The sequence below is a fragment of the Chryseobacterium oryctis genome (genome assembly GCF_025971925.1).
Taxonomy (GTDB): domain Bacteria; phylum Bacteroidota; class Bacteroidia; order Flavobacteriales; family Weeksellaceae; genus Chryseobacterium; species Chryseobacterium oryctis.
This window is the reverse complement of the sequence record NZ_JAPDHV010000004.1, coordinates 346,029-402,110: the sequence shown is the minus strand read 5'-3', so window position 1 is coordinate 402,110 and position 56,082 is coordinate 346,029. Positions and strand designations below refer to the sequence as shown.

Sequence of the window (56,082 nt, the reverse complement as noted above, 5' to 3'; positions counted from 1 at the left end):
TTATTTTATAAATTATTAATTTCAAATGTGTTATAGCAAAAAAATAAACTTCTTATTTCTAAATGTAAATATGAATATTTATTTCTCATGGATGTTTAAAAATAATAATTTTTTATATAAAAACATAAATTTTAATGAAATTTCTATTTTTTAAATTAAAAAGTAGAATCTGGTATAATTTAAATATTTAAAATAAATTTGCAAAAATTTCTCTTTTGAAAGATCTACTTCTTATAACCCCACCCTTTACCCAGCTAAATACACCTTATCCGGCTACAGCCTACATTAAAGGATTCTTGAATACTAAAAATATATCTAGCTATCAGATAGATTTAGGTATTGAAGTAATTTTAGAATTATTTTCAAAGAAAGGGATTCAAGAAGTTTTTAATAAAAAAATTGTCACTCAAAACATTTCAGAAAATTCACAAAGAATTTTCACTTTAAGAAATGAATATATTAAAACAATTGATCAGGTAATTCTTTTCCTTCAAGGTAAAAATCCCACATTAGCAAGACAAATTTGCAGCATGAATTTTCTTCCCGAAGCATCCCGATTCAATCAGCTTGATGACATGGAATTTGCTTTCGGAAATATGGGACTCCAAGACAAAGCTAAACATTTGGCTACCTTATATTTAGAAGATTTGTCTGATTTTATAGTTGAAAACATCGATCCTGATTTCGGCTTTAGCAGATATGCCGAAAGATTAGGAAAAAGTGCTAATTCGTTTGATGAATTATATTCAAAACTATCCGAGAAAAAATCATTTATTGATAATATAACATTAAAAATTCTCCAACAAAAAATTGAATTATTACAACCTAAATTAATTTGTTTTTCAATTCCGTTTCCAGGAAATTTATACTCAGGTTTTAGATGCGCACAGTTTATAAAAGAAAATTTTCCTCACATCAAAACAGCCATGGGAGGTGGTTTTCCCAATACTGAATTGAGAGATTTAAAGGATAAAAGAGTTTTTGAATTTTTTGACTTCATTACTTTAGATGATGGTGAACTTCCTCTCGAACTACTTCACACACACATTTGTCATTCTGAGCAATACGAAGAATGTCAATTTAAAAGAACATTTTTAATTGAAAATCAAGAAGTTGTATATAAAAACAACTCAAAAAAAACAGATTATAAACAATCTGATATCGGAACTCCGGATTACACTGATTTACAATTAGATAAATACATTTCAGTAATTGAAATCGCTAACCCTATGCATAGTTTATGGAGTGACGGCCGATGGAACAAGTTGACAATGGCACATGGTTGCTATTGGGGAAAATGTACTTTTTGTGATATTTCTTTAGATTATATAAAAATTTATGAACCCATTTCTGCCAAAATTTTAGTTGATAGAATGGAAGAATTGATCCGAACAACAGGTGAAACAGGTTTTCATTTTGTAGATGAAGCCGCTCCTCCTGCTCTAATGAGAGAGGTTGCTTTAGAAATTTTAAGAAGAAATCTTGTTGTAACTTGGTGGACAAATATCAGATTTGAAAAAAGTTTTACAAGAGATTTATGTTTTTTATTAAAACTTTCCGGATGTGTTGCGGTTTCTGGTGGACTTGAAGTTGCAAGTGATCGATTATTAAAATTAATTGACAAAGGAGTTTCTGTAGAACAAGTTGCAAAAGTTACAAGAAATTTCACTGAATCAGGAATTATGGTTCATGCCTATTTAATGTATGGATATCCTACACAAACTGTTCAAGAAACTGTAGATTCTTTGGAAATGGTTCGCCAATTATTTGAAATGGGAATTTTACAAAGTGGTTTTTGGCATCAGTTTGCAATGACAGCACACTCTCCTATTGGTATCAATCCTGAAGAATTTGGTGTTACTCCAATCAAACAAGAAATTTTATTTGCCAATAACGATATAGATTTCACAGACAAAACCGGAATTAATCATAGCAAATTTAGTTTTGGTTTAAAAAAATCTTTGTTCAATTATATGCATGGAATTAATTTTGAACTTCCACTTCAGGAATGGTTTGATTTTAAAATTCCAAGAACGACAGTTCATCCCGATTATATTCACAATTGTTTGTTGGAAGATGAGAATTTTAAATTCAAAGGAAATTCAAAGATCATTTTTTTAGTAAAAAATGTAATCGCTGAGAATCGTATAAAAACAAAAAAGAAATATATTTACCCGTACATGCGACTTACATTCCATTTAAAAACCAATATTATTGATGTTGATTTTGAACAGAGCCAAGCAGAATGGTTGTTAAAAATATTAGAAGAAAACTCATTTGAAAATGCTAAACCTATTACACTTCAACAACTTAAGTTAGATTTCGAGAAAAATTTTGAAAATTTCGAATTATTCTGGTTTTCAAAACCTATGCAACAGTTGAAAGAAAATGGAGTGATTTTAAATTTATAAATGAAAAATGTAACAAAGAAAATTTGCGATCACAACGAATTTACAAATCTATTTTGGTAACAATTATCTTCGCTAAATTAGAAAATGTCTTATTTGCCAATAATTATTGACAAATAAGACATAAAAAATCATTTTTAATTTATAGAACGTATTTGGTCTATTTTGAGAAATGCTTTTGTAGTAGAACAAACACCGTTTGGACAGTTTGTGGCATTAGCCGGACCAAAATTTGCGGCTCCCATCATAAAAGTTAGAATATACATGGTTTGATCCGAGGGATCTGTTGTAGTCCAGGTATATCTTCTATATTCTGGAGAGTTATAATAAACATCTGGATCTCCCCACGCATTAGTAATAGTACTTCCCATAGTTGTTCCGTTACCTCCAGAGTTTCCATACCAAACTCCTTGTGCAGGAAAAGTCATTCCATTATTTCCGTTAACAAACTGACCATTAGATACATATTCAATACCTGCATTCCACATAATTGTTGGAGTCCCAGAATTACTTCTTATTTGTAAATCTGCTAAATCAAAACCATTGTTAGGAGCCGTAGCAGAAACTACTACCCTAACTGAGAATTTTCCATCAGGTGTTGTTAAAATTCTGTCATATCCTGCAGCTGGGTCATTTGTTAAGCGTAATGGTCCCATCGTTGCTACTGTTTTTATCTCTGCTGTATCTTGTCCTCCAATTACAGCATTACAACTTCCTGAAAAAAATGATACGCTTGTACTGTTTATAGGTACAGTTGTTGATATAGGAGACGTAATTGTAGGAGTTCCTGTGACATTAAAAATTAGTTCTCCAGTCCCAACTGCTAATTGCCCACCTTGCAGCTTAAAATCTAAACCATTAACAGTTATGGTTGAACCTCCAGAATAATTACCTCCATTACCGCCAGTATACGAAACTTTCATAATACCCGTAAAAGGTGTACCAGCTGTATATGTAGATGGACTAAGTATCGCTGTTGTACAATCAATACCAGCAACTGAAGGTGCTATCGAAGTAGAGTTATCTATAGTTCTCCATTCAGTTCCATTCCAAAAGTAATATCCTTTGGGTAATACTGTTCCTGTATTATAGACCAACAATCCTTCTGCTTGACCAGGGTTTCCATCTAAATCCATTGTTGAAGAATCCAGACTAACTCTTGGGGCTAAAAGTCCTTTACTATTTGAAACAATATCCAATACAGAAGAAGTATCAGGAGTTGTAGTATTTATTCCGACATGTTGAGCCGAAAGTTTCGAAATTGCCAAAAAGAGTGTGATAATGTAAGTTTTTTTTCTCATTGTTTGTTTATATAATATTTAATATTAAAATTTTGCAAAATTGAAGAGAAAGTATGTTTTATAAATTCAGAAGATTTTTTAACGAAAAAACATCTATAATTAATTATTAAAGAATTAAAAAAACAAAAATTTCAACTCAATCCATCTTGTATTTATATTTAATTTATTTACTGAATATTTATTAAAGAAGTAAAATCTTATTTTTCTTGTCGCAAAATTATAGTAAAGATTAAAGCAAAAACATATCTCATAAATGTAATACTGTCATTTACTAATACATATAAAATGCTAATAATCAGATAGATAAAAAATACATTTACATAATACGTAAAAACAGAAAAAAAATAATTTTGATTTTGTTAATAATAAAAAGTAAAAAGCGTTATTTTGCGTTAAAATATTAAGATGCTTAAATCTGATATATATAAAAAATCTATTGTCAATTTTATATTCTCATACATCATTATAACAATAATCCTTTTATGTTTATTTTTTTATATTAACATGAGGGAAGAACTAATAATTTTTACATTAGTAGATCTTATTATAAATATTATCATTGCAATATTCATCTATAATATAAAATATAGTATTATTAGGTTATTTATTACACCATATATGATAGCTTCATCGATATTCATATATTGCATTTTAATATTATTTTGGAATCACAGTCCTCTATCTCTTATATGGTATCTTGTTTTTCCTATTGCTGCACACCATTTTTTTACGATAAGATCTGCTGTTTATTGGTCAATTTATATAACTTTTCTTGTTTTAATTACATTTTTTGCTAACCAATGGTTTGAAGTTCCACGTTTAGAAATTTCACAAAATAATTTATTTATAATAAACATATTTACTTTATTATCCGTAATTTATCTTATTTCATTTTTCTTATATTATAAACATCAAATTACTTTAACTGATCTAAAAGATAACTTTAAAGGAATATCAGATATTAACGAAAATAATACTAGTATTAGCAACTCTGATACTTCAAATTTGTACCCAACCTATAATAAGATTTATAATGAGATTATCTTTCTATTTGAAAATGATAATATTTATTTGAATTCTAACTTTACAATATCTAAACTAGCAGAAGCATTAGATACAAATGTTTCATACGTTTCACGTACACTCAATTTGATTGCCGGTTCAAATTTTAATACATTTTTAAATAAATATAGGATAGAGTATATTAAAAAGCTTATGCAGAATGACGATTATGATCGTTATAAACTTACCTATCTTTATACACAAGCTGGATATAAAAACCAATCTACATTTAATAAAGTTTTTAAAGATTTTGAAGGTGTTACTCCTACAGAATATATTCAAAATCTAAAAGAAAATATACAACCTGAAACAAAAAAACCTCAGAAATGATTTCTGAGGTTTTTTATTTACTTAATTTATAATAAATTATATTTTAATAAAATTGGGGTCTAAAATTGCCATTCTTTCTGCAATTGCTTTATATGTGGGAAATTTTAAAACTGATGCTCGTCCCGACATTTCTCTATAAATAGTAAAAGTTTTTCCGCCAGCTGTTTTTAATTGCTTAGTAGTTGTAATATATTTCCCTATAAATTTACTTTTTGCATCATAAATCTCAATATCAATAAATGTCTTTTCGGTAATTTTATCATCAGAACCAAAACTAACAGGTAAGTTTACAAAATATCCCACAGGAATTCCGTTACTTAAAATTTCACCAACATTATTTACAGTAATATTAAGTTTATCAATTTTGCTTTTGGTAATATAAGCATCCTTTGTCTTAGTATCTAACTTTCTTTTTGGAGTATTTTTGAAAAGGTCATCCAAATTTTTAATGTTGATACCTCTGTTATCAATAATCTTTAAATCTTTTATAGAGGTATAAACCGCTGATTTTTCTTCACCAGAAAATGCCGAGGGAGAAATATAATCTAATTCTATAGTCTTTTCCTGATTATAAATTCTATTTAATCTTATATAACTGTCTCTTACAGAATCTACTATACTTTTATCTATAAATTCAACTGTATAAATAGGGGTTTCTTTCAAATCCATAAAAGTGTAAACACTTGATTTGTTTGAAATTTTTGCAACATGTGCTCCATCGAGAGTTATAATACCTCTTTTAACTTTAAAATTCTGAGCATTTAATAGAAACCCGAAAACTGTAAATAATATGATTAAACCTTTCCCCATAAAATCAGATTCTTACATGACATAAAAAAAGTGTAACCAAAGTTACACTTTCTTGAAAATATATTTAGCTTTTCATTTAATTATTCACAAAGGATAATTCCTTTATTATTATTAAATTCTACAACACCGCTTTTGATAGGATAAGAAAAAACAGAATCTTTTTCATTTTCTTTAGTAAAGTATTTTGCATATGCATCATCAATAGAATTAGCATATAATTTTACTTTACCACCAATTAAAGAAGAAACGATTCCTGCGTGGTTTTTCATGATGTGAAATTCACCATTTTTTCCAGGCAATAATACAGAGCTTACTTCTCCTTCAAAAACTACGTATTCTGGTGTTAAAATTTTTATATTCATTTTTTTAGGCTTTAGGCTTTAAGCTTTAGGCATAAAGCGTTAAAAAATTAAGCGTTATCAGCTAACATTTTTTGTCCAGCTTCGATAGCTTCCTCAATAGTTCCTTTCAAGTTGAAAGCAGCTTCTGGTAAGTGGTCTAATTCACCATCAATAATCATGTTGAATCCTTTGATAGTATCTTTGATATCTACCAATGCACCAGGAATACCTGTAAACTGTTCAGCTACGTGGAAAGGCTGAGATAAGAATCTCTGAACTTTTCTTGCACGATATACAACTGCTTTATCTTCTTCAGAAAGTTCTTCCATACCAAGGATAGCGATGATATCCTGAAGAGCTTTATATCTTTGAAGAATTTCTTTTACTCTTTGAGCACAGTTATAATGGTCATCACCAATAACTTCCGGAGCCAAGATTCTTGAAGTAGAAGCTAGAGGATCTACCGCTGGATAGATACCTAATGAAGCAATCTTTCTATCAAGTACTGTCGTTGCATCCAAGTGAGCAAACGTAGTTGCAGGAGCAGGGTCAGTTAAGTCATCCGCAGGTACGTAAACCGCTTGTACTGAAGTAATTGAACCATTTTTTGTTGAAGTAATTCTTTCCTGCATCGCACCCATTTCAGAAGCAAGAGTTGGTTGGTAACCTACCGCAGATGGCATACGACCAAGAAGTGCAGATACCTCAGAACCAGCTTGTGTAAAACGGAAGATATTGTCTACGAAGAAAAGTACGTCTCTACCTTGTCCGCTTTCTCCACCGTCTCTATAGTACTCAGCCAATGTAAGACCAGAAAGCGCTACTCTAGCTCTTGCACCAGGTGGCTCATTCATTTGTCCGAAAACGAATGCTGCTTTAGAATCTTTCATAGCTTCTAAATCTACTTTAGAAAGATCCCAACCTCCGTTTTCCATAGAATGCATGAAATCTTCACCATACTTGATGATTCCGGATTCCAACATCTCTCTTAATAGGTCATTTCCTTCTCTCGTTCTTTCACCTACTCCGGCAAAAACCGAAAGACCTCCGTGTCCTTTTGCAATATTGTTAATCAACTCCTGAATCAATACAGTCTTACCTACACCAGCACCACCGAACAAACCAATTTTACCCCCTTTTGCGTAAGGCTCAATAAGGTCGATTACTTTAATACCTGTAAATAAAACTTCTGCAGAAGTTGAAAGTTGATCAAATTTTGGAGCTTCTCTGTGGATTGGAAGACCTCCATCCTTAGAAATATTTTGAAGCCCGTCGATAGCATCACCAACTACGTTGAATAATCTTCCGTTCACTGCCTCTCCGATTGGCATTGTAATAGGATTTCCATATCCAATTACATCCTGCCCTCTTTTAAGACCATCTGTAGCGTCCATCGCGATACATCTTACTGTATCTTCGCCAATATGTTGTTCTACTTCTAAGATTACTTTTTCACCGTTTTCTTTTGTAATTTCTAACGCGTCATAGATACTTGGAACAGCTTCCACATCAGTAAAGACAACGTCGATTACCGGACCAATAATTTGAGAAATTTTACCTTTAATTTGGTTTGCCATTGCTAAATTTTTTCTTGGTGCAAATATAATGATTCTTCATAAACTCACAATTAGTAAAAAAAAGATTTTTATCATGCTTTTAACAAATTTGAAATAAAAACACTTAATCTCTTTTTTAAAACTAAAAGAGAAATTCAAAAATAGACATTCAGCACATTTACTATTGAATAATAAATGCCTTAAACACTCTTGTAATACAGGGATTAGAGTAAAATAATAGTTATAATTTAAAATAACACAGATTATACTATAACAAATAATTTTAAAGGTTTTATATTTGCAGTCAAATTTTTTTCAGTTTTGAAAGTTTTCAAGAATTTCAAAGATTATTCCTCTCAAAAGCCTTTAGCATTATCTTTAGGTATGTTTGACGGGGTACATCTTGGGCATAAAAGTATCATTGATGAACTTATAAAAATAGGTTCTGAGAATGATTTAGATACAGCTATTCTTACTTTTTGGCCACATCCAAGATTCGTTTTTAATCCTAAAGAAGATTTAAAACTTCTAAATACTATAGAAGAAAAAAAATTCTTGATGGAGAAATACAACATCGATAATTTATTCTTAAAGGAATTTGATGAAGAATTTAGAAATCTTACGGGAGAGGAATTTGTTCGCCAAATTTTAATTGATAAATTAAATATAAAATATTTAATTATTGGCTATGATCATTCTTTTGGAAAAAACAAAAGCGGGAACTTTGAGCTACTTCAAAAACTTTCAAAAGAGTTAGATTTTGAAGTTGAGCAAATGGAAGCCATTAATATTCATGAGAATAATATCAGTTCAACAAAAATCCGTACTGCCCTTTTAACAGGAAATGTAAAAGAAGCGAACGAAATGTTGGGTTACTCCTACTCTCTTTCGGGAACGGTAGTTCATGGTAAGAAAATCGGACGAACAATAGGTTATCCTACAGCCAATATAGAAACAGATTCTATTAAGCTTTTACCTAAAAAAGGAGCTTATATTGTTGAAGTTTATATAAAAAGAAAGCAATATAAAGGAATGCTAAGTGTTGGTACCAACCCAACTGTAAATGGAGAAAAGTTAACAACCGAAGTTTACATTCTTGATTTTGACGGAGATATTTATGACGAAAATATCACTGTAAAATTCAGGGATTTTCTTCATGATGAGATTAAATTTGAAGGACTTGAAAAACTGATTGAAAGACTTGATGAGGATAAAAGACTCACTGAACAGTTTAATTTTTAACCATTCATAATCTCTTCTTTCGCTTTTTTTGTTAAAGAATTAAAAACCAATTCATAGGATTGATCTATAAGTTTTAGAATCAAATCTCTTTTCAATCCGTCAACCATTACAGAGTTCCAATGGGTTTTATTCATATGAAATGCACCTGTAATTTGAGGAAATTGTTCCCGCAATTCAGCACTCCATTCAGGATCTGTCTTTACATTTATTGAAAGAGGTTGCTTTTCCAAAGGCATCAAAAGAAACATTTTACTTCCTACTTTCATCACAAGCGTTTCATTGTCGAAAGGAAAAGTTTCTGTAACTCCTTTTTTCGCAAGACAATAATCTAGAATTTCGTTAGCATCCATAATTTATGAATAAATAATATTTTTTACTTCAATTCAAATTTAGTAAATTTAATAAGCATAAATTCATTCACAAATTATTTTATTATGAAAGCTCTAGTTATTGGTGCTACAGGTGCTACAGGAAAGGATTTGGTTAATCAATTATTGAATGATAAAGATTTTGATGAAGTAGACATTTTTGTAAGAAAACCTATTGATATTCAAAATGATAAATTAAATATTCATGTTGTCAATTTTGACAAACCTGAAGAATGGAAAGACGAAGTAAAAGGCGATGTTGCTTTTTCATGCCTTGGAACTACCTTAAAAAATGCAGGAAGCAAAGAAGCCCAGAAAAAAGTGGACTTCAATTATCAATATGAATTTGCCAAAGCTGCCAAAAATAACAATGTAGAAGATTACATCTTGGTTTCTGCCTATGGAGCCAATCCAAAGTCTAAGGTTTTTTACTCAAAAATGAAGGGTGAATTGGAAGAAGCTGTAAAACAGTTACATTTCAATAAAATTACCATTTTCAAACCCGGAATGTTGGAAAGAAAGAACTCTGATAGAAAAGGTGAAGTTTTAGGAAGCCGAATTATAAAATTTGCCAACAAAATAGGACTTTTAGAAAGCCAAAGACCACTTCCTACCGATATTTTGGCAAGAGCAATGATTAATTCTTCAAAAATAAAAAGTAATGGCTATTCAAGTATAAAGTTGGGCAATATTTTTTGTTTTGCAGAAAAAAGTAATGCCTAAATTATAATAATTCAGGCATTTTATTATTTCAAAATCACTCAAAATACTATTTCAAATACTTTGTAATTGATTCGTCTGTTGGTTTTGTTGTACTTATGAAAGTATCAATTAGCTTTCCGTTTTCGTCAAGTAAAAATTTCGTAAAATTCCAAAGAATGGTTGTATTTTTTACTCCATTTAATTCTTTTTCGGTTAAATATTTAAAGATTGGAGCTGTATCATCACCTTTTACCGAAACTTTTGCAGCCATTGGAAAAGTTACTCCATAATTTTTCTGACAAAAAGCACCAATTTCAGTATTTGTTCCTGGCTCTTGCCCTCCAAAATTGTTAGCAGGAAAACCAATAACCACCAATTTGTCTTTATATTCTTCGTAAACTTTTTCTAAATCAGCATATTGCGGAGTAAAACCACATTCAGATGCTGTATTTACGATAAGGATTTTCTTTCCTTTGAAATCTGCAAAGTTAATTTCCTTTCCGTCAAGGCTTTCTACTTTGAAATCATATATTGTTTTTCCCATAAGTTCGTTGGTTTTAGCTTTAGAAACTTCACTTTTTTGATTCATGCAACTTTGTAAAAAAGCCACAAATGAAAGCATCAGTAAAAAAATCTTTTTCATTTCTATTAATATTTAGACTGCATTTTAGTGCAATTCTTTAAAACTTGAAAATATTCGACGGAAATACTTTATTCACCTCTATCTTATTCAGAAGCATTACATAGTCTCCATCTTTTTTCGGACTTGAAGATTCAATTCTGAAAGGCATCAATATGTTTCCAACTTTTTTATAATCAGAATATATCAATGTTTCATCTTTTTTTACTTCCTTTAAAAGCATGTAACTTTTGGTATCAAAATAATACATGTTTTTATTGACGTTTTTTGTTAATTCAACTTTATGACAATATATCTCTCCCACTTTTTCTTTTCCTAAATATTTTGCATCAAAACCTTTATTTTCCCAATCTATAAAGTCATTATCAAAACTTTCAGGCACATAACCAGCATACTCCTGCAATTTATTAGTTGCATAATTCATTGCATATCCTTTCGTTCCGTCATATCCTTCAATAGCAGTATCTTTACCTCCAATCGTAATTACTGTTTTAGTAAGATTCGGACGTTGCTGATAAATTTTTATAGGATATTCATCTTTAATTCCTAAAATTACTTTCCCTTGAAGTAACACTGAATTTAACAGCTTCCAATTGGTTAATCCTCCGGATAATTCAATATTTTTATCAATTATTTCTTTTGCTGTTTGTGCAAATGATATTTGAGAAAATATCAGAACGAAAACAAAAAGTAATTTCTTCATTAATACAGTTTATAGATTCAAATATAAGGTTTTTTACTAAAAATAAAGACTAAACTTTCAGCTAATCAGCTTTCGGGCTTTCTCTAAATCTTCAGGAGTATCTATTCCCACACCTATAAAATTGGTTTCGATTAATTTGATTTTCATGCCATATTCAAGATATCGGATGCACTCTATTTTCTCGGAAATTTCCAGAGGTTTCATTTCTAGTTTTGCAAACTGAAGCAATGCATTTTTTCTGAAAGCATAGACTCCAATATGTTTAAAATAATCTACATTGTAAGAAATCTCCCTATGAAACGGTATTACAGAACGGCTAAAATATAGTGCAAAACCATTATTATCAGTAATAACTTTTACATTATTCGGGTTTTCAATTTCTTCTTTTTCATGAAGTTTTATTTTTAATGAAGCCAAAGAAATTTCCTGATTTTTATCTTGATGGAAAACTTCAATCAATTGTTTTAAAGGTTCTAATTTAAGGAAAGGTTCATCCCCCTGAACATTGATAACAATATCACAATCAATATTTTGAACAGCTTCGGCAATTCGGTCACTCCCCGTTTCATGCTGACCCGTCATCACAGCTTTTCCTCCATTTTTGACAATCTCATCAAAAATAATTTCCGAATCTGTTGCTACAAAAACTTCATCAAATAAACCTGTTTCCACAACATTTTGATAGGTTGTTGTAATCACCGTTTTTTCACCCAACATCTGCATCAATTTCGCAGGAAAACGGCTTGCCTGATAACGCGCAGGAATGACAGCTATGATTTTCATAACGTAAAAACTAATTTATATAATTAACTAAAAATATGATTCCGTAAATCCATGATATATACAGAAATGAATAAAAAAATCCAAAAGCAAAACTTTTAAGCAAATTTCCTTTACAATGCTTTGAATTTTTAAAAACCAAACGTAAAGCTCTGAAAAAAATCCAATATAACATTGCTGAAAATAATAAAATTACAGCCCAAAAGAAAACACCTAGAAAATATAATAAAAAGATAAGAACTATAGAAAATAATATCCATAGAAGAATTGAAAGTATAACTCCTCCTATTCCATCCCCTATAGTTGGAGCATCAAAATCAAAATTTCCTATTTCAGGAGTTTTATCTGATAGTTTTTTGATTCTTTCATTTGTTAAAATATTTCCAATATTATCTTTTAGCTTTAGTCCATAATATAATCCTAAACTTATAAACAGGAAGAAAGAAATAGCCAAAATAGAAGTTGAAACAATTGAATTTTGAAATAAACTTCGATGCGTAGCTGTTCCTGAAAGCCAAACACTTAGAATTACCAAAGCAATAATTCCTACTGTTGAATAGCTCAACAATTTTGTTTCTAGGAAGTATTTTTCTGGAAGTTTGGCCATTTTTTAAGTTAATAATTACTTTTTAAAAAACGCTTCGACTCCGCTCAGCGTGACATCGTTACAATATACTGTATTATAAATTTAGTATTAGGATTGTCATGCTGAGCGGAGTCGAAGCATATATTAATTTATTTAAAATTACTTTAAAGCATTCAAAGCATTCTCTAGTTTAGGCATCATTGTAGAGATTTCTTCAATTGCTAAACCTCCAACAGAAGCACGGAACCAAGGTTCAGATTTTTCTTCACCAAAAGCAGAGAAAGGAACTAAAGCAACTCCAGCCTCATTAATTAAATAGAATACCAAATCAGAAGAATTTTCAATTACAGAACCATCCGGTTTCACCTTTCCGATGTAGTCTAATTTAATTGTCAGATAAAGTGCTCCCATCGGTTCAATACTATCAACTGCAAGACCTTTTCCTTTTAAATCCTGAATTCCTCCGTGAAGAACTTTTAAACTTTCTTCCAACTTCCCTTTGAAATCTTCAACAAAAGTATTTACATTTTCAGGGTTTTCATAGAATTTTGCTGTTGCTTCCTGCTCTGGTTTTGGTGCCCAAGCTCCAACATGTGTTAAAAGAGCTTTCATTTTATCTAAAATATGAGCCGGACCAAATCCCCAACCTACACGAACTCCTGTTGCAGCAAGACATTTTGAAATACCATCAATATAAATTGTATACTCTTTCATTTCAGGGAAAAGAGAAACAGGATCAACGTGTTGCGCTCCGAAAGTAAGGTTAGAATAAATCTGGTCATACATTAAGTATAACGGCTTTTCATTTTCTCCTCTTTTATTGTTTTCAGCCAAAATAAGCTCACAAATATCTGAAAGCTGTTCTTTTGTAAACATTGTACCCGTAGGATTCAATGGAGAACAAAGTGCAACTAAAACGGCTCCATCCAAATGAGGTCTCAAATCATCTGCAGTCGGAAGGAAGTTATTTTCAGGAGTTGTTTTTACTTCTACAGCTTCAGCAGAAGTAAGATAAGCGTAGTGATTATTATTCCATGATGGAGTTGGATAAACTACTTTGTCACCCTCGTCAACAATAGTTTTATATACTGCATAAATCAAAGGTCTTGAACCTGCAGTAATTAAAATATCATTTGGTGAATAATCAAGATTCCATCTTGTTTTAAGGTCTTTAGAAACCTCTTTTCTTAAAGATAAAAGCCCATTTGCAGGCGGATAATTTGTTAAATTATTCTGATATGCCTTCTGAATCTCCTCCTTTAGCTTTGCAGGAATAGGATAAATATTAGAATTCAGGTCACCAATAGTAAGATTGGCAATCTCAGCCCCCTTCGCTTTTAAATCATTTACTTCATTACCAATTTTTACAATTTCAGAACCAATCAGGTTCGCCGCTAATTTTGAAACTTTCACTTTACTTTTATATTTAAAATTTATTTTTTTATACAAAACTTAGGGTTTAGAATTAAAACCCTAAGTAATTATTTTTAACTTAATTGCAAATCTTTTTTCACCTGCTGTATTTTTGCATCTAAAGTTTTTAATTTATCTTTAAAATCTGCTTCAGAAGTAATAGAATCTTTTACTGAAACATAAAATTTAATTTTTGGTTCTGTTCCTGAAGGTCTTACACAAACTTTTGTTCCGTCCTGAGTATAGTAAATCAATACGTTTGATTTCGGAATGTCATCCATCACTTTTTTCTCGTTTTTAGAAACATAAAGACAAGTTTGTTCTTTAAAATCTTTTACTTCCTCAACCAATGAACCTGCTAATTCTTTAGGTGGATTTTCACGGAAATTTTTCATCATATTTTGAATCTCCTCTGCTCCGTCTCTACCCTTTCTCACAATATTTATCAAGCCTTCATAATACATTCCTAAGTCCTGATAAATTTCAATCATGTATTGGTACATTGTTTTGCCATTTGCTTTACACCATGCTGCAATTTCACAAGCCAAAAGTATACTTCCGCAAGAATCTTTATCTCGAACGAAATCTCCCGTCATGAAACCAAAACTTTCTTCACCACCACAAACGAATTTTTCCTGACCTTCAAAATCACGAATCATTTTACCAATCCATTTGAATCCTGTAAGACCAACCTTGCAATCAACTCCAAATTTCTGAGCTATGTCAAAGAAAATATCAGAAGTTACAATGGTAGAACCAATAAACTCTTTTCCAGTAATTTTTCCTTGCTTTTTCCATTCATTTAGGATGTAATAAGTAAGAATTGTATTGGTTTGGTTTCCGTTTAACAGTTCTATTTCACCATCAAGATTTCTAACCGCAATCCCCAATCTGTCCCCATCAGGATCTGTTCCTATAACGATATCTGCAGTCGTGATTTTTGCTAAATCCATTGCCATTTCCAATGCTGCAGGCTCTTCAGGATTTGGAGAATCAACAGTCGGGAAATTTCCGCTAGGAATCATTTGTTCTTTTACCAAATCAATTTTCTTGAAACCTGCTTTTTCTAAAGCTTTAGGAACGGTTGTATAAGTAGTTCCGTGAATAGATGTGAAGACAATATTCAAATTTCCTTTCCCAACATCCTGATAAGTAGAATTTTCAATACATGCATCAATATAAACATCATCTTGTTCTTCACCAATCCATTCAATTAAATCATCATTTCCGTTGAATTTAATTTCATCAAATTTCACAGAATATACTTCATTAATAATCGCTTCATCATGAGGCGGAACAATTTGCGCTCCGTCATTCCAATATACTTTGTAACCATTATATTCAGGTGGATTGTGAGATGCTGTTAACACAATTCCACCATTACATTTTTTATCACGAACAGTGAATGATAATTCTGGAGTTGGTCTGTGATTTTTAAACAACAAAACTTTAATTCCGTTTGCCGTTAAAACATCAGCTACTAATTTTCCGAATTCTTTTGAATTATTTCTTACATCATAAGCAATTGCTACCTTGATTTGGCTCGTCTCCGACGTCGCCGAACCTTCGGTTTCTTCGCCTTGAAACTGCTTCAACATATAATTTGCAAGTCCCTGTGTAGCTTGACCTAATGTATACTTATTTAAACGATTGGTTCCAACACCCATAATTCCTCTCATACCTCCCGTTCCGAATTCTAATTCTCTGTAAAAAGAGTCTTCCAAATCGGGCGAGTTGCTATCAATTAGAGTCTGAACAGCCTCTCTTGTTTCTTTATCGAATGTATCGCTTAACCAAAGTTTTGCTTTCTCTAATGTTGTCATATTTGTATTTTATCTTTTAAAAATTTATAAATAAAAACATGAAAATATTCAGTGTTTATTAATCTAATTTCTTGTTTTCTACTTTCGTTGTTTTATCTACTTTAAATGCTCTGATAGGGTCATTATAATACAATAATCTTGCGGTATTCTGAATTTTTCCTTTCAATGAATCTTTTACATTTACTTCTGCATAATTCCCATTTTTAGAATCAATATTCAGGTTCTCAATTTTCCAATACGGAGCTATCAAACTCGCTGTATCAGAGATTTTTATAACTGCATCTTTTGTTTGTCCCAAAAAGTTGGCTCTGCTTCGGTTCAACATTTCAACTTCTGCTCTTCTTGAGTTTACGGAACCCATAAAAGTAGCGTAATTTTTTAAATTCAGCTTAAAATTGTCGGTCTTTATTTCACTGGAAATGTTCATTTCCACAGAGTCAGAAATCACAACTTTCTCAAGATTATATTTTGAATAAATCGTTACATTATAAAAATCAACACCTTTTGTACCTCGTCTCTCTTTAATTGAAAGTGTTTTATCTTTCACATTAACATCAAGATTATTGGCTACGTTAGGATAGGTTTCTATTTCAACAAAGTTTTTTGGACCTCTTGCATAAAATACACGAAACTTCCCCTCCAAATCTAGATTTACGAACTCCGAAACATCAACATCTTTAGTTTCAATATTACCTTTTGGAGAAACTTTTCCGCAAGAAACTATTGTCAAAATTAGAGATATGTATATTATTTTTCTCATTTAATAAAATCTTTACCAATTATTTTTTTGATTTGATTGCAAATATCAGGATTATTAATTTCATCCCAATTAAACTTCAAATATTTTGTTCTATCGAAACTATTATTTTTCCTTGAATAAATCCAAATAAAATCTTTATCACAAATCACAATTTTCTGTGTCTCTAATCTTAAAGCATAAGAATGGGCTTGTTGAAAAGTTTCTTCTAGTTCTCTATTATTTTTTATTGCAAACTTAGTTTCCAAAAGCATTTTAGCTTTCTCATAACCTTTATTTGCTTCGGCAAAGAATACATAATCTGGATAATTACGTTCTCCTCTTCCCATTCTTACAGAAAATTGACGAAGCCAATCTTTTTCAGAATATTCTATTTTTTGAAGAAATGGTTCTACTATTTTAATTTCTACATCTCTTTCATTTCTACAATCAACATTTGGTTTAAAATCAATAATAGAAAATTTTGGTAATCTCGATATATCTTCACCTTTCTCTTCTAATAAATATAAAATCCTTTTATAATCTTCATTACTAATCTGAGTTCCATTCACACCTTGAAAATTTTTTCTAACTATTGGAATGTTTTTTAAATATTCATCATTTTTAATTTGAGAAATATGAATAGGTTTAACTTTATCAATATGACCTATAGTTATACTTCCATAATAATGAAAAAACGGATCTCTTATTCCATCATTTACAGCTCGACAAATAAATTCAATATTACTTCTTGGGGAAAGACAATACATTATAACAATATCTCCTCTTTTAGTATCTTCATTTCCTTGCCAAAAAAATGTTGTTTTTGAAGTTGCTCTTGATAAGTAAGGATAATCATCTTTTGCTCCTCCACAAAGCCAAATATTAGTAGGCTCTGGTAAATCTTCTATTTTTTCAAATCCTATATATTTTGGAGCAAAATCATAGAGAAAAGCGCAAAATTCAAAAGGATTTAAGTTATTACTTTCTCTGAACTCAAAAAATACATCACAAAGCTCTAAATAAAAGTTTAGCCTTTCTTTTTTATTTTTTTTAAGGGGAACTTTGGGAATCTTTACATTAAATGTATCACATATTTTCTGAAGTTTTGCAAATTCTAATTTGAAAAAATATGGAAAGAAATAATCTGGAAATATATCAAACAAATGTAAAGAATATGGCTCAATTACATCTAAAAGGAAATCAAAATATTCTTTTTCAAAGTATGAAAATTCACCATCTTCATCTTTTAAAACTAAGCCATTATCTATAAAATATTTAAATAAGTCTTTTGCCTTTTCAACTACATTTTTTTCTTCATCGAATTCAAATTCACAATAAGAAAATGCATTTAAAATATTATTATAATCTTCTAAATCTTTATTTTTCTCATCAATAAATTTTGATAGAATCTCATTAAATTCTTTATGTTCAAAAAAGGAAATAACTTCTTGCCCTTCTTTACTTTCTTTGTAATTATTCCAAATGAATTTATTTAGTTCCATTCAAGCTTCACTGACTTTTAATCTAAAAATTAAATCACTTCATCAATATTATAATTTTTATGCTCTCTATTGGTTCTGATAATCATTTCACCCAAAAATCCTGCAATAAAAAGCAGTGTTCCCATAATCATCATCGTTAAAGCAATAAAAAACCAAGGATTATTGGTAATTAAATGTCCGTAAATACCTTTTGCAACATCAATAAGTTTTGAAATTCCCAACCAAAGAGCTGAAAGAAAACCTACAATGAACATCAATGTTCCTACTGCTCCAAAGAAATGCATTGGCCTTCCCCCGAAACGACTTACAAACCAAAGTGTTATCAAATCCAAAAAGCCTCTTATAAACCTTTCTGTTCCGAATTTTGAAGTTCCGTAAGGTCTCGCCTGATGCTGAACTTCTTTTTCTGTAATTCTTCTGAAACCTGCATTAGCTGCTAAAACTGGGATATATCTGTGCATATCTCCGTATACATCTATTGATTTTACCACCTGTTTTTTATAAGCTTTCAATCCGCAGTTAAAATCATGAAGATAAACTCCGGAAACTTTTCTAGCTGCAGCGTTGAATAATTTTGACGGAACATTTTTCGTCATCACATTATCAAAACGTTTCTTTTTCCAGCCAGAAACAATATCGTAATTGTCCTGAACCACCATATTGTATAATTCTGGGATTTCTTCGGGAAAATCCTGTAAATCAGCATCCATTGTAATAACAACATCTCCGTTTGTTCTTGAAAATGCAGCATGAAGCGCTTGAGATTTCCCGTAATTTTTAGAAAATTTTATACCGTGAATCTGAGGATGTTGAACTTTTAAGTTTTCAATGATACTCCACGATAAATCTGTACTTCCATCATCTACAAACCAGATTTCATATGATAAATTGTTTGATTTGCAAACATTATCAATTCTTGAAAAAAGCTCTTCTAAAGAAGCTTCCTCGTTCAATAATGGAATAACTATAGATAAGTTCATTTAATTTTTTAATAAAATTATTCTTGATTTGTTGTTTCTGGATGCAAAGTTTTTGTTCTGAAAAACGCTCCAAAAAACACTGACAAAACTACGTAAAATATAAGAATTGCCGCAAAATATCCTGAAAAATGACTAGCCGTAAGCATATCTTTATCTTTGATAAGCTCAGGATTAAATCTCTCAAGACCTTCTTTGTATTTTTGTTCTAATTCATCAATATCTTTTTGATGTTTTAAAATTTTCTTTGCAGAATTATATTCTTTATCTAGTTCCGCTTTTTGCCTTGTTACATATTGATAATTTAGCAATTTTTTAGCATCTGTATCTACAAAATTCAAGAATACATACATACTGAAAACCGATAAAATCCCACCAATAAACATTGGCACGAATGCTCTTTTAAAAGCTTCTCTGAAACTTACCACTCTATGATTATTCCAATATGATTTCACTGACCAAAACGCAGCTCCTGCATACAAAATTGGTAACACAAAAGCATTAGCTTTCAATGAGATATCAAAATAATTGATACCTGAGAAAAAGAAATATACTACAAAGAAAACAATCATTGTAGCAATAAAAAGTATAATTCCTAATGTAGATGGACTTTTCGTCATATTTATTTTTTTAGAAAATTTTGAAAAATTATTAGCCTAAATTTCAATATTTTAGCTTAAATAAAGGGATTTTTCAAATGATTTTTCTTCGATTTTATTTTGAAATTTATAATTTATTCCTACCTTTGCAACGGCAAGTCCTAAACAACCAGCTCCTGAGAATCCTCCAGGGTGGGAACGCAGCAAAGGTAATCGGTCGTAGCGGTGTGATTTAGGTAGCTTGCCATTTTTTATTGGTTTAAGTTGAAGGAAGGTAATTTGAAAATTATCTTTTTTTGTTTCTAAACTTTTCAACATTTCAATTCTGATTTTCAAACTACCTTTCAACATTTATTTAAAATTCGAACTCCTCTCCTAATTTTGGTAAAACAAGTTCTACATTTTTATCCGCAAAATGCTTTAACGCACTTTCATGATTGATTTCAATTATCGGGAAAGTATCAAAATGACATCCGATAACTTTTGGGGTTTTCAACAATTCCGATGCTGCAAATGCTGCTTTTCTCGGACACATCGTATAATGACTACCAATTGGAAGAATTGATAAATCAATGTGACCAAAAAGTCTTGGAAACAATTCCATATCTGCCATTACACCTGTATCACCTGCAAAATAAAGGTTTTTGCCTTCAGGAAGTCTGAAAATATATCCTACAGGCACACCTCCATAACTTCCGTCTGGGAAAGAGCTTGTATGATGTGCAGGAACCATTGAAATTTTAAGATCATCAATTTTTGCAGAACCTCCTAAATTCACATCGTCCGTATTTTTTGCCGTTTTAAAATATCCGCAAATTTCAGGAACTGCAATAATTGTAGCTTCAGGGTGATACTGTAACACCTCTTCCACATCTGCAATATGATCACCGTGTGCATGAGTCAATAAAATATAATCGATTTTCTGAGCCGAAATATCAAACCCCGATTCTGCTTTTTTATAGTTGTAGAAAGGGTCGCTCAAAATAGTTTTGTCTTTATATGTGAACAAAAAACAGTTTTGTCCTAAGAATTGTATTTTCATAATTTTATTATTTCAAATTTAAACTAGGATGCTTCGACAAGCTCAGCATGACAGCGCTAATACTAACTGTTGTAAATCTATCTGTTAATTATCACAGTGTCATGCTGAGCGGAGTCGAAGCATTTTTTATTTTGCTGGAAATTTATCCTCAATTAATCTTAAATTAATTCCGTGCTCAAGATATGCTTTACAACCATCTAAAACCGTTGTAAAACCACCTGTATTATCATTGATTACTTTTAATAAATCTTCTCCTGTCTGAGAAAACCCGTAACTTTTGATAATCACTAAAGTTCCTTTTTCCATTTCCTTGAATTCATAGTCTACATTTGCTGAAGGCTCTCCCCAAATAGTACTTATTAATTCATTCTCAATAATTTTAAGTACTTTAACTTCAGATTTTGCACCATACATTTCCCATTCCCATGTTACAGTCTTACCTTCTTCCAATTTTCCTGTCGATTTTGTAAACCAGAAATTAGTTGTCACTTCAGGATCAATGAATGCTTTAAAAACATCTTCAATCGATTTTCTGATAAGCATTTGAGCTTCAACGTAAACATTAGAACTCATAATAGAAATATTTAGTTAAAAAAGTTAAGTCCAATTGCTGTAAGAACTGCCATTGCAAAAGTCATAATTCCAACCTGTTTTAGGAATGGGTCTAACTCTTTCGGTTCTTTTACAGTCATTATTTTTCTTCTCAATTTAGCTAAGGGAAACAACAAAATCATTACGATAAAAACATAATAATTCTGAGCCTGAATAAAGCCGTTTACCCCTAGAAAAATAAGAATCAATATCAAAGGAAGCTGTAACAAAATCATTTCGTAAATCATTGCATTTTTGAAACCTATTCTCAATGCAAAGCTATTTTTTCCTGATAATCTGTCGCTTTCAATATCTCTCATATTGTTAAGGTTAAGAACCGCCATACTCATCATTCCTATTGCCATTCCAGGAAGTAAAATATCCCAACTGAACGATTTTGTAAATAAGAAATAACTTCCACAGACTGAAACCAACCCAAAAAAGATAAATACGAAAATATCTCCCAATCCCATATATCCATAAGGCTTTTTACCTACTGTATATCCGATTGCAGCCAAAATACTTGCAACACCCAATCCTATGAAAATATAAAATTCATTCATATAATCGGGAATAAAAGCAGTATATAAAAGCGCAACCGTAGCTATAAAAGACAAAACCGAAAAAAGGATAACCGCATTTTTCATTTGTTTAGCCGTTATTTTTCCGGAAGCTACCGCTCTGGATTCTGCTTCGTTGATTCTTTTGGCATCCGTACCTTTTACTCCGTCTCCATAATCATTGGCATAATTCGATAAAATTTGATACAGCAATGTTACCAAAATTGCCAATGCAAAAATTTTCCAGTCCCATATTCCTCCTTCACCATACAACCTCCATTTTGCAATGAAAGCTCCCATTATAATTCCACTCAATGAAAGCGGTAATGTTCTTAGCCTTGCGGCTTTTATCCAATCTGACATAAATATTTAGATGTTAGATATTAGAAGTTAGAAGTTAGATTTAAAAACTGTATAAGTCTAATATCTAAGTTCTAACCTTTAACTTCTTATTTTATGATATCCACTGATTTTCTCCGAAATCAGGCTTCCTTTTTTCAAGGAAAGCATTTCTTCCTTCTTGAGCTTCCTCCGTCATATAAGCTAAACGAGTTGCTTCACCCGCAAAGACCTGCTGACCAACCATTCCGTCATCAGTAAGATTCATTGCAAATTTCAACATTCTGATAGATGTCGGAGATTTTGCTAAAATTTCCTGAGCCCATTCATAAGCTGTATCTTCTAATTCAGCATGAGGAACCACTTTATTTACCATTCCCATTTCAAATGCTTCCTGAGCCGAATAATTTCTACCTAAAAAGAAAATTTCACGAGCTTTTTTCTGCCCAACCATTTTTGCCAGATAAGCAGAGCCATAACCACCATCAAAACTTGTAACATCAGCATCTGTTTGCTTAAAAATCGCATGTTCTTCACTTGCTAACGTTAAATCACAAACAACATGAAGCGAATGGCCTCCACCAACTGCCCAACCCGGAACTACGGCAATGACAACTTTCGGCATAAAACGAATCAAACGCTGAACTTCCAAAATATTCAAACGATGTCTTCCGTCTTCACCTACATATCCCTGATGACCTCTTGCTTTTTGGTCTCCTCCACTGCAGAAAGCCCAACCTCCGTCTTTAGGACTTGGCCCTTCACCTGAAAGCAAAACAACACCTATTGAAGAGTCTTCATAAGCATCATAAAAAGCATCATATAATTCTGAAGTAGTTTTGGGTCTGAAAGCATTACGAACTTCCGGTCTGTTGAAAGCGATTCTCGCTACACCATTACATTTTTTATATGTAATATCTTCGTATTCTTTGGCGGTTTTCCACTCAATCATTTTCTGTAAAATTTTTCTCAAAGATACGGAATTACAGAGAATTTTTATGGTGAAATTTATGATTAATACATTATAAAAAATTCAAATTTTCACAAGTTTTAAAAACAAAAAAAACCGAAACAAAATTGTTTCGGTTTCGGTAATATATTGAGTAATATTATTTAGATTTAGCTTGAAGTTCAGCTTCTTTAGCTTTCATTTCAGCAGCTTTAGCCTGATTTTTAGTCATCATATACATTTCTTTCAATGTAGAAACAGCATCAATATTTTCTGGCATTGCTTTATACCAACCTTCTGCATAAGGTAAAGCTTTTTCAAATCTTGCTTTTCTTGCTTCGATAAGCTTAGTCGCATCATCTGGTTTAGTTTTTCTTAATGCATTAATTTCTTCCACAGCTTTTGTATCATCTCCGATAGTTGTATAAACTAAATTTTGATAAGCATTAGCAAAGTCAGGTTTCAAAGCAATTGCTTTATTGAAAGATTCTATAGCATCATTAACAGTAGCTGCTTCTTTAGATTGTAGAACCCCTAAATTATACCAATTTGTAGCATCATTAGGATTTTTAGATAATTGTTCTTTCAGGTTAGCCATAAACTGGTCTGTTTTTCCTGAAGCATATAATGCAGTTCCCTGAGCTTCTTTAAGCTTTGTGCTGTTTGGAAATTTTACTAATCCTTTTTCAATAAGAGCTAAAGCCTCATCATTTTTATTAGCATTTAACAATAATGATGTTAAAGTCTCATATAAATCTGCCTCTACACTTTTTGTCTGCTCAGTTTTGAAATCTGAATAGTCTTTAGACGAAGTTTTTTTCAATAACTCCCAAGTACTTTTATCATAAGTTGCTACCTGTCCTGTTTTATTGTCTTTTGCAGTATAAGTAGTCTGTACTCCTGTATATCCGGAATTGATAAGGTCATTATAAATTTTAATAGCAGAATCACTGTTATTAGCTAATGCATAACTTAATCCGGCATAATACATATACGTTTTATCGTCTTGTCCGCTAGCTTTTAGCAAATCGTAAACCTCCATAAATTTAGGAGCTGCTCCAGCATAATTTTTAGCATTATATGCATCCATAGCTGCTTTATTGGCATTCTGTAGTTTAGCGTTTACATCTTCTTTTTGTCCAAAAACAAAAGCTGAAGCCACGATAGCCAAACTTAAAATTAGCTTTTTCATAATCACTATTTTATATTAATTGTACAAAATTATTCTTCAGAATCAGAATTCTCAGTTTCCTCATTTGAATTTTCATTCTCAGCTTGAGGCACTATATTGTTTTCCTGGTTATCAGCTACAGTTTCTGCTACCTCCTCGTTTTCTTCAGAATCATCTTCTACATCTTTATCCATTTCTACTTTTGCAATAGCTGCAATTTCGTCATTTTTCTTAAGATTGATCATTCTCACACCTTGAGTATTTCTACCCATCACTCTCATTTCATCCATTCCCATTCTGATAGCAACTCCTGATTTATTGATAATCATCAATCCGTCTTCATCTGTTACATTTTGAATAGCAATTAGATTTCCTGTTTTTTCGGTAATATTTAGGGTGATAACTCCTTTTCCTCCTCTGTTGGTAATTCTGTAATCCTCCACTGCGGTTCTTTTACCATATCCTTTCTCAGATACAACAAGAACTGTTTCTTTCTCTACATCATTCACAACAATCATACCAATTACCTCATCATTATCTTCCATTGCAATACCACGAACCCCGATAGAACCTCTACCAACTTCTCTTACTTTTTCTTCCGGGAATCTAATACACTTACCGTTTTTCGTAGCAATCATGATTTGAGAAGTTCCGTTTGTTAAATAAGCACTCAATAATTGGTCATTGTCTCTAATCTCAATTGCATTTACCCCATTTACCCTCGGTCTTGAATATGCTTCTAATGATGTTTTCTTGATTGTACCATTTTTGGTAACCATCACAACACTCATTTGATTTACATATTCTGAGTCCTTCAGGTTGTTGGTTCTGATATATGCTTTAATTTTATCGTCCGGTTCAATATTAATCAAGTTTTGAACAGCTCTACCTTTTGCCGTTTTAGAGCCTTCAGGAATTTCAAATACTCTCAACCAATAACATCTTCCTTTTTCTGTAAAGAACAACATATATTGGTGATTGGTTGCAGAAACAATGTACTCCAAGAAGTCCTCGTCTCTAGTTGTAGCCGCTCTGTTTCCTACACCACCTCTACTCTGAATTTTGTATTCAGAAAGCGAAGTTCTCTTAATATATCCTGCGTGAGAAATTGTAAGAACTACAGATTCATTCGGAATAATGTCTTCAATTGACATTTCGCCACCTGAATAATCTATCTCAGTTCTTCTTTCGTCTCCGTATTTTTCTTTAATTTCGATTAATTCATCCTTAATGATTTGGAATCTTCTTGATTCATTTGCTAAAATATCTTCTAAATCAGCAATTTCTTTCATGATTGCATCATACTCATCACGGATTTTATCAAGCTCCATTCCCGTTAAACGAGCAAGACGTAAGTCTAGAATCGCCTGAGCCTGAATTTCAGAAAGGTCAAAAGCTTCAATCAATCCTTCTTTCGCAGCCTGTGGATTTGCGCTATGACGGATAATAGAAATAGCTCTATCTAAAGAATCCTGAGTCCCAATCACCTTCATGAAACCTTCCAAGATATGAGCTCTTTCTTTAGCTTTTTTAAGCTCAAACTGAGTTCTTCTTACAATTACTTCATGTCTGTGCTCTACAAAGTGACGAATAATATCCTTCAGGTTCAATTGTTCCGGTCTACCATGTACCAAAGCAATATTATTAACACTAAAAGATGTTTGAAGCGCCGTATACTTATATAATAAATTTAGAACAACATTCGGAATCGCATCATTTTTCAATTCATAAACAATACGAAGCCCTCTTCTATCCGACTCGTCTCTGATTTCGTAAATCCCTGGAATTTTTTCTTCTTTAACAAGTTCAGCCGTTCTTGCAATCATCTCCGCTTTGTTCACCTGATAAGGAACCTCGTTTACAATAATTGCATTTCTGTTTCCGATTTCTTCAAAAGCAACCTTAGCTCTCAGAACGATTCTTCCTCTTCCTGTATGGAAAGCATCTCTTACTCCATCATAGCCATAGATAATACCTCCTGTAGGGAAGTCCGGAGCTATAATGTGCTGCATTAATTCATCTATCGTAATATCTCTGTTATCAACATAAGCACAAATAGCATTTATAGACTCCGTTAAATTATGCGGAGCCATATTCGTCGCCATACCTACAGCAATACCAGAAGCTCCATTTACCAAAAGATTAGGAATTTTTGAAGGTAAAACTGTTGGCTCCTGCAAACTGTCGTCGAAGTTATTCTGGAAATCTACCGTTTCTTTATCTAAATCTGAAAGAACCTCATCTGAGATTTTTTTCAATCTTGCTTCCGTATAACGCATTGCTGCAGGAGGGTCACCATCCATAGAACCGAAGTTACCCTGTCCATCAACCTGAGGATATCTCAAGCTCCAGTCCTGAGCCATTCTCACCATCGCATCATATACAGAGGAGTCTCCGTGTGGGTGATATTTACCCAAAACGTCCCCAACAATTCTAGCAGATTTTAAGTATTTTCTATTAGAAAAAACCCCTAATCCATACATACCATAAAGTACTCTTCTATGAACGGGTTTCAAACCATCTCTTACATCTGGTAACGCTCTTGAAACGATAACCGACATCGAATAATCGATATAAGAAGATTTCATTTCATCAACAATGTTGATAGGAATCAGTCTTTCTCCTTCTTTTTGCATAAACAAGTTTTATTGTAATGATAATCAAGCTTTTGAATCTATGCTTGAAAATTATTTATCTCTAATTTTTAATAACGGGCTAATTTACGAAAAATTTGCCGATTTTTGTGGTAAAATTTATCCACAGAATCTTAAAAATTCATAAAATATGAGCGTATTAAGTATAACTTTCCACTGTACAAAAAATAATCTTGAAGAATGGGAAAATTATATCGATGAGACATTGATTTTAATGACAGAAAACTTAATGGATGTCAACAAATATATTCTGTCTGAAGTACACAGTGATTACATCGAAGAAGGCAAGAATTATAACCTTCTTTTAGTCTTTGATAATGATGAATTAAGAGAAGATTTTGTTAAAAGTGAATTATTGAATATCGCTGAAAGGGTTGAGAAAAAATTCGGAAATGAAGTGATGATTTTTAATACTTTTTTAAATCCTAAAAAATCCAGAATGTAAATAAAAAAAGTCCTGAAAATTCAGGACTTTTTTATTTTATTTAGTTCATCTTAGTGACGACCTTTATGACCTTTATGTTTATGATGTTTTCTACCCTTATCATTATCATATTCATAATAATATACTCTTTTTTTCACCTGTCCCGGAGCGTAATACCTTGCACTTCCTCCATACACTTTTTTAGCTTGTCCGGGTGGAAGCCCTCTTCTACCATGAGGATGATGCACTACACATGAAGCTAACATAAATAGCACAATAACTACTCCCACAATTTTTACTAAACCTTTCATATTTTCATTATTTCAAATTCTACAAACGAAATAATCAATCATAATGCCAAAGATTTAAAAATACTATCTATTTTACTTTTTTTATTCTAAAAAAATAAAAAAAATATCTTAATTTACTGAGAATAATATACAATAAGTTAAACTTTGTTAAAAACCTACCGTTTCACTTCTTTTTTCCAACATAACTACATCTTTCCATTCACCATTAAGCTTTCCTAATTTCTTTCTGACTCCCACTGTTCTAAAGCCATTTTTCTGATGGAATTTTATTGAGGTTTCGTTTTCGGGAAATATATTAGATTGTAAAGTCCAGAATCCATGGTTTTCACTATCCAAAATCAGCTTTTTAAGCAAAACAGAACCCAATCCTAATCCCTGATAATTATTATCCAGATAAATACTCACTTCTGCAACCCCGTTGAAACATTCTCTTTTGCTGACAGGTTTCAATCCACACCAACCAACAATTTCATTGGTTTCATTTTCCAAAACCCAACGACAAGCGTTAAAAAACTCCATGTTCCAAGCTTCAGGAGTAGGAGCTGTTGTTTCAAAAGTGGCAATTCCTCCGTCAATTCCTTGTTTAAATATCTCCAGGACTCTTACTTCATCATTAGGAAGCATTTCTCTTATTTCGTAATTCATTTTATTTTAATGATATTTATTTCGTCTTCATTCTTAAATAAACAACCTTATCGACGATTATTTATACTATCAAATGTATAAATTTATACATTTTAAAGAAATTAAATTTTAATAAATTTCTCCAAATAAAAAACCGCTTAAACAAGCGGTTCAAAATTTTTAAGGACATTGTGAAAGATGAATTTCACTGCATATAACTTTGTCCATCCATTCGCAATAAAAACAGTAAAGCTTTTTTTCACCAGCATTTACTGATTTCAACTCAGTTTTTGATAATTTTTTAAAATTTTTCATATCGTTTTAATTTTGCAAACTTTCTATATAACGATATTTTTTATTTTTTATTACCAACTTTGTTGTTAAAATTATTCTAATTCCCGTTTCAAAAACTTACCTGTCAGGCTTTTCTTAGATTTTACAATTTCCTCAGGAGTTCCCTGCGCTACGATTTGTCCGCCATGTTTTCCTCCTTCAGGACCTACGTCAATAATATGATCTGCTAATTTTATCACATCCATATTATGTTCAATAATAATAAATGAATTTCCTAATTCCACCAACTGATTAATTGCATCCATTAAAATTTTTACATCTTCAAAATGAAGCCCTGTTGTCGGTTCGTCAAGAATATATAATGTATTTCCTGTTTGTCTTTTTGCCAATTCTGTCGCTAACTTTATACGTTGAGCTTCTCCTCCAGAAAGTGTAGTTGATTGCTGACCTAGTGTGATATACCCTAGACCTACATCCTGTAAAGTTTTCACTTTAATATATATTTTAGGAATCGGCTGGAAAAAATCCACAGCTTCATCAATCGTCATATCCAAAACATCAGAAATAGATTTTCCTTTGTAACGAACTTCCAGTGTTTCTCTGTTAAAACGTTTCCCGTTGCAAGTTTCACAATGAACATAAACATCCGGTAAAAAGTTCATTTCAATTACCTTCAAACCTCCTCCCTGACAAGTTTCGCATCTTCCACCTTTCACGTTGAAAGAGAATCTTCCAGGTTTATAACCTCTGATTTTACTTTCTGGTAATTCTGCAAAGAGATTTCTGATATCTGTAAACATTCCAGTATATGTCGCAGGATTGGAACGAGGTGTTCTACCAATCGGAGTTTGATCTACATCTACAATTTTATCTATATTCTCAAGTCCTTCAATTTTTTTGTAAGGTAAAGGCTCCTGAACTGCTCTGTAGAAATGTTTATTCAGAATCGGGTATAAAGTTCCATTAATTAAAGAAGATTTTCCGCTTCCGGAAATTCCTGAAACCACAACCAATTTCCCTAACGGAATATCTAAAGTTACATTCTTAAGATTATTTCCTGTAGCACCTTTTAATACTATATTTTTACCATTCCCATCTCTTCTTTTTTCAGGAATGGCAATTTTTCTTTTCCCGTTAATGTATTGAGCCGTAATTGTATCAGCTTTCAATAAATCTTTCGGTTTTCCCTGCCAAAGAATCTCTCCTCCGAATTTCCCTGCTCTTGGACCAATATCTAATACCTCATCTGCTTCCAGAATCATATCTTTATCGTGTTCTACCACCAAAACAGAGTTTCCGATATCACGAAGATTTTTTAATGAATTAATCAGTCTCTCGTTGTCTCTTTGGTGTAGCCCTATACTCGGTTCATCAAGAATATATAATACATTCACCAACTGAGACCCAATCTGTGTTGCCAAACGAATCCTTTGAGACTCTCCTCCTGAAAGCGTTTTTGAACTCCTACTTAAACTTAAATAATCTAACCCTACATCTAACAAAAACTGAAGTCTGGTTTCAATTTCTTTTAATATTTCGTGAGCAATAATTTTATTCTTTTCTGAAAATTTATCCTTAACTTCAGCCAACCAATCCTTCAAATCAGCTAAGCTCAAAGCATTAATCTCAGCAATATTTTTTCCGTCTATTTTAAAACTTAAACTTGAAGGCTGAAGACGAGTCCCTTTACATTGAGGACAAGTTTCTTCCGTTGTAAAATGTCTTTCCAGCAAAACAGCTTCATAAGACTCTCTTTCTTCAATAATTTCTTCCATAAAAGGAATTAAGCCATCAAAACTGATTTTAATTTTTTTGGTTATTCCTGCATACTTTAAGTCTTTGTTAAACTCTTTATGGCAGCCATTATAGATATAATCAAGAGCCTCTTCTGGGATATCCTGAAAAGGAGTTGCCAGTCCCAATCCAAAAATTTCAAGAATATTTTTAATCTGAGCCAATACCCATTTATTAGACTTAATATCTTCTAAAGGTAATAAAGCTCCCTGATTAATCGATAATTTCGGATTTTCGACAAAGTAATCTGTGTTGATTTTTTTTATTGTACCTAAACCTTTACAATCCGGACAACTTCCTTTCGGAGAATTGAATGAAAATGTATTAGGTTCCGGCAAAGCCAATGAATGACCTGTTTCATCATCCATTAAATTTTTAGAAAAATATTCAATATCAGTGCTTCCCAGTTTTTGAATTCCGATAATTCCCTCTCCCATTTCCATTGCCGTTCTGAGAGATTTTTCCATTCTGCTTTCAGATGCACTTTCCCCCATAATCCATCGGTCTATAACGATGTCTATGTCGTGGGTTTTGTAACGGTCGAGCTTCAAATCATATTCAATATCTTGCAATTCTCCATCAATTCTTGCCTGTCCGTAGCCTTTTTTTGCCATCTGAACGAAAAGTTCATGATAATGTCCTTTTCTGGAGCGTACAACAGGAGCCATCAACATTATTTTCTCTCCTTTGTAATTTTCTTTAATGGTTTCTATAATCTGTTCTTCTGTGTAACTTACCAATTTTTTCCCTGTGGAAAGTGAATAAGCATCTGAAACTCTCGCATATAAAAGACGTAGAAAATCATATAATTCAGTAACAGTTCCTACAGTTGAACGTGGATTTTTGTTAGTTGTTTTCTGTTCAATGGCGATAACCGGAGAAAGCCCTTCGATTTTATCAACATCCGGACGTTCCAAACCTCCCAAAAACTGTCTTGCATACGCCGAAAACGTCTCAATATAACGACGTTGCCCTTCCGCAAAAATAGTATCAAAAGCTAAGGAAGATTTTCCACTTCCGGAAAGTCCTGTAATTACGACCAATTCGTTGCGTGGAATTTTTACATTGATGTTTTTAAGATTATGTTCGCGTGCGCCATAAACTTCTATATATTCTGTTGATTTACTCATAATTCAGTGTGATTCTACCTGAAAATCACGATGTGCAAAATTACAGAATTTTACGGAATATTTTATGTTAAAAAATGTTAGTAACCTCCTATGAATTTCTTTTGTTTTTGAAAGAGAACTAAACACAAAAAAGACCGATGAAAATTATTCACCGATCTTCTTTCAATAGTTTATTTAATGTAATGTTTATCTTACGAACGAATTGTAAGAATTAAGAAGTGAATCATAGGCTGAATCTATCTGCGATATATCACTATCGGATATTTTCCCTGAGGTTTTAGCATTTCTGATTAGCTTTCTGAAAATCTCCAAAAAATTATTTGCATTTTTATTAATGTTCTCAAAAGGAATCTTTTTATGAGAATATTGCTGATCTTTTACATCAAAAACAAGTTTTGAATTATTTTCAACAGCTTTTGCAAATTCATCATACTTTTTCTGAGCTTCAGCTTCATTAAATTTACTTTCATATTGTTTTCCCAAAACCTCATAGGAAGAATCTAAAGATTTCATTATAGCTTTAGACGAAACAATATATTCTTTCAGAGGATGATCTTTCAAAATTACTTCTTCAGCCGCATCTGTAGCCGGTTTTATTTTAGCTATAATATTTTCCCCCGATGTAAAAAATACCTCAGCATCTGCTTCAATTTCTTTACTGATTGCTTCAGCTTTTGCTCCTTTATCATCTTTAAAATCTTCAGAATTCATATAAGACTTCAGCTCTGCATATTTCTGCTCAATATTATTTTTTCTAACTTTGTAATCTTGAAATTCTTTTTCAATAACCTCTTTATCTTTTCCAAATCCTGACGGAACAGTGGTAAGTTTAGCATACGCAAAATCCATGGCCTCAGTAACATGCGGCAAAGTACTGGTATTTAAGCCTTTTGATTTTGCAACAGCTTCATCAGCATATTTTAAAATACCTTCAATACGGACAGTAGATTTTTTGTAAGAATCTAAAAAATTATTATTAAAATCAATAATAGCATTCGCTCCCGCTCCATCGACTTTATTGAGAATAGTATCTCCAATTTTATTTAAGTCCTTTTTACAGCTTATACTGACGACTCCTAACATAAAAGCCAGTACAAATACAACAGTTTTTTTCATATTTTTTTGATTTAATGTGGTTTGTTATGATTAAAATTCGATGTCTTCGTCTGTAACTTTTACTAAATATTCAATTCCGTCAATCGCTTTTGCTACAATCTGATTCCGAAGGATATTCGCCATATTTTCCCAATATGCCCTTCCGTAAAAAGAGTAGTTTTGCGGAATTATCTCAACTTCCACTGTTCTTACAAAACCTTCTTTGGGTTTGTTGCTAATCATGGTTCCCCGTGTTACTCTTACTTCCTTCAATTCATCTTTCAGAACCATTCTGCAATAGTTCTTAACATCTTCCAAAGAAATAATTTTATCTCTCGTCGTTAAAGCGTATTTGTAAGCCTGAATACTGTCTGTTCCTTTCTGTTCTTCCGCTCCGCCAATGGTTTCTGTAAGCAACACTAAAGTTTGGGATTTTAACTGATTAGAAAGCTCTGTTCCCGGTCGCATGTGATTTGCCAAAGTACAATACGTGACCCAAAAAGAAGCGTAAGTATGGTCTGTTTTCTCAACCGGCTCCATAATGACATAGTTCAGCTCTTGTTTAATGTTCCTTTTCGCATTATTCACCTTTTGAACCATTGATTTCATTTTGTCAGACATTTCACTTAATATACCTTTTACGTTATCTCTGTTTAAAAGTGAAAAAGCAGCAATTTCATCTCTCGTCAATTCAAGAACATTGGCTATCATATCAACTGCATTACGATTGTTGAAACGTTCCATTCCTCCTTTGCGAACGGTGTACAATCCTTTTTTCAAATCATCATTTGGAGTAAAAGGAATTTCAGTGTACACTCTTCCGTCTCCATCCTGCACCTCATCAACATACAAAAAATGCTCACCATCATCTGTCGTCAAAGGAATATTATTTCCCATAATATCCAGGCTATACTCTGTTTTTTTCCAACCTCTGTTATAAATAGGGAAAGCGTTTAAAACAAAAGAAAAATTATCTAAAATTTCAGCCGTAAATTGTGGTGGAAACTCAAACGTCAGCCATAAATGACGTTTGCCTTCAATATATTTTTTGATATCTTCACGCCCTTCAAGAAAATCAAGATTTTGAGGAAGTTTGCCTTCATCTGAAAACAGGCTACTTGAAAGCCCTGTAATTTCAATAAATTTATGATGATAAATACTCTTGATATCCTCAATTATTTTATTTCTGATAGATTGCTCATGAAACATCTGCTCATACCCTTCCGCCTGTTTATTTTTGAGATAAGAAATACCTTCTTTTACAAATAACGGATTTCCATTACTGGAGACTGTAATGTATGGTAATAATTTATACACAAAATCTAAATGCTCAAATGCAGGATTTGAACAAAAAATATTCAGGTATTTTGGAAAATTTTCATTAACATATTTACTTACATTAATTCCTATTGTAACTTTTCTGTAATCTTCTGGCTTTCCCTGAAATCTGGCAATAGGTATTTTATTCAGTCTTTCATCAATTCCATAACATGTGTTTCCCACAAACATTATTGAGGTTTGCGCTTTATTAATCCTCACGTTTCCGATAGGAGTAAAAGGTATATTCAATTGCTTGTCCGACTCAGATTTTACTGTTGAAGTCATCTGCTTTCTAAAGAAAAATTCTGTATGTTCCAACAAAACCTCAGAAGACTCATAAGGTTGTGTAAATGCAATCGCATGTGCTGGAATCGGGTGTGTATAAATTGACGGCGTAAGAAGTTTTGCCAGTCTTTCTAAAATTCGGGCATTTACCGTCTGTATTTCATTATTTGCTTTAAAAACCTCAGTACTGAATGCATCAATTAACAATTTCACAAACGGATCCAATGATTGCGGACTTTTTAATCCCCAAACTTTGGTTGCGTTCTGAAGCATTCTCGCTTTTACCGATTCTTTGGAATATATATTCTGATCTAAATTCATAAATTCTGGTTACAATTAGTACTTAGTCAATCGACATCGGACTCAAAAACAGTTCTGTAGAGAAACTGAAACGCTCTCCTGTCTCTTCCATTTTGGCATTAATGGCGATTTTGACTTTTTTCTTGATTTCCGTATGTTCTTTAGTGTCGTAACTGTGCTCCACAATCTGAATATGGGCTTCAATCTGTGGCTGAACAATTCTGGGTTCGTATTCTAATATTTGTCTTTTCAAACTTTTAATGAAAACGGTTTCCCAAACGGCACTTGTAACTCCATTGTCGAATTCCAGATTCCAAACGTCGTTTCCGTAATTTTCATCATATCTGTTTTCGCCTTTTTTGGTGGTAATCAGTAGCATAATATTGTGGGCAATACTTTCACCCATATCGCAGGTGTCAATACTCCCTCCTTCCGTCATTAATGCTGATGGAACAAAAGGCATTCTGTAATTTGGTGTGTCCATGATTCTGCTTCTTTATTTTATTTCATAGTCTGGTTTACTTGAAAAGAAATACCAAATTAAACATTTTTCACGAAATGGAGTATTACAGAATATGAAAATATTGTTTAAAAGTTACCCTATTTTTGATTTTAAGATAAAAATTTCTAGCCCCGATTGAAGCGACATCCTTTTTCGCATTGGATAATAGTTAAGGCAAAAAGATACAGCGGAAAGCGGGAAATAGCTCCTAAAAAATATAAATAAAAAAGCTGCTCAACATTATTAAACAGCTTTTGAAAATTTATTCTTCAACTTTTTTATTTCGATTGATAAAGTAATACACTGGAAGTCCCAATAAAACCATGAGGAAGCCCGGCCAAGTATATTGTTGTTTGTAAATTAAAAGCAAAATACAAAAAACAGTTCCTATCAATAAATAAACAATCGGAGTAACAGGATATAACCATGTTTTGTAAGGTCTTTCAAGATTGGGTTGTTTGAATCTTAAATATATAACTCCAAAAACAGTAATCATATAAAATAAAACAATAACAAAAGAAATCATATCCAAAAGGTTTCCATATTGTCCGCTCAAACATAATAGAGATGCCCAAATTCCCTGCATCCAAAGTGCATTTTCAGGAACTTCGTTTTTATTATTTTTTTCAGCTTCTTTAAAGAACATTCCGTCTTTTGCCATCGTTTGAAAAACTCTTGCTCCTGCGAGAATAAGACCATTATTACAGCCAAAAGTAGAAATCATTACCAATAAAGCAATAATCATAGTTCCTGCACTTCCGAAAATAAAGTGTGAAGCAGCAACCGCTACTCTGTCGTTTTCTGCAAAGGCAACTGAATCTCTATCCAAAGCATTTAAATAGACAAAATTAACTGCGATATACAAAATCATTACGGCAGAAGTACCATAAATCATAGATTTTACAACATTTTTCTTGGGATTTTCTATTTCTCCCGAAACAAAAGTCACGCTTTCCCAAGCAACCGAACTAAACACAGAACCAACCATTGCGGCTGCAATTCCACCCATTAAAGCCATTCCTCCAATAGGTTCCCAACCTTTTTTCAGAAAGTTGCCTAATGAATCTTTGCTAAGATTATTAAAAGAATCAAGTCCAAAACTGAAATTTTCGGTCATTTTAGAGATATCAACGAATATAAATCCTGCGGCAATCAATCCTAATAAAGCAATAATCTTTGAACCTGTAAAGATATTCTGAAGCAATTTTCCGCTTTCTACACCTCGTGTATTAATATAAGTAAGCAAAAGTATAATCGCGATAGCTAAAATCTGTATCCATGTAATTTTAAACTCTCCACTTTGAAAAATAGGAGCCGCATCATTAAGAGCCGGAACCAAATACGCAGTGAATTTTCCGAAAGCCATCGCAACTGCTGCAATCGTACCAGTCTGAATTACAGTAAATAATCCCCAACCATAAAGGAATCCCATTTTTCTTCCGAAAATTTCCTTAAGATAAGTATACTGTCCTCCTGCTTTAGGAAATAATGCTGAAAGTTCACCATAACTGATCGCCGCAGCAACAGTCATAATTCCTGTAATTACCCAAACGACAATAAGCCAAAACCCCGAACCGAGATTACGCATCATGTCTGCACTTACAATAAAGATTCCACTACCAATCATAGAACCCATTACCAACATAATGGCATCCCAAAGTTTCAGTTTTTTCTGCATAGCTTAATATTGAGTCAAATATAAATAAATATATAATTCATCACATATTTTATTTAAATTTTAGATAGAAACAGAAAAAAACATGTCAATTATCAATTATTTTAACAATATATTTTTCAATATTTATTAGTATTTTTGAAAAAAAATATTAAAAATGAAATTCAAAGCAATATTATTTGCCATAGCTGTAAGTGCTTCTACATTATCTTTTGCTCAAGAGACTAAAAAAGCTGGTCCTCCTGCCGGAAATGCACTTGTGGGTGATACTTATGGAAATGGCGTAGCTTCAAACATTGAGTCTAAAGCAATTTCTGTTGAAAAGCTGAACAAGAAACTTAAAAAAAGTAACAAAAAAATTGAAAACGTTGCCGTAAAAGGTAAAGTAACAGATGTTTGCGATAAAAAAGGATGTTGGCTTACAATACAAACAGAGGATGATTCTAAGTTTTTCGTAAAAATGAAAGATTATGCTTTCTTTGTTCCTACTGCTCTAAAAGGAAAAACTGTAGTACTTGATGGAAATGCTGAAAGAAAAATAACTTCTGTTGATGAGCAAAAACATTATGCAGAAGATGCTAAGAAACCTCAAGCTGAAATTGATGCTATTACAACTCCAAAAGAGGAAATAAGATTCGTAGCAAACGGAATTAAGGTAGTAAACTAAACAAAAATTATTATGTCATTTGAAGAATCTCTCTTTATAGAGTCTTTCTTACATTGAATGAATGATACCTATAAAAAAACAAAAGCGGAACAAATTGTTCCGCTTTTTTAGTCCTCTATTTTAAAATCTACTACATCATCCAACCTAGGATATTTAGTAGCAGAAACAAATTTCTTTCCTGTACAGTCAATCTCCTTCCAACCTTTTCGCTTCTTTACATCTCCCGCCTCCATTACATAAGGAATAAATGATATTTCATCTTTTCCTTCTTCAATAGTTTCTCTGTATTGAACTGCTATGTCCAAAATACATTCATGGTCAGTATTCAATTTCACATTTCTGTAAATAATATCGTAATGCGTTTCTTTGTTTTCGGGAATTTCAAAATAAGCTTCCCAACCGTTAATATTAGAATTTAGTTCGCTAATTGCTTTTAGTGCATAATAAAATGCAACTGTATAATATTTTCTTGTCCCTTTTCTGGTATAATCATCTACAAAATGACCTCCTTCAAATAAAATTGTCGGCATTCCGGCCTTTATAAAATTATCACCTGTAGAAGTCGGATAAAACTCGTCAGAATATCTTCCAATCTGATTTGGAATCAGTTCCTTTAAATGATTATAAACATTACCAATTACAGCCATACATTTTTTTCTATTATCAGTAACCGTACGTTCAACATTTTCGGAAGGAGCCAAAAATGATAATGTTGCAGGATGCACTCCATCTGTCGTAAAAATCGTTCTTTGCTCATGAAGATTAAGAGCATAATCATAGTTTTTCGAAGCAACCGTATTTTTTAAGAACTTTATTTCTGGACTTGCTTCATTATGAAAATCCCTATTCAGGTCGATATCTATTGCATTCAGTCTTGTCCATCTTTTAGAACCATCGGGATTTAACATAAAAATAAAATCCAACTTTATTTTACTGAATAATTCTTCCTTCAGTTCCAGAGCTTTATCTAGAGAAATCAGCAAATCAAGCATCGCATGAGTTGCATTAGATTCATTCCCGTGCATCTGTGACCAAGCCAGAACATTAATTTTTCCTGTTCCTATTGTTAATTTATAAATAGGTTTTTGCAAATGTGACTTTCCTATCTCTTGAATATAATCGCTGAGATTCGTCTGTAGATAGGAAAATAATTTTTCGGGGGAAATATAACGATTTGGGAAATCTTGATTTTGCTGATAAATCTGCTCAAAGTTCATGTCTGTAATAATTTACAAGATTCAAATTTAGACTTTTTTATGCAAAAAATAAAATTAACATTTGTAACAGTATTAAACATTGTAAAATGTCAGAATGTCTGTTGATAAAATTGTGGATTGCTAATAATTTAATTAATACAATATAATTAATTTAAAATCAAATATTTATAAAAATTATTTAAACGATTATTTTAAACTTACTTTAAGTATGAAAATGAGTAGTTATCAATATTTGGGTGTAATTTTGCTAAACGTGGAAAAATATTAAATTTGTTGTTAATAAGTGTTTTATACAAATGTAAATTGTTGGTAATTTAGAATAAGTTTCTAAAAATTATCCGTTTTTGAACTTTATTTTAGAGCTGTAAGTGTTATTAAAATTTGTCAAATAAAGGTTTTTTAGTCATTAATTTAATTTCGGTAAAAATTATGCTATATAAGCCATTTAAGAGGATAATTAAGCACATAGCATAATCTATTTAATAACTAAATCAGCTGTTTAGCCTCTCACCTACCCTTTATGTTAAAATTAAGTTAATAAAATGCCTCTATATCCCTATAGCAAAGTGTTTATATGAAATAGGCAAATTATAATCTATTATTAATCGCTTTACTTCATCTTTTACTTTAAGTGAAATATAAAAAAGTGAATTTTGGGGAAAATTTGTTTAATAAAAATCATAATTTAATTTTATAAACAATATAAAATATTGTATTATAGTACATTATAATCATTTACAAATGTATTCTTGATAAATTCAATTTTGTTTACGGTTGTATTTTGCATTTGTAAATTTAATTTTTACATTTGTAAAACTATTAAAAACGGTATTTATGAGTTTAAATGATAGAATTTCAAAAGTTATAGAATACTCAAATCTTACTCCTTCGGAATTTGCAGATGAAATAGATGTTCAGCGTTCCTCTATTTCTCATATTACTTCAGGAAGGAATAAACCGTCTTTAGAGTTTATCATAAAAATAAAATCTCGCTTCCCCGAAATTCTTTGGGATTGGTTGGTAACAGGTGAAGGTGAAATGCTAAAATCAGATTTACCAGAAACTAATGAATTACCTCTTGAACAAGCTGAGGAAGATAAACTAAAACCTACCTCACTCCCTGATCTTTTTACAATGATGAATGATGATGAAGATTTTGGAGTTGAGGAAGTACAAATACCCATCAAAAAGCAAAGTTCTGGAGAATCGTTTATACCGCACCAGAATTCAGCTCAGGAAAAAATATCAGATTCTCAGCGATTAGAAAAAAGCAATGAACAAAAAAACAATCAAGTAGTTGAAAATCAACATAATAAAATAAAACGTATTGTTTTGTTTTACGAAAATGGAAAATTTGAAAGTTTTGAGCCATAAAAAAGCCTGATCAAAAATGACCAGGCTAAATAAAGTATTTGAGAAGATGTAATAAAGCTATTGCTTTATTAGTTTTGTAATTTTAGTAATTTCATTACTATTTATCTTTAAAATATAATTTCCTTTTGGTAAATCAGAAATATTATATTCTTCAGCTCCCTTTAAAGTTCGAACGAGTTTTCCCGAAGCATCCATAATCTCTACAAAATTAATGCTAATTTTTTTTGGACTATTAATTTTAAAATAATCTTTTACTGGATTTGGATAAACTTGCAATCTATTATCATATTGCATTACTTCATTAGTTCCTAATGTATTTGTAAAGGTAATAACAAAAGGTACGTCCATTGGATAATCTGGAGCTGTTGTAGGATTACCTTGATCAATTAAATTTGACCAAACATTACTTAGAGCGTCATATTGTTTGGCGTTCCATCCAGCTAATCCTCTCGTTCCTTGAACTGTTACAGGGGGTGCGAAACCACTATTAGCAACCACTACATTTTGTAATTGAAATTTTAACCAATATGTACCAGCTGAAAGAGATACAGGAGTATTTGCTGTGATTTTCCATATTTTTCTTGTTGTAACTGGTGCTTGATTTACTGGTACCAAGCTATTGAAAATTCTATACATTTTAGAATCTACACTCGAACTAAATCGATTAGTGGTATCATCTCCAAATACACTAACAGCACCTGAAACAGAAGGATCTGAATTAAATATATTTACTCTTACCGCATTGAAAGGAGATGTTGTACCTGTATATCCTGTTTGATAAGCAAAGAAGTCTATTGTTGTAATATTCCAAGTTTGACCTGCTGGAACAATAAAATCATCTGCCAAAAAATAATTTGCTGTAGTTGATCCATTGGTAATTGCATACCCAGCTGTTGTATTAGATTCTGTTGTATTTCCTGTATTATGCTGATTTTCAGACCAAGTATATCCTGTAGGTGCGGCAACACCATTGTTAGAAGTTGCGCCTGTGCTTAACCCACCGTTACTATAGGTTTGTGCAAAAGCACAATTAGCTATTAGGACAATAGCCGTGAGTAAAATTTTTCTCATGTAAATTAGTTTATTAGTTTTAACCAAAAATAGAAAAATAATTTTAAATAAAAACAATTTATATAAAGTTATACTATCATAAAATATTATGCTTAAAATTATGAATCATAAAAACGAGTTTAGATAAAGTAAAAGCCCCACTTATAAGTGAGGCTTTTACTTTATCTTGAAAAAAATTACTTTTCTTTTCTTCTTTCCAGCTCTTTTTTAATAAGACCAAGTTCCCTTCCTGTTTGACCAGCAACAGAAGTATTTTCCTGAGCCCTTCTTGTAAGATATGGCACAACATCTTTTACAGGTCCGTAAGGAAGATATTTAGCCACATTATAGCCTTTATCAGACAAATAGAATGTAATATTATCACTCATCCCGTAAAGTTGCCCAAAATATACATGAGGATTGCCATTTTCCAGGTTTTTAGCTTTCATTTTATCCATCACCAACTCAGAAGAAATCTCATTATGGGTTCCAAAGAAAGCTGAAACTTTATCTAGGTGATTCATCACAAAGTCAATTCCTGCATTGTAGTTTTTATCAGAAGCCTCTTTAGTTGGCTGAATAGGATCCGGATAACCTTTTTCGGCAGCTCTTTCTCTTTCCTTTTCCATATAGGCTCCTCGAACAATTTTATAACCTATAAAATAGCCTTTTTCCCTTGCTCTTTGCAGATGAGCTTCCATATATTCCAATCTTCCGGTTCTGTACATTTGGATAGTGTTCCAAACAATAGGTTTTTCCTGGTTGTACTTCTCCATCATTTCTTCACAAAGCTGATCTGCAGCATCCTGCATCCAAGTTTCTTCAGCATCTACCATTACTTTTTTGTCATTTTCATGACATAGTTTACAAACATCGTCGAATCTTTTTACTACCCTTTCCCATTCTTCTTTCTGACTAGAAGTCAATTCTGCATTCTTTCCGACTGCTTCGTAGATATCTATTCTTCCAAAAGCCGTAGGTTTAAAAACAATAAAAGGAATTGCAGGATTACCTACCGAAAATCTCACAATATCTTTAATCTCATTACAAACGGCATCAAAAGTTGCTTCATCTTCCTTTCCTTCAATAGAATAATCGAAAATACTTCCAACTCCTCTCTTGAAAAGCTGTTTCACAACTTTCATACTTTCTTCACGTGTTTCACCTCCACAAAACTGTTCAAATAAAGTATTTTTTACAATTCCGGTAACAAATGGAAAATCATTATGAACGGTGAAATTAAGAACAGAAGTTCCGATTTTGGTGAGTGATGGTTGTTCAATCATTTTAAACATCCAATACGCTTTCTTTAACTGAGCATCAGACTTGTCTGCAAATGCAATTTTAGTATCGTTAAAAATGGGCATTACTTTTAAATAAATTTAGTGTTGTACAAAGGTAAGCATAACCCTGTAGTTTTTAAAGAAATTTCTCTACAAATTGCCTTCAATTCCGCTTAAAAGCATGGCAATGATTCCTATAAAAATCCAAAATCTTAATATGTTAAGACTCAAAAATTTACTTCTTCTGGAATAGTCTAAAAGCAAATAAATACATAGAATAATTACGAACAATCCTGCCGAAAAATAATATGACATAAATCCTGAAATGCCAGTTCTAAGAATCAGCTTCATAGAAACAAGCATTGTAAAAACCAATAAAGAAATAATGATGATTTTTGTTGTCTTCGTATTAAAGAAATTAGGTATTGTAGTATATCCAAATACTTTATCAACTTGCTTCGTCAACATATCTTTCACTATATCAACACATAGAAGAATAAAAAAAAGAAAAATAGCCATTAAAAAAACTTTTATCGAAAAAGTTTCATAATAAACCATCATTCCAAAAAAAGGATATAATGTAAGGCTTACAAACGTAAGATTGTTCAAAACTAATATTCTACTCAACTTATGGCTATAAAACCACATAAAAAACTGATAAACAAGAAAAAAAATAAAAACGTTACGAGAAATAAACCAAGCTACTCCCAATGAAATGATGCTTAAAGCCAGATAAACATAAAGAAAGTACTTTTGCTTAATAAAACTTTGAATTCTTGTTCTGAAAGGCTTTACAACATGATCTTTCTCGAAATCGTAAAATTGGTTGATAATTCCTCCTGCCAAAATGGTAAGAACAGTACAGAAAATAATGCCGTGAACTTTAAAATCGAAAACAAAATTTCTTAAACTTTCTTCCTGATTGAATAGAAAAAAAGTGGAAACATAAAGGGCAAAAGTGAGTAAAATAGCAACAAAAAACCTAGCTCCCAAAAGAAACCCCATCAACTGTGAGAATCTGTAGAATAGAGATTTTGGTGCTATGTTTTTTTTTTGGAAAGTTTCTTTTCCAGAATTCATTCCAATAAATTTAGAATCTGTAAATTACTTCTTTTTGGAAGCCTTCAAGCATTTTTTCTGCTTTCTCGTAGTCTTTGGTAAATCCTAAAATATAACCTCCTCCACCGCTTCCGCAGAGTTTTAAATAATAAGCGTTTGAATCTAATCCTTTTTTCCAGATATTAAAAATGCTTTCAGGAATCATCGGACGGAAATGTTCATATGCCCAATGAGAAAGCTTTTTAAGATTTCTAAAAAACGGATTCATGTCTTTTTTAAGAAAAGCATCAATACAAGCATTGTTGTAACGAATAAACTCTTCCTTCAATGTTTTACGGAAACCTTCTGTCTTCATTTTTTCAAAGAAAATCTGAATCATAGGTCCTGTTTCACCCGTTATTCCTGAATCTATCAAGAAAATAGCTCCTTTTCCTTCTTCTCCTTTCGGAATGGAAACTTTGTCTAAATTCTCTTTATTTTCAATAAGAATCGGCAAATTCATATAGCAAATTAAAGGATCCATTCCCGAGCTTTTTCCATGGAAATAGCTTTCCATTTGTCCGAAAACAGCCTTTAAATTCTTTAAATTATCTTTAGAAATATTCTCAGGATCATGCTTTGACAAAGAATATTTTTCAAAAATAGCAGCCACTAAAGCTCCTGAACTTCCTACTCCGTATCCTTGAGGAATGTTTGAATCAAAGAAAAGTCCGTTTGAAATATCTTTTTTAAAAGTTTTTACGTCTAATTTGAAGTCCTCAGGAAGATTTAAATTTTCAAGAAAATCTGAATATTTCTGTAAATGTTGATTCGATTTTTCTTCAAATTCTGAACTTAAATCTGAAAATTTTAGAGTTCCTTTATAAAAACTATACGGAACGACAAGACCTTGAGAATCTTCTATCATTCCATACTCTCCAAATAGTATTATTTTAGCGTAAAATAAAGGGTTCGTCATTGTGACAATAAATCTTTTTGCAAAGTTAAAAATTATTCCGCTGAATATAAGCAAAATCTGAGCCGAATTATTACAAATTTTAACGAAATGTAATCTTAAAATTTTTAATTAAATGTAATTACTTGTATAAGTCAATTAATTTAAACAAAAAAGACGTTAATTTCTTAACGTCTTTTTGTTTATAAAGTATCTCTATCTTTACGCATTTTGACGTTCAAAAATCGGATTAAGATTAATCCTGCTGCAAAAAATATTGTCATTGAAAGTGCTGCAATTCTCATATTATTGAAATGATCAATCAATGTAGCAAAGATAAATGTCCCTAAAATAATTGCTATTTTCTCTAATACATCATAAAAACTGAAAAATGTAGTATTTTCCATAGAATCTTCAGGAAGAAGTTTTGAATAAGTTGATCTTGACATCGCCTGAAGACCTCCCATTACAAGCCCTACAACCGCAGCAACACCATAAAACTGATATTCTACCGTAGGATTTTCTTTATTTAAGAAAAACGCCCAAATACAAGCTAAAATCCATAAGACAATAGCTATTGAAATTACATTTTTATTACCAATTCTTTTAGATAACCTTGAAAATATAACCGCTCCGATAATGGCTTCAATCTGAATAACTAAAAGAGTTCCTATCAGTTTTTCCTGAGCCAGGTTTATCTCACTTTTTCCGAATAAGGTTGCCATCAAAAAGATAGTCTGCATCCCCACACTATAAAAGAAAAAACTTGAAAGGAAGAATTTCAGATTTTTATTTTGGAATAACTGTCCTCCAACTTTATATAATTCCCTAAAGCTTTCTTTAGCAATATCTTTGTAGAAACTCAAATTATCCATCAAAACACCAAAGAAACCTCCTTGCTCTTCATGTTTTTTGAAGATATTTTTATAGTTTAAAAGTACCAAATCTTTTGGAAGTTTATCTTTAACATCTCCAAATTGAGGAAGATGTTTGAAAGTATATTGTGAAAACCCAAACCACCAAGCTCCTGTCAACAAGAAACTAATTCTGGTAAAAATTAATTGCTGAGTTGCATTTTTAGCAAAAACCTGAATCAATAATAAACAGATAATCACTAAAACCACAGAACCTAAATATCCGTAAACATAGCCTTTTGCGGAAAGAGCATCCTGCTTGTCTTGTGTAGCAATATCAGGCAAAAATGAGTTATAGAAAACCAAACTCCCCCAAAAGCCAACACTCGCCGTAATACTAAAAAGAAGTCCCAAAAAGACATTCTGCATTCCTGTAAACATTGCCAATCCCATACATGAAGTTGCTCCCAAATAACAGAAAAACTGCAGGAATGATTTCTTATTCCCAATTGTATCTGCCAAAGAAGATAAAAAAGGAGAAAGAATAACCACAATTAAAAATGAAATCGTTAAAGAATACCCGTAAACCGCATCTGGTTGGTATTCTTTACCAAAAATATTAATCATGTGTCTTACGGGAACATCAATCCATTTGTGGGTTTCTGCAACATATTCTTTCTTTTCGTACGCTGTGGTAAGAATAGAATAGTAAATAGGAAAAATAGTAGAGGTAATTACCAAAGAGTAAACAGAGTTTGCCCAGTCATAGACTGCCCAGGCCTTCATAATCTTTGGATTATTCTTTATATTTCGAGGCTGTTGATTCTCAATTTCAGACATTTCAAATAAATATTTGTCCACAAAAATAAAAAAACCATTAAGAAATGGATAAAAATTTAAATAAATTATCTATTCCTTAATGGTAAAATATTCTTATACAGAATATTAGATATTTTCAATAACAATAGCAGAAGCACCACCACCTCCATTACAGATAGCTGCAGCACCATATTTTGCATTGTTTTGTCTTAAAACATTAATTAAAGTAACAATAATTCTAGAACCTGAGCTTCCCAGTGGATGACCAAGAGCTACAGCTCCTCCATTCACGTTTACTTTAGAAGCATCTAAACCTAAAATTTTGTTATTTGCTAAACCTACTACAGAGAAAGCCTCATTGAACTCAAAGAAATCAATATCCGAAACCTCTAATCCAGCTTTTTTAAGGGCAATAGGTAAAGCTTTTGCAGGTGCAGTCGTAAAGTTTTCAGGCTCTTGAGCAGCATCAGCATAAGAAACGATTTTAGCTAAAGGTTTAAGACCTAATTCTTCCATTTTTTCTTTAGAAACAAGAATTAAAGCAGAAGCTCCGTCATTAAGAGTAGATGCGTTAGCAGCTGTTACTGTCCCTTCTTCTTTTTTGAAAACTGTAGGAAGAGTTGGTAATCTGTCAAAATTAACAGCTTTATATTCTTCATCTTCAGCAAAAATAATTGGCTCTCCTTTTCTTTGAGGAATTGAAACAGGTACAATCTCATCAGCAAATTTACCTTCACTCCAAGCTTTTGCAGCTCTCTTATAAGACTCTATTGCAAAATTATCCTGATCTTCTCTTGTAAAGTTGTAATCTGTTGCGCATTTTTCAGCACAAACTCCCATGTGAACTTTGTTATAAACGTCTGTAAGACCGTCTAAAACCATTCCATCCTGCATTTTTACATCTCCTAATTTTGTAGCATTTCTTGCATTATAATAGTGAGGAACTGAAGACATATTTTCCATACCTCCTGCAACAATTACATCTACATCACCAGCTTTAATAGCTTGTGCTCCCATCATTACAGCTTTCATACCTGATGCACAAACTTTATTTACTGTAGTAGAAGGTGTTTCAATAGAAAGTCCTGCACCAAGCGCAACCTGACGAGCCGGAGCCTGACCTTCTCCTGCCTGCAAAACATTCCCCATATAAATTTCCTGAACGTTTTTTGGATCTAAACCAATTTTATCTAATGCTCCTTTTACTGCTACAGCACCTAATTTTGTAGCAGGTACAGTTGATAAACTTCCTAAAAAACTTCCCATTGGAGTTCTTACTGCAGAAACGATGAATACTTCTTTCATGTGTATATCTTTAATTTTTTATAATTAGTTATTTAAACCTATTCTGGTTTTAATTTGAATAAATTTATTTTTGATTTTCTTTTACTTTTACCAAAACAAAGTTATATTTATCTCCTGAAATCTGAGATTGGATTTTGATATAATTATCCTGAGTTGCAACTATTTTATTGGTAAAAACATCATCGACTTTAATACGTATATCTTTTCCTTGTACATCTAATACTATCGATTTATAAGTACAATCATCTACAAACACCATTGTTGATTTTATAAAATCTTTCCCGTCATTATAAAATTCAGTCTGAACATTATCCTTTACAGTCATATACCAAAGGTTTTTAGGATAATTTATGCGCAAAAAAGTACCCTCTTTTATGTTACTACACTTAGTTGGATTATCTAATGGTTTTTCAGCTTGTTTTTGAGTAGTTTTACTCTGAGAAAAAGCTAATGAAAAACATACTATTGCTAATAAATTTAATAATTTCATGTCTGTGTTATATACTATAATTGTCTATTATTATTTCTTATTTTAATGATCATCAGGAAAGCTCCCAAAAATTCAAAATACCATCCCCATTTTAGTTTTACTACCCCGGCAAAAGCTTCTCGCCAGGATTTAAAAGGCAAAAAACTAAAATATTGTAATGCTTGAATTTTAACAGCTGCCAAAGTAAATATGAATAATAAAATTAAAAGGAATGCAAAAATGCAAACAATTTTCTTTTCATTATTCACAATACCAAAAAGTGCACATGCAGAAAAAATCCAACAAGTGATGGCTAAATAATGATCTAACTTCCAATAATTCCAATTTCCGATTAAAGGAACATGAACCAAAGGCAAAAAACTGCCTACAACAACCAAAATTAAACCTAATAATTGAATATTTTTCATATTTCTACAAAGTGCCAAAATACGAAAAAAAACACACTTATTATTAGTCTATTTTAAAATCTACTTATCGACAAGCAAACAAATATTGGCTATAAAATATTCTTAAAATCCTTAACAGATTAACAATAAAAATAAATTTATTTTAATAAATCAAAAATACAACCAAATAAACAAACATTAAATTAATCTCCAAATTATTAAACTATTGAATCTTACCTTCTACAAACTATAAATTTTAAAAAATAATTTAAAAAACTTATAAAAAAATTGCAAATTCTTTCGAAAATGCAATTTAATATTTTTATTATTTGAATAACCTAGTGATTTACAGAAGATACATCTTCCGGCTTGTGTTTATGCTTAAATAAAATAGCAAACAAAATAGCTAATACCAATGCATAAGCAGCAAAAGCAAGCCAGATATTATGCCAGTCTTTCACCATCACAATCGATGATAAACTTCCGTCCGGATTTACCGCAGAATTAAACCCATTTTTAAGGATTTCTAAAAAAGTAGGGTTATCTGGTGTTGTTTCTAAATAAGTTGATAAATCAGTTGCTGTAGTGAATTTATGAGTAAAGAATTTATCAATCGCCCAACCTGCAATATAGCTTCCAAACACAGCTCCGAAACCATTGGTCATCATCATAAACAGACCTTGAGCTGAAGAGCGTATTTTTTTATCAGTTGTTGTTTCTACAAAAAGAGAACCTGAAATATTGAAGAAATCGAAGGCCATTCCGTAAACGATACATGAAAGAATAATTAAACTTAAACCAAATCCTTCAGGAATACCATAAGCAAAGAATCCGAATCTTAGTACCCAGGCAAACATTGAAATTAGCATTACTTTTTTGATTCCAAACTTCTTTAAAAAGAAAGGAATTGCCAAAATAAACAATGTTTCAGAAACCTGAGAAATAGACATGATAATTGTAGATCTCTGTACTACAAAAGAATCTGCATATTTCGGAAAATGCTCAAACTCACTCAAGAATACATCTCCGTAAGCGTTCGTTAACTGTAAAGCAGCCCCCAATAACATTGAAAATAAGAAAAACAAAGCTGTCTTATAATCTTTAAATAATTTAAATGCATTAAGCCCTAATTGCTCTGTTAAAGGTGCGTCTTTATCGATTAATTTCTGAGGAGGACATTTCGGTAATGTCAAAGCATAGATACCTAAAAGCACAGCCACTGCTCCTGCAATATAAAACTGTCCTTCAGTCGCTTTGTTTCCTGTAAGATTGGTAATCCACATTGCTACAATAAATCCTACAGTTCCCCAAACACGGATTGGTGGAAAATCTTTCACCACATCCAAATTACTGTTTTTAAGAATCGTATATGAAATAGAATTAGCAAGTGCAATTGTTGGCATATAGCAACACATCGCAATAAGCATTACTGTAAAAAAAGAACTAGGATCTCCTGAATTAGGCAAAATAAATAGAACAACCCCATAAAGGATGTGTAATGCTGCAAAAATTCGTTCTGCGTTTACCCATCTGTCAGCAATAATACCCGTAATGGTCGGCATAAAGATAGAAGCAATTCCCATTGTTCCAAAAACAGCCCCAAATTGAGCTCCGTCCCAATGCTTTGTACCGAACCAAAAATTAGCCATCGTAATCAGCCAAGCTCCCCAAACGAAGAACTGAAGAAAACTGAGGATGGTCAAACGTAATTTTAAATTCATAGTTAGTGTAAAATATCTCTTTAATCAATTTTCTTTTTTCTCCTTTTGATTTCTTCCTGAATCTCTAAGGCAGTGTCATAATCTTCTTCTTTTACGGCTTCATCCAACAATTTTTGAAGTTCTTCCATTGAAATAGATTTTAAACTATCTTCAGTGGGAACAGTTTCTGAAAAAGATTGTTCTTCTCTTGCAACATCTTCTAGCTCTAATAGAATTCCTGCTTCATTTAATACTTGTTGAGTCGTATATATCGGCGCATCAAACCTTACAGCCATTGCTACAGCGTCAGAAGTTCTGGCATCAAGAATCAGCTCTTCATTATTCATTTTATTTCTAAAATTAATATTTGAAAAGAAAACTCCGTCAACAATCTGATAAATGATAACTGAAACAAGCTCGTAATTAGCAGATACTATAAATTTTGTGAATAAATCATGAGTAAGCGGACGAGGTGGATGAATGTCTTTTTCCAGACCTAAGGAAATGGATTGCGCCTCGAAATTTCCTATAACAACAGGTAATTTTATATGTGTTTCTTCATGCTCCAATAATAAAGCGTACGCCCCCGATTGGGTCTGACTGTACGATATTCCTCGAATAATTAGCTGTTTGTAATCCATAGCTACAAATATAAATTAATTTTTTATTGTAGTATTTACTTTTTTAGACAAAAATAAAAGCCCGGAAGCCGAGCTTTTATAATCTATTTATAAGTTTTAAAAACGTTATTAACCTTTTAAAGCTTTAATTTTCTCAGTTAATGCAGGAATAATCTGGAAAGCATCTCCTACAACACCATAATCAGCTGATTTGAAGAATGGAGCTTCAGGATCACTGTTAACCACTACGATAGTTTTAGAAGAGTTTACACCAGCTAAGTGCTGAATCGCTCCAGAAATACCAACTGCAATGTAAAGATTTGGAGAAATTGCCTTACCTGTTTGTCCTACGTGCTCAGTGTGAGGTCTCCAACCGATATCTGAAACTGGTTTAGAACAAGCTGTTGCTGCACCTAAAGTGTTTGCTAATTCTTCAATCATTCCCCAGTTTTCAGGACCTTTCATACCTCTACCTGCTGAAACCACGATTTCAGCTTCTTTAAGGTCTAGTTTTCCAGAACTTTGTTCGTGGGATATAACTTTGGTATCTTCATTAGCAACAGATAAGTTTTTAACTTCTTCTGAACCTGAAACTGCATTTTCTTTAACACCGAAAGCATTTTGAGAAACCGTAACGATTACTCCAGCTCCTTCAGCTTTTGCATGCATAAAACCTTTTCCTGAAAAAGATCTTCTTTTTACTTGGAATGGAGAAAGACTTTCCGGTGCTGCAATAACATTAGTAATTAAAGAATGTCCGTTCATAATTGACAACATTGGTGCAATTGATGAAGCATCTGTTGTATGAGGAAAAACAATAATATTTCCGTTTGCTACCTCACTTACAGCCTGAGCATAAGCTTTTGCTGAAAAACTTTTAAGACCTTCGTCTTTAACATTAATTACATTTGATGCTCCATATTTGTATAATAAATCTGAAGAATCTGTTGGGTTTACAGAGATTGCTGTAACTGTATCTCCAGCCTGATCTGCAATAGCTTTAGCATAAGAAACCGCTTCAAAAGCTGCCTTTTTGTAAACACCATTTATATTTTCTGCGTATACGAATACTGCCATTTTTCTTGAATTTAATAAATTAAAAATAAAGGATTAAAAATTAGATTACTTTAGCTTCTTCGTGAAGTAATCTTACCAATTCATCCAAGTTATCTGCAGAAACCAATTTTACAGCAGCTCTTGGTGGTACACTGTCATAAGAAACTCCCTGAACTTTAACTTCAGAAGAAGTTGGCTCTACAACCTGTAAAGGCTTCGTTCTTGCAGACATAATACCTCTCATATTTGGAATAATTAAATCCTTTTCGTCAACTAATCCTTTCTGACCAGCAATTACAGCAGGTAATTTTACAGAAATAGTTTCTTTACCACCTTCAATTTCTCTTACAGCAGTAGCTTCACTTCCGTTAACATCAAGACCTACAGAAGCATTTACAAAAGGCTGGTTCAGTAGCTGAGCTACCATTCCCGGAACAGAACCTCCATTGTAATCAATAGATTCTTTTCCACAAAGAATTAAATCATATCCTCCATTCTGAGCAACAGAAGCAATTTCTTTTGCTGTAGAATAGCTGTCTTTAGGATCAAGATTTACTCTTATTGCATCATTTGCCCCGATTGCCAATGCTTTTCTGATTACAGGCTCAGTAGCCGCATCTCCTACATTGATAACAGTTACTGTTGCACCTTGAGACTCTTGTAATTTTACAGCTTTTGTCAATGCAAATTCATCTAGTGGATTAATAACCCACTGAATTCCGTTCTTGTCAAATGCAGATTTATCTGCTGTGAAGTTAATTTTGGAAGTAGTATCCGGAACACTACTAATACAAACTAATATTTTCATGTGTACTATTTATTTTTTTCTTTTTACTTCATCAAATCATAGGATTTTTGAAGAAATTTTATATTGTATTAAGTTCTGCTAATATAAATAAAAAATATATTATGCATGCATAATACTTATGATTTTATTATTCAAAGCATTAAATGTTGTTATTTAGCTGGTTTTGTGGCTCTAAATTCTATCTTACTAGGCAAAACTCTTGGGTTCATTTTTAAAATATCTAAAACCAAATTCCCCATATCTTCAGGCTGAATCTTCCAAGAATCTTTTTCCGAGGGAATATTTCCATTGAAGTATGTTGCTACCGAACCCGGCATAATTACGGTTGACTTAATATTATACTTTCTTAAATCAATCATTGCTGCCTGTGTAAAACCTACGACTCCAAATTTGGAAGCGTTGTAACCCGTTCCGTTTTCAAAGAAATTAGCTCCAGCTAAACTAGAAATTGTGATATAATACCCTTCTGTTTTCTTTAGTTCCCCCACAGATGCTTTTAGAGTATAGAAAACACCAGTTAAATTTGTTTCTATCATATCATTCCATTCTTCAGCAGAAAGTTCGTCAACAGGTTTAAAAATCCCTAATCCTGCATTTGCGACAACAAAATCTAATCTCCCGAATTTTTCGATAATATATTTTACCGCTTTTTTTTCACTTTCAAGATTTCTAACATCCGAAACAATTCCCAAAACATTATCTGAATATTGTTGAAGGTCATGTTCTGCCTTTTCTACATCATCTCTTTTTCTTCCTGAAAACGCAACCGAAATTCCATTTTCAAGCAAAATTTTAGCAATCCCGTAACCAATCCCTTTAGTTCCTCCCGTTATATAAGCTACTTTATTTTCTAACATTACATAAATTTTATTTTATAAAAATAAAAAAAACGCCCCAAAATTGGAGCGCTTTATACTATTTAGCATAATTTTCAAAAAACAAAGGGATACTTTCAATTCCTTTATAGAAATTGAATAACCCGTAATGTTCATTCGGAGAATGAATAGCATCAGAATCTAATCCGAATCCCATTAAAACAGATTTAGCTCCTAAAACTTTCTCAAACATAGCTGTGATAGGAATACTTCCTCCACTTCTATAAGGAAGAACTTCTTTACCAAAAGCAGTTTCCATTGCTTTTTTAGCCGCTAAAAACTCTTTTGTATTGCTTGGTAAAACATATGGCATCCCTCCATGATGAGGAGTAACTTTAACTTTTACATTTTCCGGAACTATTTTCTCAAAATACTTTGTGAATTTTTCAGTAATTTCTTCCGGAGTCTGATAAGGAACCAAACGCATTGAAATTTTAGCAAAAGCTTTTGAAGGAATCACTGTTTTTGCACCTTCACCAGTATATCCCCCCCAAATTCCGTTGCAGTCTAAAGTAGGACGAATAGAAGTTCTTTCTAATGTTGTATAGCTCTTTTCTCCTTCCACACCATTTAATCCGATTGATTTTTTGAACTCTTCAGGATTATCTTTCAGTTTATTCATTTCAGCTCTTTCTTCAAGAGAAACAACTTCTACATTATCATAAAAACCATCAATCGTGATGTGCCCGTCTTCATCAATTAATTTAGCAATCATTCTGGATAGTACATGAATAGGATTCGGAACAGCTCCACCATAAAGACCTGAGTGCAAATCTCTGTTCGGACCTTCTACTTCAACTTCTACATAACTCAATCCTCTTAGTCCTGTTGTAACAGTAGGTTGCTCATTAGAATAAATATGAGTATCTGAAATCAGAATGCAATCACAAGATAATTTCTCTTTATTTTCATTCACCCAATCTCCCAAACTTACCGAACCAACTTCTTCTTCTCCTTCTAAAATGAATTTAACATTACAAGGAAGAGCATTCGTTTTCATCATCGCTTCAAATGCCTTTAAATGCATAAAAAACTGCCCTTTATCATCTGCAGAACCTCTTGCAAAGATTGCTCCCTCAGGATGAAGTTCTGTTTTTTCAATATAAGGTTCGAAAGGAGGTCTAGTCCATAATTCTAAAGGATCGGCAGGTTGAACGTCATAATGACCATAAACCAAAACCGTTGGTAAACTTTTATCTAAAATTTTCTCTCCGAAAACAATAGGATAACCTTTCGTTTTGCAAACTTCAACATTATCAGCACCAGCATTTTTAAGGTGTTCTGCTACAACATCTGCACATTTCAGTACATCATCTTTATACGCAGGATCGGCAGAAATAGAAGGAATTCTCAATAACTCAAATAATTCATCAACGAAACGTTGTTTGTTTTCGTTAATGTAATTTAGTGTCTCTTGCATTGTAAAAATATTTTGTTAAAAATAAAAAAAATGCCCTGCTTTGGCAAGACATTTCATATTTCTTTATCGTAAAACGACTATTTCGTAAATCTTACAGACATTTTTCTGTCAGAAGCTCTTTCAGCGTCAGAAGCTTTTGCGTCTACTTTTGCATACTGACTTCCGTATCCTTCAGCAGAAACAATCTGTCCTTCTACACCTAGTTTAGAAAGCTCAGCTTTGATAAAATTAGCTCTATCTTGAGATAATTTTAGATTTTTTGCTTCATCTCCAGTTTTATCTGTATAGCCACCAATTTTAATTTTAGCATCAGGATATGCCTTCAAGATTTTAGCTAAATTATTCAACTGTTCCTGAGAACCAGCTTCTAATTGGTTTGAAGAACCTGTTTTGAAGTTTACATTATCAAAATTATACCATGTATTTTTCAATCCGTCTTCTGTATCTGTTGCATACTGCCCAGATTTTAAGTACTTAATCATACTCTCTTCCAAACCGTTAGCAAAACCTTTTAAAGCTGTTCCGTTCAAATCAATAGAAACCTGAGTTTTTTCTGTGTGTGCTGCTACACCATGACCATGTGCTTCACCTCCTCCTTGTACATCTTCTGAATATCTGTCAGCTCCTTCTTCAAGTTTTATAATGTTCTTATTTCCACCATCTGGTACTTTTTTACAGCTTACAGCTATAGTCGCAATGGCTAAACATATGATTAATTTTCTCATGCTTAAATTTTTGATTGCCCAAAAGTAAGAAATCTTGCATTTTTCGGCAACATTTTTATACTGATTTTAATATTATTTTACCTTTTTTGGATTGTGTAAAAATAAGATACCTTTCTCCACCATCTTTTAAAGCATATTTTTTCTTTATTTCTTCCGGTTTTAATGGATAATTTTTTGAAATAATATTGAACTGCTCTTTCTTCTTAATCTCTTTATTTTCAATAACTTTAATCTCAAAAGCTCTTCCAGGAAAGTCATCAATCCTTTCATTTGAGGTATAAAGATGTGTATTGGGATGCAATTTTTTCAAACCGAACCTTCCCGAAATTAAATTAAAAATTCCTGCTTTTAAAATTGAATTATTGGGAATGTATATAAAGTTTTCGGGCTCAGAATAGTTGGGTATTGCCTTTTCTTCATCTCCAAATTGATAGGTAAAAACAGATTCTCCACTCTCTAAATTCACACAATTACAAACAATTTTCCCTTGATTTTCTT

General features: G+C 32.0%; 53 protein-coding genes and 1 other RNA gene (1 of these 54 cut by a window edge). 8 read left to right on the top strand and 46 right to left on the bottom strand.

The genetic code is table 11. The annotated features are described in order from the left end of the window. The first annotated feature begins 215 nt into the window (after nucleotides 1-215). Nucleotides 216-2,411 carry a B12-binding domain-containing radical SAM protein gene (locus tag OH806_RS11620; protein WP_264743850.1) on the top strand — a complete coding sequence of 732 codons (2,196 nt, stop codon included), beginning with the start codon at nucleotides 216-218 and terminating at the stop codon, nucleotides 2,409-2,411. A 134-nt stretch (nucleotides 2,412-2,545) separates the two neighbouring features. On the opposite strand, the gene OH806_RS11615 is transcribed toward OH806_RS11620, so the two are convergent. Further along, entirely contained in the window at nucleotides 2,546-3,709 is a 1,164-nt protein-coding gene (locus tag OH806_RS11615; protein ID WP_264743849.1) for a hypothetical protein, read from the bottom strand. A gap of 504 nt (nucleotides 3,710-4,213) precedes the next feature. On the opposite strand from OH806_RS11615, the gene OH806_RS11610 reads away from it, so the two are divergent. Further along, entirely contained in the window at nucleotides 4,214-5,101 is an 888-nt protein-coding gene (locus OH806_RS11610) for a helix-turn-helix domain-containing protein (RefSeq protein ID WP_264743848.1), read from the top strand. A gap of 36 nt (nucleotides 5,102-5,137) precedes the next feature. On the opposite strand, the gene OH806_RS11605 is transcribed toward OH806_RS11610, so the two are convergent. The 3 genes from OH806_RS11605 to atpD form a co-directional block, all read right to left on the bottom strand. After that, nucleotides 5,138-5,911 (bottom strand): hypothetical protein, encoded by a 774-nt coding sequence (locus OH806_RS11605; protein WP_264743847.1) that lies wholly within the window; start codon nucleotides 5,909-5,911, stop codon nucleotides 5,138-5,140. An 80-nt stretch (nucleotides 5,912-5,991) separates the two neighbouring features. Continuing rightward, complete coding sequence (locus tag OH806_RS11600; protein ID WP_264743846.1) at nucleotides 5,992-6,273, bottom strand: FoF1 ATP synthase subunit delta/epsilon; 282 nt, start codon at nucleotides 6,271-6,273, stop codon at nucleotides 5,992-5,994. 47 nt (nucleotides 6,274-6,320) lie between these two features. Then, the gene (gene atpD / locus OH806_RS11595) at nucleotides 6,321-7,829 is read right to left on the bottom strand and encodes a F0F1 ATP synthase subunit beta (RefSeq protein ID WP_264743845.1); all 1,509 of its coding nucleotides are present in this window, start codon (nucleotides 7,827-7,829) and stop codon (nucleotides 6,321-6,323) included. Nucleotides 7,830-8,129: 300 nt separating this feature from the next. Here atpD and OH806_RS11590 point away from each other — a divergent pair, with 300 nt between their 5' ends. Next, on the top strand, nucleotides 8,130-9,050 hold the full coding sequence (locus OH806_RS11590; RefSeq protein ID WP_264743844.1) for a bifunctional riboflavin kinase/FAD synthetase: 921 nt from the start codon (nucleotides 8,130-8,132) through the stop codon (nucleotides 9,048-9,050). On the opposite strand, the gene OH806_RS11585 is transcribed toward OH806_RS11590, so the two are convergent. Then, a complete protein-coding gene (locus OH806_RS11585; RefSeq protein WP_264743843.1) occupies nucleotides 9,047-9,400 on the bottom strand; it encodes an MmcQ/YjbR family DNA-binding protein in 354 nt (117 codons plus the stop codon). The genes OH806_RS11590 and OH806_RS11585 overlap by 4 nt on opposite strands. A gap of 84 nt (nucleotides 9,401-9,484) precedes the next feature. Between OH806_RS11585 and OH806_RS11580 the strand changes: the two genes are divergently transcribed. Further along, a complete protein-coding gene (locus OH806_RS11580) occupies nucleotides 9,485-10,141 on the top strand; it encodes an NAD(P)H-binding protein (RefSeq protein WP_264743842.1) in 657 nt (218 codons plus the stop codon). 46 nt (nucleotides 10,142-10,187) lie between these two features. Here OH806_RS11580 and OH806_RS11575 read toward each other — a convergent pair whose 3' ends face one another. The 10 genes from OH806_RS11575 to OH806_RS11530 all read right to left on the bottom strand — a co-directional run bounded on the left by OH806_RS11575 (nucleotide 10,188) and on the right by OH806_RS11530 (nucleotide 19,903). After that, a complete protein-coding gene (locus OH806_RS11575; RefSeq protein WP_264743841.1) occupies nucleotides 10,188-10,763 on the bottom strand; it encodes a glutathione peroxidase in 576 nt (191 codons plus the stop codon). A 37-nt stretch (nucleotides 10,764-10,800) separates the two neighbouring features. Further along, entirely contained in the window at nucleotides 10,801-11,463 is a 663-nt protein-coding gene (locus OH806_RS11570; protein WP_264743840.1) for an outer membrane lipoprotein-sorting protein, read from the bottom strand. Nucleotides 11,464-11,520: 57 nt separating this feature from the next. Further along, entirely contained in the window at nucleotides 11,521-12,246 is a 726-nt protein-coding gene (kdsB, locus tag OH806_RS11565) for a 3-deoxy-manno-octulosonate cytidylyltransferase (RefSeq protein WP_264743839.1), read from the bottom strand. A gap of 10 nt (nucleotides 12,247-12,256) precedes the next feature. Continuing rightward, complete coding sequence (locus tag OH806_RS11560) at nucleotides 12,257-12,850, bottom strand: hypothetical protein (protein WP_264743838.1); 594 nt, start codon at nucleotides 12,848-12,850, stop codon at nucleotides 12,257-12,259. A 138-nt stretch (nucleotides 12,851-12,988) separates the two neighbouring features. Beyond that, the gene (locus OH806_RS11555) at nucleotides 12,989-14,242 is read right to left on the bottom strand and encodes a pyridoxal phosphate-dependent aminotransferase (RefSeq protein ID WP_264743837.1); all 1,254 of its coding nucleotides are present in this window, start codon (nucleotides 14,240-14,242) and stop codon (nucleotides 12,989-12,991) included. A gap of 74 nt (nucleotides 14,243-14,316) precedes the next feature. After that, nucleotides 14,317-16,065 carry a phospho-sugar mutase gene (locus OH806_RS11550; protein WP_264743836.1) on the bottom strand — a complete coding sequence of 583 codons (1,749 nt, stop codon included), beginning with the start codon at nucleotides 16,063-16,065 and terminating at the stop codon, nucleotides 14,317-14,319. Between the two features lie 58 nt (nucleotides 16,066-16,123). Then, nucleotides 16,124-16,825, bottom strand: coding sequence for a DUF2807 domain-containing protein (locus OH806_RS11545; protein WP_264743835.1), 702 nt, complete (start codon nucleotides 16,823-16,825; stop codon nucleotides 16,124-16,126). Beyond that, complete coding sequence (locus tag OH806_RS11540) at nucleotides 16,822-18,306, bottom strand: restriction endonuclease subunit R (protein WP_264743834.1); 1,485 nt, start codon at nucleotides 18,304-18,306, stop codon at nucleotides 16,822-16,824. The genes OH806_RS11545 and OH806_RS11540 overlap by 4 nt, the downstream gene beginning before the upstream one ends. 29 nt (nucleotides 18,307-18,335) lie before the next feature. Further along, nucleotides 18,336-19,286, bottom strand: coding sequence for a glycosyltransferase family 2 protein (locus OH806_RS11535; RefSeq protein WP_264743833.1), 951 nt, complete (start codon nucleotides 19,284-19,286; stop codon nucleotides 18,336-18,338). Nucleotides 19,287-19,303: 17 nt separating this feature from the next. Continuing rightward, nucleotides 19,304-19,903, bottom strand: a complete 600-nt coding sequence (locus OH806_RS11530; RefSeq protein WP_264743832.1) for a DUF4199 domain-containing protein — start codon at nucleotides 19,901-19,903, stop codon at nucleotides 19,304-19,306. Nucleotides 19,904-20,034: 131 nt separating this feature from the next. On the opposite strand from OH806_RS11530, the gene ffs reads away from it, so the two are divergent. Then, an RNA gene (gene ffs, locus OH806_RS11525) (signal recognition particle sRNA small type) lies at nucleotides 20,035-20,132 on the top strand. Between the two features lie 105 nt (nucleotides 20,133-20,237). On the opposite strand, the gene OH806_RS11520 is transcribed toward ffs, so the two are convergent. The 6 genes from OH806_RS11520 to gyrA form a co-directional block, all read right to left on the bottom strand. Continuing rightward, on the bottom strand, nucleotides 20,238-20,924 hold the full coding sequence (locus OH806_RS11520) for a metal-dependent hydrolase (RefSeq protein ID WP_264743831.1): 687 nt from the start codon (nucleotides 20,922-20,924) through the stop codon (nucleotides 20,238-20,240). A 126-nt stretch (nucleotides 20,925-21,050) separates the two neighbouring features. After that, nucleotides 21,051-21,497, bottom strand: coding sequence for an SRPBCC family protein (locus OH806_RS11515; RefSeq protein ID WP_264743830.1), 447 nt, complete (start codon nucleotides 21,495-21,497; stop codon nucleotides 21,051-21,053). 11 nt (nucleotides 21,498-21,508) lie between these two features. Continuing rightward, entirely contained in the window at nucleotides 21,509-22,438 is a 930-nt protein-coding gene (gene menA, locus OH806_RS11510) for a 1,4-dihydroxy-2-naphthoate octaprenyltransferase (RefSeq protein WP_264743829.1), read from the bottom strand. A gap of 91 nt (nucleotides 22,439-22,529) precedes the next feature. Beyond that, entirely contained in the window at nucleotides 22,530-23,366 is an 837-nt protein-coding gene (locus tag OH806_RS11505; protein WP_264743828.1) for a 1,4-dihydroxy-2-naphthoyl-CoA synthase, read from the bottom strand. Nucleotides 23,367-23,523: 157 nt separating this feature from the next. Next, complete coding sequence (locus OH806_RS11500) at nucleotides 23,524-24,555, bottom strand: tetratricopeptide repeat protein (protein ID WP_264743827.1); 1,032 nt, start codon at nucleotides 24,553-24,555, stop codon at nucleotides 23,524-23,526. A 29-nt stretch (nucleotides 24,556-24,584) separates the two neighbouring features. After that, nucleotides 24,585-27,170, bottom strand: coding sequence for a DNA gyrase subunit A (gene gyrA, locus OH806_RS11495; protein WP_264743826.1), 2,586 nt, complete (start codon nucleotides 27,168-27,170; stop codon nucleotides 24,585-24,587). A 148-nt stretch (nucleotides 27,171-27,318) separates the two neighbouring features. Between gyrA and OH806_RS11490 the strand changes: the two genes are divergently transcribed. Next, nucleotides 27,319-27,633, top strand: coding sequence for a DUF4286 family protein (locus OH806_RS11490; protein ID WP_264743825.1), 315 nt, complete (start codon nucleotides 27,319-27,321; stop codon nucleotides 27,631-27,633). Between the two features lie 50 nt (nucleotides 27,634-27,683). Here OH806_RS11490 and OH806_RS11485 read toward each other — a convergent pair whose 3' ends face one another. The 8 genes from OH806_RS11485 to OH806_RS11455 all read right to left on the bottom strand — a co-directional run bounded on the left by OH806_RS11485 (nucleotide 27,684) and on the right by OH806_RS11455 (nucleotide 36,945). Then, nucleotides 27,684-27,923: a hypothetical protein gene (locus OH806_RS11485; RefSeq protein WP_264743824.1), complete on the bottom strand. Its 240-nt coding sequence runs from the start codon at nucleotides 27,921-27,923 to the stop codon at nucleotides 27,684-27,686. Between the two features lie 147 nt (nucleotides 27,924-28,070). Beyond that, nucleotides 28,071-28,568, bottom strand: a complete 498-nt coding sequence (locus tag OH806_RS11480) for a GNAT family N-acetyltransferase (protein WP_264743823.1) — start codon at nucleotides 28,566-28,568, stop codon at nucleotides 28,071-28,073. A gap of 159 nt (nucleotides 28,569-28,727) precedes the next feature. After that, the gene (locus tag OH806_RS16615) at nucleotides 28,728-28,862 is read right to left on the bottom strand and encodes a bacteriocin-like protein (RefSeq protein ID WP_406567626.1); all 135 of its coding nucleotides are present in this window, start codon (nucleotides 28,860-28,862) and stop codon (nucleotides 28,728-28,730) included. Nucleotides 28,863-28,933: 71 nt separating this feature from the next. After that, entirely contained in the window at nucleotides 28,934-31,765 is a 2,832-nt protein-coding gene (uvrA, locus tag OH806_RS11475; RefSeq protein WP_264743822.1) for an excinuclease ABC subunit UvrA, read from the bottom strand. A gap of 186 nt (nucleotides 31,766-31,951) precedes the next feature. Next, on the bottom strand, nucleotides 31,952-32,881 hold the full coding sequence (locus OH806_RS11470) for a YiiG family protein (protein WP_264743821.1): 930 nt from the start codon (nucleotides 32,879-32,881) through the stop codon (nucleotides 31,952-31,954). A 30-nt stretch (nucleotides 32,882-32,911) separates the two neighbouring features. Continuing rightward, nucleotides 32,912-34,786 (bottom strand): type VI secretion system baseplate subunit TssF, encoded by a 1,875-nt coding sequence (locus OH806_RS11465; RefSeq protein WP_264743820.1) that lies wholly within the window; start codon nucleotides 34,784-34,786, stop codon nucleotides 32,912-32,914. Nucleotides 34,787-34,808: 22 nt separating this feature from the next. Beyond that, nucleotides 34,809-35,249: a GPW/gp25 family protein gene (locus OH806_RS11460; protein WP_264743819.1), complete on the bottom strand. Its 441-nt coding sequence runs from the start codon at nucleotides 35,247-35,249 to the stop codon at nucleotides 34,809-34,811. 280 nt (nucleotides 35,250-35,529) lie between these two features. Further along, nucleotides 35,530-36,945, bottom strand: coding sequence for an APC family permease (locus tag OH806_RS11455; protein ID WP_264743818.1), 1,416 nt, complete (start codon nucleotides 36,943-36,945; stop codon nucleotides 35,530-35,532). A gap of 154 nt (nucleotides 36,946-37,099) precedes the next feature. On the opposite strand from OH806_RS11455, the gene OH806_RS11450 reads away from it, so the two are divergent. After that, nucleotides 37,100-37,609, top strand: a complete 510-nt coding sequence (locus OH806_RS11450; protein ID WP_264743817.1) for a DUF4920 domain-containing protein — start codon at nucleotides 37,100-37,102, stop codon at nucleotides 37,607-37,609. Nucleotides 37,610-37,716: 107 nt separating this feature from the next. Here the strand turns inward: OH806_RS11450 and OH806_RS11445 are convergent, their stop codons facing one another. Next, nucleotides 37,717-38,826, bottom strand: coding sequence for a M14 family zinc carboxypeptidase (locus OH806_RS11445; protein ID WP_264743816.1), 1,110 nt, complete (start codon nucleotides 38,824-38,826; stop codon nucleotides 37,717-37,719). 834 nt (nucleotides 38,827-39,660) lie between these two features. On the opposite strand from OH806_RS11445, the gene OH806_RS11440 reads away from it, so the two are divergent. Then, nucleotides 39,661-40,200, top strand: coding sequence for a helix-turn-helix domain-containing protein (locus OH806_RS11440; RefSeq protein ID WP_264743815.1), 540 nt, complete (start codon nucleotides 39,661-39,663; stop codon nucleotides 40,198-40,200). 57 nt (nucleotides 40,201-40,257) lie between these two features. Here OH806_RS11440 and OH806_RS11435 read toward each other — a convergent pair whose 3' ends face one another. The 16 genes from OH806_RS11435 to OH806_RS11360 all read right to left on the bottom strand — a co-directional run. Continuing rightward, nucleotides 40,258-41,271, bottom strand: coding sequence for a T9SS type A sorting domain-containing protein (locus tag OH806_RS11435; protein WP_264743814.1), 1,014 nt, complete (start codon nucleotides 41,269-41,271; stop codon nucleotides 40,258-40,260). A gap of 176 nt (nucleotides 41,272-41,447) precedes the next feature. After that, nucleotides 41,448-42,617 (bottom strand): proline dehydrogenase family protein, encoded by a 1,170-nt coding sequence (locus OH806_RS11430; RefSeq protein ID WP_264743813.1) that lies wholly within the window; start codon nucleotides 42,615-42,617, stop codon nucleotides 41,448-41,450. A 66-nt stretch (nucleotides 42,618-42,683) separates the two neighbouring features. Next, nucleotides 42,684-43,613 carry a UbiA family prenyltransferase gene (locus tag OH806_RS11425; RefSeq protein WP_264743812.1) on the bottom strand — a complete coding sequence of 310 codons (930 nt, stop codon included), beginning with the start codon at nucleotides 43,611-43,613 and terminating at the stop codon, nucleotides 42,684-42,686. 10 nt (nucleotides 43,614-43,623) lie between these two features. Further along, the gene (locus OH806_RS11420) at nucleotides 43,624-44,550 is read right to left on the bottom strand and encodes a mevalonate kinase family protein (protein ID WP_264743811.1); all 927 of its coding nucleotides are present in this window, start codon (nucleotides 44,548-44,550) and stop codon (nucleotides 43,624-43,626) included. A gap of 179 nt (nucleotides 44,551-44,729) precedes the next feature. Next, nucleotides 44,730-46,220, bottom strand: a complete 1,491-nt coding sequence (locus tag OH806_RS11415; RefSeq protein ID WP_264743810.1) for an MFS transporter — start codon at nucleotides 46,218-46,220, stop codon at nucleotides 44,730-44,732. Between the two features lie 105 nt (nucleotides 46,221-46,325). Next, nucleotides 46,326-47,504 (bottom strand): acetyl-CoA C-acyltransferase, encoded by a 1,179-nt coding sequence (locus tag OH806_RS11410; RefSeq protein WP_264743809.1) that lies wholly within the window; start codon nucleotides 47,502-47,504, stop codon nucleotides 46,326-46,328. Between the two features lie 64 nt (nucleotides 47,505-47,568). Continuing rightward, on the bottom strand, nucleotides 47,569-47,994 hold the full coding sequence (locus OH806_RS11405) for a hypothetical protein (protein WP_264743808.1): 426 nt from the start codon (nucleotides 47,992-47,994) through the stop codon (nucleotides 47,569-47,571). A gap of 14 nt (nucleotides 47,995-48,008) precedes the next feature. Beyond that, nucleotides 48,009-48,401, bottom strand: a complete 393-nt coding sequence (locus tag OH806_RS11400) for a hypothetical protein (RefSeq protein ID WP_264743807.1) — start codon at nucleotides 48,399-48,401, stop codon at nucleotides 48,009-48,011. Nucleotides 48,402-48,718: 317 nt separating this feature from the next. Next, nucleotides 48,719-50,101 (bottom strand): nucleoside permease, encoded by a 1,383-nt coding sequence (locus tag OH806_RS11395; RefSeq protein ID WP_264743806.1) that lies wholly within the window; start codon nucleotides 50,099-50,101, stop codon nucleotides 48,719-48,721. A gap of 20 nt (nucleotides 50,102-50,121) precedes the next feature. Then, nucleotides 50,122-50,721, bottom strand: a complete 600-nt coding sequence (locus OH806_RS11390; protein WP_264743805.1) for a bifunctional nuclease family protein — start codon at nucleotides 50,719-50,721, stop codon at nucleotides 50,122-50,124. A gap of 108 nt (nucleotides 50,722-50,829) precedes the next feature. After that, on the bottom strand, nucleotides 50,830-51,777 hold the full coding sequence (locus tag OH806_RS11385; protein ID WP_264743804.1) for an electron transfer flavoprotein subunit alpha/FixB family protein: 948 nt from the start codon (nucleotides 51,775-51,777) through the stop codon (nucleotides 50,830-50,832). Between the two features lie 40 nt (nucleotides 51,778-51,817). Then, nucleotides 51,818-52,564 (bottom strand): electron transfer flavoprotein subunit beta/FixA family protein, encoded by a 747-nt coding sequence (locus OH806_RS11380; protein WP_264743803.1) that lies wholly within the window; start codon nucleotides 52,562-52,564, stop codon nucleotides 51,818-51,820. 149 nt (nucleotides 52,565-52,713) lie between these two features. After that, complete coding sequence (locus OH806_RS11375; RefSeq protein ID WP_264743802.1) at nucleotides 52,714-53,421, bottom strand: SDR family oxidoreductase; 708 nt, start codon at nucleotides 53,419-53,421, stop codon at nucleotides 52,714-52,716. A gap of 58 nt (nucleotides 53,422-53,479) precedes the next feature. Next, nucleotides 53,480-54,859, bottom strand: coding sequence for a dipeptidase (locus OH806_RS11370; protein WP_264743801.1), 1,380 nt, complete (start codon nucleotides 54,857-54,859; stop codon nucleotides 53,480-53,482). A 77-nt stretch (nucleotides 54,860-54,936) separates the two neighbouring features. Continuing rightward, nucleotides 54,937-55,584 carry an OmpA family protein gene (locus tag OH806_RS11365; protein WP_264743800.1) on the bottom strand — a complete coding sequence of 216 codons (648 nt, stop codon included), beginning with the start codon at nucleotides 55,582-55,584 and terminating at the stop codon, nucleotides 54,937-54,939. 55 nt (nucleotides 55,585-55,639) lie between these two features. Further along, nucleotides 55,640-56,082: the final stretch of a class I SAM-dependent methyltransferase gene (locus OH806_RS11360; protein WP_264743799.1), read on the bottom strand. 706 nt of this gene lie beyond the right edge of the window; 443 of the gene's 1,149 nt are visible here — the last part of the coding sequence; the start codon falls outside the window, past its right edge — the gene reads right to left on this strand; its stop codon occupies nucleotides 55,640-55,642.

Bases quoted from the DNA above. Each gene is read 5' to 3' on its own strand.
- OH806_RS11585 (WP_264743843.1), bottom strand. From the start codon at position 9,400: ATGGATGCTAACGAAATTCTAGATTATTGTCTTGCGAAAAAAGGAGTT.
- OH806_RS11460 (WP_264743819.1), bottom strand. From the start codon at position 35,249: ATGGACACACCAAATTACAGAATGCCTTTTGTTCCATCAGCATTAATG.
- OH806_RS11500 (WP_264743827.1), bottom strand. From the start codon at position 24,555: ATGAAAAAGCTAATTTTAAGTTTGGCTATCGTGGCTTCAGCTTTTGTT.
- OH806_RS11570 (WP_264743840.1), bottom strand. From the start codon at position 11,463: ATGAAGAAATTACTTTTTGTTTTCGTTCTGATATTTTCTCAAATATCA.
- OH806_RS11540 (WP_264743834.1), bottom strand. From the start codon at position 18,306: ATGGAACTAAATAAATTCATTTGGAATAATTACAAAGAAAGTAAAGAA.
- OH806_RS11450 (WP_264743817.1), top strand. From the start codon at position 37,100: ATGAAATTCAAAGCAATATTATTTGCCATAGCTGTAAGTGCTTCTACA.
- kdsB (WP_264743839.1), bottom strand. From the start codon at position 12,246: ATGAAAATCATAGCTGTCATTCCTGCGCGTTATCAGGCAAGCCGTTTT.
- gyrA (WP_264743826.1), bottom strand. From the start codon at position 27,170: ATGCAAAAAGAAGGAGAAAGACTGATTCCTATCAACATTGTTGATGAA.
- OH806_RS11455 (WP_264743818.1), bottom strand. From the start codon at position 36,945: ATGCAGAAAAAACTGAAACTTTGGGATGCCATTATGTTGGTAATGGGT.
- OH806_RS11420 (WP_264743811.1), bottom strand. From the start codon at position 44,550: ATGACGAACCCTTTATTTTACGCTAAAATAATACTATTTGGAGAGTAT.
- OH806_RS11505 (WP_264743828.1), bottom strand. From the start codon at position 23,366: ATGATTGAGTGGAAAACCGCCAAAGAATACGAAGATATTACATATAAA.
- OH806_RS11375 (WP_264743802.1), bottom strand. From the start codon at position 53,421: ATGTTAGAAAATAAAGTAGCTTATATAACGGGAGGAACTAAAGGGATT.
- OH806_RS11600 (WP_264743846.1), bottom strand. From the start codon at position 6,273: ATGAATATAAAAATTTTAACACCAGAATACGTAGTTTTTGAAGGAGAA.
- OH806_RS11550 (WP_264743836.1), bottom strand. From the start codon at position 16,065: ATGACAACATTAGAGAAAGCAAAACTTTGGTTAAGCGATACATTCGAT.
- OH806_RS11385 (WP_264743804.1), bottom strand. From the start codon at position 51,777: ATGGCAGTATTCGTATACGCAGAAAATATAAATGGTGTTTACAAAAAG.
- OH806_RS11465 (WP_264743820.1), bottom strand. From the start codon at position 34,786: ATGAATTTAGATCAGAATATATATTCCAAAGAATCGGTAAAAGCGAGA.
- OH806_RS11425 (WP_264743812.1), bottom strand. From the start codon at position 43,613: ATGAATTCTGGAAAAGAAACTTTCCAAAAAAAAAACATAGCACCAAAA.
- OH806_RS11560 (WP_264743838.1), bottom strand. From the start codon at position 12,850: ATGGCCAAACTTCCAGAAAAATACTTCCTAGAAACAAAATTGTTGAGC.
- OH806_RS11480 (WP_264743823.1), bottom strand. From the start codon at position 28,568: ATGAATTACGAAATAAGAGAAATGCTTCCTAATGATGAAGTAAGAGTC.
- OH806_RS11545 (WP_264743835.1), bottom strand. From the start codon at position 16,825: ATGAGAAAAATAATATACATATCTCTAATTTTGACAATAGTTTCTTGC.
- uvrA (WP_264743822.1), bottom strand. From the start codon at position 31,765: ATGAGTAAATCAACAGAATATATAGAAGTTTATGGCGCACGCGAACAT.
- OH806_RS11440 (WP_264743815.1), top strand. From the start codon at position 39,661: ATGAGTTTAAATGATAGAATTTCAAAAGTTATAGAATACTCAAATCTT.
- OH806_RS11445 (WP_264743816.1), bottom strand. From the start codon at position 38,826: ATGAACTTTGAGCAGATTTATCAGCAAAATCAAGATTTCCCAAATCGT.
- OH806_RS11390 (WP_264743805.1), bottom strand. From the start codon at position 50,721: ATGGATTACAAACAGCTAATTATTCGAGGAATATCGTACAGTCAGACC.
- menA (WP_264743829.1), bottom strand. From the start codon at position 22,438: ATGTCAGATTGGATAAAAGCCGCAAGGCTAAGAACATTACCGCTTTCA.
- OH806_RS11615 (WP_264743849.1), bottom strand. From the start codon at position 3,709: ATGAGAAAAAAAACTTACATTATCACACTCTTTTTGGCAATTTCGAAA.
- OH806_RS11405 (WP_264743808.1), bottom strand. From the start codon at position 47,994: ATGAAATTATTAAATTTATTAGCAATAGTATGTTTTTCATTAGCTTTT.
- OH806_RS11435 (WP_264743814.1), bottom strand. From the start codon at position 41,271: ATGAGAAAAATTTTACTCACGGCTATTGTCCTAATAGCTAATTGTGCT.
- OH806_RS11415 (WP_264743810.1), bottom strand. From the start codon at position 46,220: ATGTCTGAAATTGAGAATCAACAGCCTCGAAATATAAAGAATAATCCA.
- OH806_RS16615 (WP_406567626.1), bottom strand. From the start codon at position 28,862: ATGAAAAATTTTAAAAAATTATCAAAAACTGAGTTGAAATCAGTAAAT.
- atpD (WP_264743845.1), bottom strand. From the start codon at position 7,829: ATGGCAAACCAAATTAAAGGTAAAATTTCTCAAATTATTGGTCCGGTA.
- OH806_RS11605 (WP_264743847.1), bottom strand. From the start codon at position 5,911: ATGGGGAAAGGTTTAATCATATTATTTACAGTTTTCGGGTTTCTATTA.
- OH806_RS11520 (WP_264743831.1), bottom strand. From the start codon at position 20,924: ATGAAAATACAATTCTTAGGACAAAACTGTTTTTTGTTCACATATAAA.
- OH806_RS11380 (WP_264743803.1), bottom strand. From the start codon at position 52,564: ATGAAAATATTAGTTTGTATTAGTAGTGTTCCGGATACTACTTCCAAA.
- OH806_RS11395 (WP_264743806.1), bottom strand. From the start codon at position 50,101: ATGAATTTAAAATTACGTTTGACCATCCTCAGTTTTCTTCAGTTCTTC.
- OH806_RS11515 (WP_264743830.1), bottom strand. From the start codon at position 21,497: ATGAGTTCTAATGTTTACGTTGAAGCTCAAATGCTTATCAGAAAATCG.
- OH806_RS11410 (WP_264743809.1), bottom strand. From the start codon at position 47,504: ATGAAAGAAGTATTCATCGTTTCTGCAGTAAGAACTCCAATGGGAAGT.
- OH806_RS11530 (WP_264743832.1), bottom strand. From the start codon at position 19,903: ATGACGAAAAGTCCATCTACATTAGGAATTATACTTTTTATTGCTACA.
- OH806_RS11610 (WP_264743848.1), top strand. From the start codon at position 4,214: ATGAGGGAAGAACTAATAATTTTTACATTAGTAGATCTTATTATAAAT.
- OH806_RS11370 (WP_264743801.1), bottom strand. From the start codon at position 54,859: ATGCAAGAGACACTAAATTACATTAACGAAAACAAACAACGTTTCGTT.
- OH806_RS11575 (WP_264743841.1), bottom strand. From the start codon at position 10,763: ATGAAAAAGATTTTTTTACTGATGCTTTCATTTGTGGCTTTTTTACAA.
- OH806_RS11490 (WP_264743825.1), top strand. From the start codon at position 27,319: ATGAGCGTATTAAGTATAACTTTCCACTGTACAAAAAATAATCTTGAA.
- OH806_RS11365 (WP_264743800.1), bottom strand. From the start codon at position 55,584: ATGAGAAAATTAATCATATGTTTAGCCATTGCGACTATAGCTGTAAGC.
- OH806_RS11580 (WP_264743842.1), top strand. From the start codon at position 9,485: ATGAAAGCTCTAGTTATTGGTGCTACAGGTGCTACAGGAAAGGATTTG.
- OH806_RS11400 (WP_264743807.1), bottom strand. From the start codon at position 48,401: ATGAAAAATATTCAATTATTAGGTTTAATTTTGGTTGTTGTAGGCAGT.
- OH806_RS11430 (WP_264743813.1), bottom strand. From the start codon at position 42,617: ATGCCCATTTTTAACGATACTAAAATTGCATTTGCAGACAAGTCTGAT.
- OH806_RS11485 (WP_264743824.1), bottom strand. From the start codon at position 27,923: ATGAAAGGTTTAGTAAAAATTGTGGGAGTAGTTATTGTGCTATTTATG.
- OH806_RS11470 (WP_264743821.1), bottom strand. From the start codon at position 32,881: ATGAAAAAAACTGTTGTATTTGTACTGGCTTTTATGTTAGGAGTCGTC.
- OH806_RS11535 (WP_264743833.1), bottom strand. From the start codon at position 19,286: ATGAACTTATCTATAGTTATTCCATTATTGAACGAGGAAGCTTCTTTA.